This window comes from Sorangium sp. So ce128, from assembly GCF_051525245.1.
Lineage (GTDB): Bacteria > Myxococcota_A > Polyangia > Polyangiales > Polyangiaceae > Sorangium > Sorangium cellulosum_B.
The window spans coordinates 4,770,588-4,828,258 of record NZ_CP150313.1; the positions used below are offsets into that span (position 1 = coordinate 4,770,588).

The following is a 57,671-nucleotide window of genomic DNA, read 5'->3' on the forward strand; positions in this document are numbered from 1 at the left end:
GCACATCGGCGGCAGCGTCTGCGGGACCGGCTGTGATCGTGACGAGTTCGCCGAGGATGTCGAGGTGGTGGATGCGTGCGCGCAAAAGGCCTACGACAAGGGGCCCGTCATCGAGGCCGGCGGGCCCTCGGACGGCTGCCCCACGTGGCGCCGGCCCAGCGGCGATCGCTACTTCATGATCCTGCTCGATGAGGCGCAGCGCACGATCCAGGTCGCGGTCATCCACCCCGAGAGGATCCCCTCCGCCGCGGCCGAGATGCTCCCCGATCTGCCGGGCGGGCTCTCGCGCGGCTCGATCGACGCCATGCTCTCGATGCGCCTGCCCGAATGAGCCCCATGAAACCGAGGAACACGATGCACAATCTCCGTCAGCTTCCGGTGCGGTGGGTCTTCATCGCCGCGATCGCGTCCTTCGCCGGCGTGCCGGCGTGCTCTGGCAGCGACGACGAGGCACAGGCGTCGTCGGGGTCGAGCGGCGCCGGCGCAGGTAGCGCGAGCAGCAGCGGCGCAGCAAGCTCGAGCGGCGGCGGCGCAGGTAGCGGGAGCAGCAACGGCGCAGCAAGCTCGAGCGGCGCGGGCAGCGCGAGCAGCGGCGGCGCAGCAAGCTCGAGCGGCAGCGGCGCAGCAAGCTCGAGCGGCAGCGGCGGCCCTGCGCCGGCGGGCTGCAAGCGCGGCCTCGCGTATGGCTATCACTCGAAGGCGGACATGGATGTCCTCTCCCCGGCTGTGTCCTGGTGGTACAACTGGACTCATGTGCCGGACGAGGGGGTCCGGCCCGACCATTACAGGACGCTCGGCGTCGAGTACGTACCGATGGTGTGGGGCGGGGGCAACCTCGACAGCGCCGCCGCCGGCCGAATCGCCTCCGAGATCCCCGAGGGGGCGAGGTTCCTGCTGGGGTTCAACGAGCCGAACTTCGGGGCGCAGGCCGACCTTTCCGCGGCCGAAGCCGCGGCGCTCTGGCCGCACGTCGAGGCGGTGGCCGACGCGCGCGGCCTCGCGCTCGTGTCGCCGGCCGTGAACTTCTGCGGCGGCGATTGCCAGGAGACCGATCCATTCAAGTACCTGGACGACTTCTTCGCCGCGTGCGGCGGGTGCCGGGTCGATTACATCGGCATCCACATCTACACCGGCTGCAAGGGAGAAGGCGACAACCAGGCCCAGTGGCTCATCAACCACGTCGAGACGTACAAGTCACGGTTCGACAAGCCCCTCTGGCTCACGGAGTTCGCCTGCGACAGCGCGGGCTCCCTCGCCGAGCAGAAGGAGTTCCTTGTCGACGCGCTGGCGTACCTCGAGAACGAGCCCCGGATCGCGAAGTACGCGTGGTTCTCGGGCCGCGCCGACAACGTCCGGCACGCGAGCTTGCTCGGCGACGACGGCGAGCTCAACGAGCTCGGTCAGGCCTACGTCAGCGCGCCGCAGCACGCGTGCGGAGCCTCGACGGAGTGAGCGTGACGCGGCGGGCGGCCGGCCGCCTGCGCGCTCTCCCGCCGTGGCCACCGCGCCGCGGCGCCCGGGACTCGCCGCCGCTCGCCCCTCGGGCGGCGTCGGCGCGGCAGGCCCGCGCCGCAACGCGTCGGTGCGAATGGGGGCGGAGACGCGAGCGTGAGGCTCGAAGGCGCGGTCATGCCGCGCCACCAGCTCCGTTCCCCGCCGGGCGCGGGTCTCGCGCTCGCCGACGATCGTCGACGCTCGCCGCGCCAGTTTGTGATTGACGCCGAACATGTGAGCGTTCACATTCGGCGCTCCGAAACTTCTTTTGCCTTCCCCTGGATGGGCCGCCATGCGCACCGGGTCTTGCGTCCTTCTGTGCGTTCACCTTGACGGTCGCGCCGTGGCTCCGGACGAGGCGCATGCCGGGGGAAAGGAGGAGCAGCAGCTGGGCTCGGCTGGGGTGACATCAGGGCGCACTCCAGGCGTGGAACATCTGGCAACCACCTGTCCGCCAGTCTCGCCGTTCGCCGTCGTCGGCATCGAGTGAGCGCTTCGCGCAGACATAACGCAACCAGAGGGGCATCGTGCACTACGAAAAGAAGGCCGTCAGTCGCTTCCATGTCTTCTGTTTGCTCTCGAGCGTCGCGATGCTGGCGTGCAGCGAAGAGAGCGGCGACGCGGCACAAGCTGCGGGCGCGAGCAGCTCGAGCGTGTCGGCCGCCAGCGGGGCGTCGACCGGCGTAACCGCTGGGTCGGGCAGCACCTCCGGCGGCACGAGCAGCGGCGAAGCAGCCAGTAGCGGCGGAGCGACCGCCGGCGCCGGTGGAGCGGGCTCGGGTGGAACGGGCGGCGCGGGCGGCGCCGGGACAGGTGAGGCCGGCGGGGGCGGGGGCGGAGGCGGCGGTGACGCGGTGAAGTCCGCGGGCTGCGGCAAGATGCGCACGCTTCAGAACGGCGCCGGCACCGTGCAGAGCGGCGGGAAGAGCCGCAAGTACACCCTGCACGTCCCCGACGACTACGACAACGGCCACCCGTACCGGCTCATTCTCTCCTTCCACGGGGCCACGGGCAACAGCGGCCAAGTCGCGCCCTCGTATTTCGGGCTCTGGTCGCTCTCCGAAGGGAGCACCATCTTCATCGCGCCCGACGCTGTCGGCGGGTTCTGGTCAGCCGACGACGATGTGACCTTCGTCGACGACATCCTCGAGCAGGTCACCGGCGATCTCTGCATCGACACCTCGCGCATCGAGCTCGAAGGCTTCAGCCAGGGGGGGGCCATGGCGTGGACGCTGGCCTGCGCGCGTCCGGACGTTTACCGCGCCGCGGTGGTCCACTCCGGCGGCGGTCTCCCCCGGCCGGCGAGCTGTCAGCCGGTCGCCTTCATGTCTTCGCTGGGTCAGCAGGAGAGCGGCGGAGCCGGACAAACCTCCAACAGCGATTTCTTCGCCAAGCAAAATGGATGCATGGTGGAGGCCCTGGCCAAGGCGCCCAGAGGTGGCCACGCCTGCTCGGACTACAAGGGCTGCTCCACGGGGCACCCCACCCGCTGGTGTGACTACGACGGTGGTCATACTCCGTCGCCGAACGACGGCGGGCAGCAGATGTCATGGATGCCCCAGGAAGTATGGACGTTCCTGAGTCAGTTCTAGAACACCAATCGTGTTGAAATCCGGAGAAATTTCACAGGGAGGCGAGGAGGCGGGGAGGAAGACAGAAAGAATCTCTCCTTCTCGCCGTCTCTCGCTCCCCGCCTCCCCGTCTCCCTGTGAAATCTCTGCTTTTTCTCAGGGTTTCAACCACTTTGTCGCTCCAGAGTGCGCGAAACAAAGCGGTGCTGGCTCGCGTGCCAGGTTGTCGTTGACATGGAGTCTCTGTTCGATGGACCAATTCAAAAGTCACGTCCTCGGGCTCGCGTCGCTCTCGTTGGCGCTGCTCGTTGCTCTGCCTGCGCGCGGGGCATCGCTACAAAAAGTCAACCAGAGCGAATGGGGTGCGGACGGCCTGCCCAGCTATGTCAACATGTACATTTACGTGCCTGACAAGCTGGCGACCAAACCGCCCATCGTCGTCGCTCCCCATCATTGTCAGGGAAATGGCCAGGGGACGTTCAGCGAGATGTCGAGCCTGGTTTCCATAGCGAACACCAGCGGCTTCATCATGATCTTCCCGGAGGCGACCGGACAGAACTGCTGGGACGCGGGATCGACGAGATCGCTCGCCCACGGCGGCGGCGGCGACACGGGGGCCATCGTCCAGATGGTGAAATACACGCTCGCGAAGTACAGCGGCGATGCGGGCCGCGTGTACTCGGTCGGCGGGTCATCGGGCGGCATCATGACCGAGGCGCTGCTCGGCGTGTACCCCGACGTGTTCATGGCCGGCGTGTCGCTCATGGGCGTTCCGTGTGGCTGCTGGGCCGAGGGCTACAACGACGTCACCGGGACGGGGAGCTCGGCCCAGTGGAGCGGGCCCTGCGGGGGCGGCAACGTCACGAAGACCGGGCAGCAGTGGGGAGACCTCGTTCGTTCGTACTATCCCGGCTACACCGGCCATCGCCCGCGCCTGCAGCATTGGCATGGCACCGCCGACACGATCCTCAGCTACAAGAACATGGCTGAAGACGTCAAAGAGTGGACGAACCTCCTGGGGTTGAGCGAAACCCCGGATGGGACCGACACGCCAAAGCGCGGAACCACGCGCCAGTCCTGGAAGAGCTCCTGCGGCTACACGGTCTATGAGGCCTTTTCGATGGACGGCGTCGGGCACGCTGTGCCGTTCGACGGGCCCGCCGTCGCCGCTTATTTCGGCCTCGATACGGCCGGTGGTCAGGATCCAGAGACGGCAGCTTGTCCCGGCGCTGTCCCCGGCGGCAGCGACACCGGAGGCGCAGGTGGCGCGGCCGGAGCCGGAGGCGCGGGGGGCGAGCCCGGAGCCGGAGGCGCGGGGGGCGAGCCCGGAGCCGGAGGCGCGGGGGGCGAGCCCGGAGCCGGAGGCGCGGGCGGGGTCATGGTAAGTGGCTCAGGCGGCAGCCCGGGCAGCGGCGGCGCGATGGACACCGCGTCCGGGGGGGCGAACGGACAGGACGCCAGCTCGGGAACCGGCGACTCGACAGGAGGAGAAAGCTCCAGCTCCGGCTGCAGCTGCGCCGTGGGCAACGACGCGAGCGACTCCGGCGCTCAGGCGGGCTTCCTCCTCGCGGCGCTGGGGTTGCTGCTCGGTCGCCCGAAGCGCCGCCCGCGCTGAGCGCGCTGGAAGACCCCCGGCCGCGCCGCATCGTGGTCTCACTTGCCGTAGGCCACCCGCCACACGGTGTTGCTCTGGTCGTCGGTCACCAGCAGCGCGCCGTCCTTGGCCACGGCGACGCCGACCGGACGACCCCACACGTCGCCGGTGCTCGTGACGAAGCCGGTCATGAAGTCTTCGTAATATCCCGCCGCCTTGCCGTCCTTGACCGGGATGCGGATCACCTTGTATCCGGTGCGCCGCGAGCGGTTCCACGAGCCGTGCTCCGCCGCGAAGATGTGTCCCTGGTAGTCGGCCGGGAACTGCTGGCCCGTGTAGAAGCAGAGGTCGAGGGAGGCCGAGTGCGACTGGATCAGCACGTCCGGCACGACGACCTTGTCCCGGAGCTCGGGGCGCTTGCCCTCGTGCCGCGGATCTTGATGCCCGCCGAGGTAGTACCAGGGCCAGCCGTAGAAGCCGCCCTCTTGCACGCGCGTCACGTAGTCGGGGACCAGATTGTCGCCCAGCTCGTCGCGCTCGTTCACGCTGGTCCAGAGCGCGCCCGTCGCCGGCTCGATGGCCAGGCCGACCGGGTTGCGGATGCCTGACGCATGGAGCGCCTCGTTCTTGCCGTCGGGCGTGAAGGCCAGGATGCACGCGCGGCGGATCTCGTCGTCGTCGTCATCGACGTTGGAGCGGGAGCCCACGGACACGAACATTCGCTGGTTGTCCCTGCTGAAGGCGATATCGCGGGTCCAGTGGCCGCCGCCGCCCACCGCCTCCTTGCCCGAGGGGATGTTGGTGACCAGCGCCTCGGCCGGGCCGCTGGCCCTGGTGTCGCCCGCCTTGTAAGGGAACCGCACCACGCTGTCGGTGTTCGCGATGTAGACGTGCGTCGGCGCCTCGGTCCCGCTCGGATAGAAGGCGATGCCGAAGGGGCGGTTCAGGTCCTCGGCGTAGACGCTGCGGACGTCGGCCTTGCCGTCGCCGTCCGTGTCCCGGAGCACCTGCACCCGGTCCGCCGCGCTCTCGGCCACGAACACGTCGCCGTTCGGCGCCACCTGCACGACGCGCGGCTTCTCCAGACCCGTGGCGAGCTCGGTGACGGTGAATCCCGACGGGACTTTGGGGAACGCACCGGCTGGACGATCTGCCTTGCTCGGGCTGTTGGTCACCGACTCGCCCTCGTTGGGCGCGGGGAGGTCGGCGACGGTGATCTTGCGCTTCACGCCCGGCGCGTCCGTTGTCCAGTCGCCCAGCGCGTCGGCGCCGGTGAGGATCCTGTCGGTGGGCGCTGGCTGCGGTGTGACCTCGGCGCGCTTGGGCGAGCAGGAGGCCAGCGCGCCCGCGCCGGCGCCGACCAAGAGCACCTGAGCCGCCCCACGCCGGGCCCACGCGCGACCTGAGATTCGGTTGTCCATGGACTCGGGTTGCCATTCGGCTGCTCCTCTGTCCACCGCTCCACCGCTCCACCGCTCCTCTGGACCGATGAGCCCGCCGATCTCCTCGCCTCTCTCCACGAGCAGACGGGGGAGCGCCCCTCCATCCAACCCCGGCTGCCGCCCCGGTGGCCGGCTACCTACCAGTCCGCCTCGATCACCCCTCCGGTGTACTGCGTGCTGGCCGGCGTGTACTGGTGCACCTCGAACTTGTTGCCGTCGGGGTCCGCCAGCCAGATCTGGTACGTGTTGTCGCAGCCGAGCTTCTTCTCGGTGAACGGGACGCCGCGGCTCTTCAGCGTCGCCATCACGGCGTCCATGTCGTCGGTCTCCAGGCAGAAGTGGGCGATCCCGGTATTGACCACCTCGCCGAGGTTCCGGTCCTCGAACATCTCCATATAGTTGCCGTCGGCGATCTCGAGGTAAGCGCCGAACGGCGCGCCTTCGCGGGTGAAGCTGAACTTGGTGGCGAACCCGAGCTTGCCGTAGAAGTCGACCGAGCGCTGCAGATCCCTCACGTTGAGACAGACGTGCGCGATGCGTTTGAACATGGGGAGGGCCTCCGCGACGGCGCCGGGGTAGGGGAGCGGCGCGTGCGGCCGAGGATACCTCACCCGGAGGCCCCGGCGCGACGGCGGCGCTTCGCCGTCCCCGTTCGCCTCAGCGCAGCCCGAGCCGCTTCGCGAGGTGGTGCAGGTTGCTGCGGTGCATCCCGAGCGATCGCGCCGCGGCGGCCCAGTTGCCGTCCTGCTGCGCCACGGCCCGCTCGATGAGCCCTCGCTGGAACGCGTCGACCTGCTCGTTCAGCGGCGCAGCCGCCGCGGCGGGCGCCTTCTCCGCGTCGTCCTCGCGCGGCGCGGGCTCCGGCGCCGCGGCGACGTCGACCCCGAGGTGGGCCGGCTTGACGACCACGGGCGCCCCGCGGGGCACGCCCCGCGACGCCTGCAGGACCATCGCCGGGCTCGTCCCGAGCAGGCTCGCGCCCCGCTCCCGCTCCGCCGCCCGCCGGAGGTCGTCGGCGACCAGGCCGAGCCGCTCGGCGCTGTGCTCGAGCGCGTCGATGCGCTGGCTCGTGCGCACCGCCGCGCCGGCCAGCGCGCCCAGCCAGGAGAGCGTCGCCGCGTCGACCCCCTCGAAGGCGCGCGGGTCGCGCGCGTCGGCCGTCAGGAGCCCGATGAGCGTGCCCTCGACCCGCAGCGGACAGCCGAGGCACGCGTGCACGTGCGCCGGCGCGGTCGCGTCCGACGCGAGCAGCCCGTCGAACGGATCCGGCAGCTCGGTGTCCGGCGCGAAGCGCACGGGCGCCTCGGCGTGGCAGAGGATGTCGAGCCGAGGGTGCGCCTTCGTGCAAAACGTGCGCCCCAGCGCCTCCGGCGCGAGCCCGTGCGCCGCGAGCGGCACCGGCGCACGGCAGCGGCACGCCGGCTGCTTCAGGGCCGGGCGTCACGACCGGAGCCCTCGAGGTCGCGCCGCGGAGGCGCGGGCGCGCCGGGGCTCACGCGAACAACGAGGTCGCTATGCATAACCTACGACGACTCTGGCTGGCGCTCGCCGCCGTCATCACCGCTGGCTTCTTGATACTCGGCTTCATGGGTCGGGAGGTGTACCGCAAGGCCCCGCCGATCCCGGAGCGGGTCGAGACGCCGTCCGGCCGGGTGCTGCTCACGAAGGACGATATCCTGGACGGGCAGCTTGTCTATCAGAGCATCGGCGGACAGCAGGTCGGCAGCGTCTGGGGACACGGCGCTTACCAGGCGCCGGACTGGTCGGCCGACTGGCTCCATCGCGAGGCCGAGGCGCAGCTCGCGCTCTGGAGCCAGCGAGAGCACGGCGCGGCGTTCGCGGCGCTCCCGGACGAGGCGCAGGCCGCGCTCAAGGCGCGGCTCCAGCGGACGATGCGCCACAACGGCTACGACGCCGCGACCGGCGCGCTCACGGTCTCCGAGGATCGAGCGCTGGCGATCGAGCAGACCGCGGCGCACTACCGCGCGCTCTTCGGCGACGAGCCGAGCCTCACCGGCCTGCGCGAGAGCTACGCGCTGCACACGGGCGCGGTCCCCGACGCCGGGCGGCGCGACAAGCTGACGGCGTTCTTCTTCTGGACCTCGTGGGCCACGGCCGCGGAGCGCCCTGGCACCGGCGCCAGCTACACCAACAACTGGCCTCATGAGCCGCTCGTCGGAAACGTCCCCACGGCCGCCAACGTGATCTGGTCGATCGTGAGCGTCGTGCTGCTGCTCGCCGGGATCGGCGCGCTCGTCTGGTACCACGCGTTCCGCCGCACCGAGGAGCCGGCCGTCGCTGCGCCGGCGCGCGACCCGCTCTCGGGGTGGGTGCTCACCCCGTCGATGCGGGCCGTCGGGAAGTACTGCGTCGTCGTGGTCGCGCTGCTCGTGCTCCAGGTCGCGCTCGGCGCCCTGACCGCGCACTACACGGTGGAAGGACACGAGGTCTTCGGCCTGCCGGTCGCGGACTACCTGCCGTACGCGGTGACGCGCACCTGGCACGTCCAGCTCGGCGTCTTCTGGATCGCGACCGCGTTCCTCGCGGCGGGGCTGTTCCTCGCGCCGGCGGTGGGCGGGCGAGAGCCGAGGGGGCAGCGGCTCGGCGTGAACGTCCTCTTCGGCGCGCTCGTCCTCGTGGTCTTCGGCTCGCTCGCCGGAGAGTGGCTGTCGGTCAAGCAGCGCTTCGCGCTCGAGCACTCGTTCTGGTTCGGGCACCAGGGGTACGAGTACGTCGACCTCGGCCGCGCCTTCCAGATAGCGCTCTTCGGCGGGCTCGCGCTCTGGCTCTTCCTGATGCTGCGCGCGCTCTGGCCCGCGCTCTCGCGGCGCGACATGAGCCGGCACATCGTGCTGCTCTTCACCGGCGCGACGGTGGCGATCGGGATGTTCTACGGCGTGGGGCTGTTCTACGGCGCGAAGACGCACCTGTCGGTCATGGAGTACTGGCGCTGGTGGGTCGTCCACCTGTGGGTCGAGGGGTTCATGGAGGTGTTCGCCACCGCGGCCATCGCGTTCCTGTTCACCCGGTTCGGGCTCGTGCGGCCCGACAGCGCGGCGCGGGCCGCGCTCCTGTCCACCTGCATCTTCCTCGTCTCGGGCATCCCCGGCACGTTCCACCACCTCTACTTCAGCGGCACGCCGGTCTCGGTGATGGCGGTCGGCGCGAGCTTCAGCGCCCTGGAGGTCGTGCCGCTCGTCCTCGTGGGGATGGAGGCGCACGAGACCTGGCAGATGCAGCACCGGAGCGCGTGGATGCAGGCCTATCGATGGCCCATCCAGTTCTTCGTCGCCGTCGCGTTCTGGAACTTCGTGGGCGCTGGGGTGTTCGGCTTCCTCATCAACCCGCCGATCGCCCTCTATTACATGCAGGGCCTCAACACGACCCCCGTGCACGCGCACGCCGCCCTCTTCGGCGTCTACGGGCTCCTGTCGCTCGGCCTCGTGCTGGTGATGCTCCGCCGCCTGCGCCCCGACGCGGTGTGGAACGAGGCGCGGCTCCGCGTGGCGTTCTGGGGGATGAACGGCGGCCTCGGCCTCATGATCCTCCTGAGCCTCTTGCCGATCGGGCTGGCGCAGGCGTGGGCCAGCGTCGAGCGCGGGCTGTGGTATGCGCGGAGCGCGGAGTTCCTGCAGCAGCCGGTCCTCGAGGCGCTGCGCTGGATGCGGCTCGTCGGAGACAGCCTGTTCATCGTCGGCGTCCTGGCCTTCGTGGGGTTCGTCGCGGGGCTCTTCACGCGCCGGCCGGCGGGCGCTGCCTCGGCGAAGCCCGCGCCCGAAGGTGAGGCGGCAGGGATCGCCGCGCCGGCGGCGAGCGGCGCGCCGGCGGCCTGATCACCCGCGCGCCAGCGCCCGGCAGTCCGCTGGCGCGCCTGCTCGCCGTAGCGCCGCGCGGCGACCGGCAGTGCCTGCCGCACCCTTCAGAAAAGAGACGGCCCCACCCGATTGCGTGAAGGATGGCTCGCCACCGCAGCATCCATCAGGCGCGAGAGAGACCGGGATGCGAGCGGTCTCCTTCTGTAAAAAAAAATCTCAGGAGAGTAAAGAGATGAGCTTGTTCAGCAAGAGTTTCCTCCCGTTGACGTTCCTCGGCGCCGCAGCGGTGCTCGGTGGCTGCGTTGGCGACGCTTCCCTCGAAGGCGATGACGAGCTGGGGACCCAGGCGGACGCGGCTGATCCCGAGTCAGCGGACGCGATCGACCCCGACGCGGCGGAGGCGGTTGGAAGCGCGCAGCAAGCGGTGACCCAAAGCGAATGGATCTGCTGGCAATGGTGGGGCAAATGGGTCGACGTCGGCCATGTCAAGATCTGGTGGGGCCATACCCCCAAGGATGCCCTATGGGCCTGCCAGAACTGGGTCGCGCGCTGCTACAATCACGGCGACGGCTGCTATGTTCGTGATAAGACGCCGATCGCCTGGTCATGGTGAGGAGCGTGGGGATCCTCCTTATCGATCCCCGCCAGGCGCATGAGGCTGCGGGGGAAGGCGTCGCCGCGCTGGAGGCGATGCCGCCGGTCGCCTGCGTGGACAGGGCGCCGCGCGTCTGACCGCTCGCGCGGCCGAGGATCGAGGCACGCCTTCCCCTGACGAGAATGATGCACGGCCTGCAGGGCTGACCGCGTGCCCCGGGTCACCTGCTGGAACATCCAGCCCGCGTGACAAGCCGTCGACATGCCAGGCTTTCAGCGGATGCCCTCCACGATCCTGCCAGGTTTCGCCCGCGCCAGCCGTCGGCATGGAAGGCCGCCTCCGCGGAGCGCATGGCACGACCCGCCGACGATGAGATGCGCCGTGCGCGGGCGCTGAAGTCACACATAGATTGCGAGATTGCCGCACGCTCTTCACGCAAGCGAGGGTACTCAACGTGGGAGGCGATTCATGGTGCCGAGGCGAGCCATGGCCGGGAGCGGCCGTCCGAGAGCACGATCATGAGCGCGCTCCTGCGCGGCGCCGTGACGCCGCTGAAAGGCGCCGCGGCCGCCGCGATCGCCTGGCGCACGCAGGGCCGGCACTACATCACCGTCGTCGCCAAGGCGAGCTTCGCCTTTGCGATCGATGCGGTGATGTGGCGGACCGATCCGCAGGAGATCCTCGGCGCCGAGGTCCACCATGGCAAGAACCCGGCGCGGAGCATCCGCTGGAGCGGGGACCTCGCGCCCTACCTCGGTCGCGCCGATGTGGTCTTCACCGGAGACGCGCACGCGCCGCGCGGCACCGAGGTCCAGTCCTTGCCGGTGCGGCTCGCGATCTACAGCGCCGGCGGCTGGGTGCTCGACAAGCGCCTCCTCGTCCGCGACAAGGGCCCTTTCCGGCAGATACCCCTCGTGTACGAGAGGGCGGTTGGCGGCGCGAACGGGTGGGAAAATCCGTTCGATGGGGAGCCGATGGATGGCCCGGCCAACATCCTCGACCCCCAGGATCCCGCACGCCTCGCTGGCTTCGCGCCGCTCGCGCGCGCCGCGCCGGTGCGCCGTCGGCTGCTCGGCAGCACGCCTCGCAAGGCGCTCGAGGGGCCGAACGCCGACATCCCCGCGGGCTTCGACTGGTCGTACTTCCAGGCGGCGCCCGCCGACCAGCGGATCGCATTCCTGCAAGGCGATGAGTGGATCGTGCTCGAGCACGTGAATCCGGCGGCTCCACGGCTTCAGATGCGCTTGCCCGGGGCGCGCGGGGTGGCGCGGATCCGGGGGCTCGCCGCCTCCGCCGCGGCAGACGGCGAGCTGCTCGAGCTCAACGCCGACACGCTTCGCATCGACGGCGTCGAGCAGCGCTGCACGGTCGTGTGGCGCCGGGTCTTCCCTGTCTCCGGCGAGGACGCCCTCGCGGCCGTGCGGATCGTGGCCGGCGTCGAGATCGAAGGCGAGGAGATCGCATGGCCCGACGTGCGCCTCGAGGCGCAGGAGCGCGCGCAGCCGGCGCATCCGCCTTCCCTCCGCCTGGGCTCCCAGGAGACCGCCCGGATTAAGGACGCGCCCGACGGGGCGGGCGAGGCGCGGCTCGCCCCGGATCTCCCGATCAGCCTCTCCGCAGAGGACGTCGAGATCGTCGATCCTCCGCTGTCCGCCGCGTCCCTCTTTCAAACGCTCGCGCTCCCCGTGGAGCCGGACGAGCCGTCGATGCGCGCCCCGGCGCTCCCCTTCGGGCCCGCAGCCCCTGCGCCGGCGGAGCAGGGCGAGCTCGGGCCGGTCGCAGATCAAATCCCTGCCATCTTCACCAGCACGACGCTTCTGTCGAGCGAGGATGAGGCGCGGGCCACCGGTCAGCCCGCGACGCCGTTTCCTGCCGCGCCGCCGCTTCCGCCGCGCGAGCTCCGACGCGAGGGCGACGAGGTTCCGGGGCCGCTCCCGCCGCTCGGCGAGGGCGACGAGGTCAGCGTCGAGCGGTGCGCGATCATCGCGGCGGAGCTCGCGGAGCGGCCGGTCCCCCGGGCCGACGTGCTCCGCGCGCACGGCCTCTCCGATGAGCGCTGGGAGCAGGCCGAGGCGCGATGGCAAGAGGCGATGGCGGAGGAGGCCCGACGCGGCGAGCGACCGCTCCGCGATCGGTTCGATGCAGCCTATCTCGCCGCCTGGGAGGCCATCCGCGGCGTTTTGCGTCCGACCGACTATGCGCGACTGGTCGTCGCGACCGAGCGCGACGGCGCGGCCGCGGCGCTCGATCCGCTCGCCATTCGACGCACCGTGTGGGCGCAGATGAAGCGACTATGGGCCAGGCGGCTCGCCGGCGATCCGCGCCTGAGAGCGCACGTCGAGGCCGAGATCGCGACGCTGCGCGGAGCGCCGCGGCAGCCCGCGGACAGCAACGCCCCCGCGGCGCAGGCCGGCTGATGCGACGCGATGTCAGATGTGCGGATCGCACGATGGCGACGCGCCGTCGTGACATGCAATCATCGCTTTGCTTTGCAAGAATCGCCTCAATCGTCGACGTCCTTCCGGCGCCAGGAGCCAACGCGCACCGATAACGGGGAGTTACAACCATGCAAGATGCGTTCACCGTCAGCGCCAGCGCGCTCCCTGCCGCCACGCGGGTCATTGGCTTTCGAGGGACAGAGGGGCTGTCGAAACCGTACGTCTTCGAGATTTATCTCGTGATGACGAACTACGTGGGCCAGGATCTCGACCTCGCCGACGCTGTGGGCACGAAGGCGACGCTCCGCCTCTCCCCGTCGGACGGCGGGGCTCCCTTCCTCGTGAACGGCATCTTCGCGACGTTGGAGCTCATCCACGCGTTTGGCGAGCGCACGGTCTTCCGCGCTGTGCTCGTGCCGCAGCTCTGGAAGCTCACCATCTCCCTGCATAGCCGGATCTTCACCGACCAGACGGTGCCCGAGATCATCAAGACGGTGCTCTCGGGCGCTGGGGTCTCGGAGTACGAGCTCAGGCTGATCGGCAGCTACAAGCCGCAGGAGCACGTGTGCCAGTACGGCGAGAGCGACTTCGACTTCATCTCGCGGTGGATGGAGCGCGAGGGGCTCTATTATTACTTCGAGCAAGGAGACGGCGGGGAGACGCTCATCATCACCGACGACAAGGGCGTCCACGTCCCGCTCGGCCAGAAGGCGGTCCGGTATCTCCCGCAGTTCAGCGAGCACAGGGCCAAGGGAGAGGTGCTCTGGACCTTCACGTGCCGGCACACGTCGATGCCGTCCAGGGTCCGCATGAGCGACTATGATTACAACAATCCAGCGATCGAGATCTCCGGCAGGGCGCCCGTCGCGGCGAACGGGCTCGGCGAGATCAGCGTCCACGGCGCGCGTTTCTTCACGCCGGCCGAGGGCAGCCGCCTCGCGGCCGTGAAGGCGCAGGAGCTGCTCGCGGGCCAGGTCGTCTACCACGGCACCGGGGCGACGTTCCACATGCGCCCCGGGTACACGTTCGAGCTCGAAGAGCATCCGAAGCCGGCGTTCAATGCGGTTTATCTGGCCACAGAGGTCGAGCACTGGGGCAACCAGACGGGCTGGGCGCCCGAGCTGATGCAGATCATCGGGCTCACCTGGGACGATGTGTACCGGATGGAGGTCAAGGCCGTCTCCTCGACCGTCCAGTACCGGGCGCCGCAGCGGACGCCGTGGCCTCGTATCTACGGGACCGAGCACGCCGTCGTCGACGGCCCGGCGGACAGCGAGTACGCCCAGATCGACCAGCACGGTCGCTACGCGGTCAAGCTGAGCTTCGATGAGAGCGACCTCCGGGGCGGCAAGGCCTCGACCTGGGTGCGCATGCTCCAGCCGCACGGCGGCGGCACCGAGGGGTTCCATTTCCCCCTGCGCAAGGGAACCGAGGTGATGTGCACCTTCCTCGGCGGGGATCCGGACCGCCCCGTCATCGCCGGCGTCGCCCCGAACGCGCACACGCCGAGCCCCGTCACCTCGGCCAACAGGACGAGGAACGTCATCCAGACCGGGGGCAGGAACCGCATCGAGCTCGAGGACCAGGCGGGCTCGCAGCGCATCACCGTCAGCACACCGACCGAGAACACGATCCTGCGCATGGGCGCGCCCAACGATCACCACAATTTCATCTCCAGGACGGACGGTACCGCCCTGATCAAGACGGGCAAGTCGCTCGAGATCCAGACGGGCACCTGGAGGAAAGATAACGTCGGCGATCAAATGGAGACCGAGGTCGGCGGTTTCCTGAAAGAGACCGTCACCGGCTTCGTCACCCTCGAGTACAAGGACGCGAAGAACGAGACCGTCACGAAGGCCGTCACGGAGATTTACAAGGACGCGAAGAACGAGACGGTCACCAAGCCCGTCACGGAAACCTACCTGGACACCCAGACCACCACGGTCACCAACCTGCGCAAATCCGAGCACGGCACCGAGGAGACGACCGTCCACGGGAAGGTCACGGAGCGGTACGAGGGCCATCACGAGACGAAGGTGACGACGGGCGGCCGGTACGAGGAGACCACCGGCCTTCACGACCAGAAGTTCAACGATGGCTGGAAGGTCGACATCCCGGGCGGCCACGTCTCGCACATCGCGAAGGGCGACTACGTTATCGAGGCAGACCACTTCAGAGCGAAGGCCAAGTCCGACTATCGCGAGATCAATGGCCTCAGAATTCAAAAGACCCAAGGTGGCCTGTTCAACTTCACGTACGGCTACGGCACCCTGAACGTCGTCGCCCCGCAAAGGACGGAGTTGGTCGTGGGGTTGAAGCTGGATGTCATCGCCGGGATGAAGGCGGAGGCGGTCCTCGGCGTCAACGTCAAGAACGCAAGATTGGTGGTAAACAAGAACTTTCTCGAGGTCTGGCAGAAGAGCGTCGAGTTGGGTAGCTCAACGGTGACGGTCACCAGGCATGCTGCTGCGAGGGTGACCTCGACGGGGGCTCAGGTCTGGCAATCCTTCATCCACATGTTCCATTAGCGCGGCGCCCAGCAGAGGACCGCGAGAGCCTGCTGCGAACCTCATGAAGACGATCAAGCCGAACCGGCTGGGGCTGCTCACGAAGGTGTTCGAGAACGACGGCGAGCCGTACCTCGTCGTGACGCTCCTCGTCTTCTTCCCGTTCGAGGAGCCGAGGCGCCTGCTCTACGAGCAGAGCCTCTGGAGGTTCGCCGGCACGGAGCTCGGGAGCGACGCCATCCTCGACGAGTGCATGCCCAAGCTACGGGGAGAGCTGCTCGTGAACGGCCGCTGCTTCACCGCGGGCGCGGTGCCGCGCACCGCGTGCTCGGTGCGGGTCCAGCTCGGGGCGATCGACAAGACGCTTTATGTCGTCGGAGACCGCCGCTTCGAGCTCCTGGGGATGACCGATCCGGAGCCGTTCGCCGAGATGCCGATCACCTGGCAGAACGCCTTCGGCGGCGAGGGCTACGCGCCGAACCCGCTCGGCAAAGGCTTCGCGCCGGTGCGCGGCGAGGACGGCTCGGTCCATCCGTTGCCCAACATCGAGGATCCGCGCCGCCTCGTCCGGTCGCCCGGCGACCGGCCCCCGCCCGCCGGGTTCGGAGGTTACGATCCGACCTGGCCACAGCGCTTCTCCAAGGTCGGGACGTATGATGAAGCGTGGCTCAAGCAACGCTTCCCCGAGCTCGCCAGGGACCTCGACTGGAGCTTCTTCAACACCGCGCCGCCGGACCAGCAGATCGAGGGGTATTTCCGGGGCGACGAGGCGTTCGTCATCGAGAACATGCACCCTGGCAAGCCCCGGATCGAAGGGGCGCTACCGGGGGTGGCGACGCGGTGCTTCATCAACCAGAAGACCGGCGAGGGGGAGTCCTTCCGGGAGATCGCGACCCGCCTCGACACGGTCCGGCTCTTCCCCCACCACGAGCGCGGGATCCTCGTCTATCGCGGGGTGCTCAAGATCCGTGAAGACGACGCGGCCGACGTGCTCCACATCGTCGCGGCCTGCGAGGCAATGGGCGAGCCCAGGCCGGGCGAGCATTACCGAACCGTCATGGCCCAGCGGCTCGACAAGGAGAAAGGGCACCTGTTCCTGCTGCGCGACGCGGACCTGATGCCGCCTCCGGAGCTGGGCGCGGGTCCGCTGCCGGACGATCCACAGGCGGAGATGACCAGGCTGCTCCAGTCGGAACGGCTCTGGCGGAGGCGCGCCCGCGCCAAGATGGAGCGGGACATCGAGGAGCTCAAGGCGAAGATCCGCGCGCAGGGGCTCGATCCGGAGCCGCTCGTCCCGCCGCTGCCGCCGGACGAGGACGTGATCGAGCCCAGCCTGGACGAGCTGCCGGCGTACGTCGAGCGGGCGATGACCGAGGCCGAGAAGGTCAAGGCGGACGCGGAGGCGCGCCGCGCGGCCGAGGAGCAGAGGGCGCGCGCCGAGTGCGCGAAGCACGGATTCGATTACGACGCGATCATGGGCGAGCGGCAGAAGGAAGCCGGCGGCCCGCCCCGGTTCTCGGCCAAGAAGGAGCTCGAGCGGCTCGAGGACGTCGCGCAAATGGCGCGGAACGCCGGGGTCGAGTGGCCCGAGGTCGAGGCGCAGCTCGGCGATCCGGAGCTCGTGGCGCGCCTCTTCCAGGTCGAGGAGCAGCTGCGCTCTGCCTACCGGAAGTTCGCGCACCACTTCCCGGCGGCCTCCCGGCTGGGCGGCGAGGAGGCCGCTCGCGTGCGGGAAGAGGTGATCGCCGGGCACCGGGCCGGGGAGAGCTTCGCGGGGCGCGATCTCACGGGCGCCGATCTCTCGCACCTCGACCTGTCGGGGATCGATCTCGAGGGCGCGCTGCTCGAGGCCGCGGCCCTCACGGGCACCCGGCTGTGCGGCGCGAACCTCGCCGGCGCGGTCCTGGCGAGGGCCAATCTCCTCGGCGCAGATCTCACCGGCGCGAACCTCGCCGGCGCGAACTTCGGCGGAGCGAACCTTCGCGACGTGAAGATGCGCGGCGGGCTCGACCTCACCGGCGCCGTGCTGGCCAAGGCCGACCTATCGGGCGCCGACCTGACCGGCGCGCGCCTGTCGGACGCCGACCTGTCCGAGGCGACCTTCGACGGGGCCGACTTCAGCCGCGTGACCGCGCGCAACCTCGTCCTCATCAACGCCGACCTCTCCGGCGCCCAGCTCTCCGGCGCAGACCTCGAGCAGTGCACCTTCATCGAGGCCAACGTGGAGGGCGTCGACTTTCGCGACGCGAACCTCCGCGCGTCGGTGTTCATCACCGGCAAGGGCGACGGCGCCGTCTTCCGCGGCGCCAAGCTCGACAACATCCGCCTCGTCGCAGGCTCGTCGTTCGCCGGCGCCGACTTCCGCGGCGCTTCGCTCGAGCAGGCCAACCTGAGGGGCACCTGCCTCAGAGGGAGCGACTTCACCGAGGCCAACCTGCGGAGCTCCGATCTCAGCGAGTGCGACCTCACGGGCGCTCGCCTGGATCGCGCCGTCGCGGTGAGCGCCCTGCTCACGCGGGCAGACCTCTCGGGCGCCTCGCTGTCCGGCATCGATCTGATGGAGGCCGTGCTGCAGAAGGCGAAGGTCGACGACGCGAGCTTCGAGAGGGCCAACCTGTTCCGCGTCGACGCCACGAAAATGCGCGGAAACGCCGCGACGAGCCTGAAGGGGGCCAATGTGAAGTACGTGCGCTTCGTCGCGCCGCCGGAGAACCATGGACAGAAGTGATCTGGTCGAGCTGGTCCAGGGCGGCGAGATCATCGCCGACGTCGACCTCTCGGGCGTCGACCTCTCGGGCGCCGACCTCTCCGGCGCGATCTTCGACAAGGTGAGCTTCGCCGGCGCGGACCTCTCCGGCGCTCGGCTGAAGGAGTCGACCGCGGCCGGCTGCAGCTTCAGCGGCGCGCGCCTGCCCGGCGCCAACCTGCACCTCGCGGCGATGGTGGACTGTGATCTCACGGGGGCGAAGCTGGACGGCGCCTCCCTGATCGCAGCGCAGCTCACCGGCGGCGATCTCTCCTCGATCGACCTGAGCGGAGCAGACCTGACCCTCGCGAGCGTGATCAACACGAGCCTCTCGGGCGCCCGGCTCGCGCGCGCCAACCTGGACCGCACCGCCATCCTGGACGCGCGGACCGAGCGGATCGACCTCTCGGGCGCCGTGCTGAAGCAGACGGCGCTGGTGCGCGCCGATCTCTCGACCGCGACCCTCGGCGGCGCCGTCTTCGAGCTCGTCGTGCTCGTGGAGGGGAAGCTCGCGGGCCAGGACCTGCGCGGGATGTCGTTCACGATGACGCAGTTCACGGGCGCCGATCTCAGCGGCTGCGACCTCTCCGGCGCGACGCTGACGCAGTGCGGTTTCAAGGACGCGAACCTCTCCGGCGCCAAGCTCGACGGCGCGCTCGCGGGCCGGGCGCTCTTCGTGAATGCCAACCTCACCCGCGCGAGCCTCGCCGGGGCCGTGCTCAAGGAGTCGGTCTTCGTGGGCGCTCGCCTCATCGAGGCCAACCTCGCCGGCGCCAACCTCGAGATGTGCATCCTGACGCGGGCCGCGTGCGCGGGCGCGCGCTGGAACGGCGCCAACCTGACGTACGCCGACCTCTCCCACGCCGACGTCTCGGCCGGCGACTTCTCGAGGGCGACCCTGTTTCGAGCGCGCCTCCATCGGATCAAGGACGAAGGGGCCGTGTGGTCCAGCCGGGCGGCCGCCCTCGGCGACGACGCGGATCTCGCCGAGGCGGAGCAGTGGCAATCACGGGTTGTGAGCAGCAGCCGGGAGCGCTCGGAGCCTCTGGCCGCGGGTGTCGAGACGTCTACGCGTTGACGAGGGAATCATGCGCAGTCTGGCGAGAAAGCAAGAGACGAGGGCTCTGGTCACTCAGGAGTTCGGCACCGTGGTGCGCGCCGACGGCGCGGCGCTCGTCGTGGAGACCGACGCGGGCGAGCTCCGGGCGAAGCGCGCCAAGGGGTGCCTCCTCGAGCCCGAGGCGGGCGACCTCGTGCTCGTCGCCGTGGCGACCGACGGGCGTTGCTACGTGCTCTCCGTGCTGGAGCGGGAGGACGGCGCGCCCGGGAGCATCGTCGCGGACGGCGACCTGAACATCAAGCTGCCAGCCGGTCGCCTCGGCGTCGCCGCGCAGGACGGCATCGGCCTGGTCTCGGCCAAGGAGGTGGCGGTGGTCTCGGGGGGCCTCTCGGTGAACGCCGTCGACGGGAACATCGCGCTGCAGAGCCTCTCGTTCGTCGGGACGCTCCTTCGCGCGGAGATCGGCAAGGCCAAGGTCCTCGCCGGGAGCCTCGACTCCGTGCTGGAGCGGCTCTCGCAGCGGGTGAAGCGCTCCTACCGCACCGTCGAGGAGAGCGAGCAGCTCCGGGCCGAGCGGGTCGATTACGTCGCGAAGAAGACGATGAGCCTGCGCGGCGAGAACACGCTGGTGACCGCGCAGGAGCTCGTCAAGATCGACGGCGAGCAGATCCACCTGGGTTGAGGAGGCATCATGTTCGCGAACACGCAGATGGGCGGGATGAACCTGGGGTTTCCGGACGTGTGCCTCACCCCGCCGGTGCCTGCCCCGATCCCTTATCCGAACATGTCCTTTGGCCCGGTGAGCGCGCCGGCCGCGTACAACGTGCTGTTCATGTGCGCGCCCGCGCATAACCTGCTGACGACGCAGCTCATCTCCGTCGGCGATCAGCCCGGCGTCGCCCTGGGGGTCGCGTCCGGCTCGGTCATGGGGCCTTCCCGTCACATCACCGCCGCGTTCACATGCCTCGTCGGCGGCATGCCGGCCACCCGGCTGACCAGCATGAGCCTGCAGAACTCCACGAACTGCCCCGGAATGCGGATCGTGCCGAGTCAGGTCAAGGTGCTCATCCTGTCCCCCTGAGGGATCCCGGACGCCTGTCACGTAGACCTCCGGCGGGGGCTGGTCGACGAGCTCGTCGCTGTGCAGCACGTCGAGCACGGCTCGCCGCTCGGGGGCGCTGACCCGGCGTGGGCTCGCTGTGAAGGTGCTCGGGACTTCCCCGGCGCAAAAAGGACGCGACGGGGGCTCTGCTCCACGCAGCGTTCCTCTCGCTGCTCTTCGCCGTGCGCTTCGGGATGCGGCGGAAAAATAGGAGGAGCCGGCGCGTCGGCGCACCTCCAGCGCGCGCGCTCATGCTAACAACCGCGCCGGTCGTCCGAACGCAGACGAGCTGGCCATGGACGACCGTAAGCGGCCCTCCTCACGGCCGCCTCGACGCCCGGGCCGGCGATGCATGGAGCTTTGAATGAGGTACAACCTGTTCGTTGGATTGCTTGCCTTGCCCCTCCTGGGTTGCGGATCGGATCCTGCTGATGACGCGGGCGCGACGACGACGGGCGCGACGACGACGAGCACGGGCTCCGCGGGGACGGGTGGCGCGGGCGGGGAATCGCCGGGCTGCGCGCAGGCCGCGGCGCCGGACGTCACCGATGTCTCCGGCACGTGGGCGTACCGCGCCGTCGGGTCGCAGCTCACCCAGGCGCAGGGTCTCCCGCCGTTCCAGACGCGCATCGTCAGCGTGATGCTCATCAAGCAGCAGCAGAATGGAGACGCCATTTCCCTGCAGGGAACGTATTGCGACCATTACACCGAGGACCCGGACGCGATCGTGCACGCCGTCATCCCGGACAGCTTCCGCGAGGCGCTCGCGCCGGTGACCCGCGAGGGCACGTTTGCCGCGAGCGAAGGGGGGCTCCGCTACAAGCTCGGGCCGCTCCACGAGGTGATCGGGGCGGCGCTCGGCGACCCGGCGGAGGACGAGCTGCCCACGGATCCGGCGGACGCTCGCGTCGTCGATCAGGACGAGGACGGACACCCGGGGATGACGGTTCAGCTCCAGGGGCTCATCGACGGGTCGGTGTACGTGGCCGAGCGGGCGCGGACCGAGCTCGACGGCGTGGCGGTCGCGACCGATCGCATCGAGGGTCGGCTCGGGTTCGTGTCGGAGCAGAGCGTGCTCGAAACGGATCCTCCGAGCCTCAAGGCGACCATGGCCGCCTCGAGGACGTATCCCGATCCGGAGGCGTGCAACAGCACCTTCGTGATGGTCCGTACCCCTGACGACGCGGACTGCGCCTGGATCAAGGAAAGGGCCGAGACGCTCTTCCAGTAAAGCCCCTCCCGGCGGTCGCGGCGCCCCGCGTGACCGAGCGCCTCCGGGGCCTCCGATCGAGAGGACGCCGGCTTCGCTGCGCTGCTCACTCAGGCAGCCGCAGGACGAAGCCGGCGCCGGCCAGCCAGCCGCCGCTGGAGAAGCCGGGATAACCTGGGTTGTTCGTCTGCAGCCCCTCCATGCCGTCGAGCGGCTCGCCGCTCACGATGTCGACAAGGTTGTCGGGGACCTCGTCGATCACGGGGTTCCTGGCGGACGGGCTCTTCGACACCTCCCGTGGCACGAGCAGCTGGCCGTGCAGGAACGCTCCCACGCCGAAGTCGGCGCCGAAGAGCGACACCGGCGTCTCGAACGAGGCGCTGACCGCGATGCGCGAATTGTCGACGTAGTTGGTCCTGCCGGTCTGGTCCGGTACGGGAGACGGCGTGAAGGCGACGTCGGCGGAGAACCTGCGGCTCCCCAGCGCGATCGCGCCGCCGAGCCCCACGGACACCGTGCTCGACCACGGGTCGGGCGGGGTCTCCGCGTGCCGATCGCGGTACTCTGACCACCGCGTCAGGAGCGCGTGCCCGCCGATCTCCCAGGCGGGCGGCGCCGGGCTCTTCGAGCGCGCGGCGCGCTCGCCCCCTCGATCCTCGCTTGGCGGGCCCATGATCGAGGCCCCGACGCTGACGCGCGTCGGCTGGTGGCCGAGCGTCAAGCGGTAGGCCTGGGGGACCGAGCTCTCGCCCTCCGGATAGGTATAGTTCCAGAAGCGGATCCTGTTCTCGCCGTCGGTGTCCGACGCCGAGGCGAGGTGGAGCGTGGCCGAGAGGCGCAGCCAGGGGGCCGGGCTGGTCGCGAAGGCGAAGTAAGGGGCGAAGACGCTCTCGACCTCCACGTCGGGGTTGATGAGGGCGGTCCGCTGGTCGCTCGCGTCGGGCACGTGGACGGCGGTCCGCGCGCTGGTGCCGATCGTGACGTCGACGCCCGCCCCGACGGACAGCCAGCGGGTGATCCGGCCAGCCATCGACACGGCCAGGCTGGTGACCGACAAGCGATCTCCCAGCAGCTCGAACTCCAGCCGATTCGAGAAGTACTGCGCGCGCTCGTCGGCGAAGAAGGCCCGCTGCTCCTGGAAGCTCCTGAGCGGCAAGAGGGCGTAGAAGCCCAGGACGAGGCGGTCCTCGTAGAGCGGCCGCACGAACCCGAGCGTCGCGTAGCTGTTGATCTGCCGGTCGCGCGTGTCATCCCGCGGGCTCGCGAGCTTCGACCCCGGCAAGGGCCGGTGGGTGAGCCGAGAGGTCGAGCCGTCCGGATTCCGGATCTGGCCATCGTACACCGACTCGGGCACGTCGACGCCCGGGGGGCGGGGGGCCAGGGTGATGTCACCGTGCGTGACGAGCACGAAGAAGCCCGCTTGCGTCGTCGCGGGCGCGAACGGCAGGAGCGCGGGGTTGAAGAACGCGGCTTCCGGTCCTCGCGCGAGCGCCCGTGCGTTCAGCCCGTTGGCGCTCGTGGGAGCGCCGGTGATCTCGAGCGCGCCCGCCGCGCGGACGGCTCCGGCCTGGAGGAGCAAGGCGGACGCCAGCGCGAACGGCGTGGCGGCGCAGACTTTGTGCGGCATAGGTGCTCGAGGCGCGGGAGTCTGCCGGAGGGGCGGCCGCGAGGTCAAGCCCTGAGCAGCGCAATTTTCCGCATCGTCACGGGCTCACCACGCCGATGTATGCTGAGAGAGAGACGCAGGTGTCATCGAACCTCACTCTCGGAGCCATCTTCGCCGGCCGGTACCGGATCGAGCGGTGCATCGGGCGGCGGGCGAGGGGGACCGGCGCTGAAGAGACGGCCGCGGACGATTTGGTGAAGGACGGCCCGTCACCCGAGCATCCACTAGACGCAAGCGAGCGGGATGTGAACGGTCCGCTCCAGTAAAAAATCTCAGGAGACAGAAGAGATGAGCTTGTTCAGCAAGTTGGTCCTCCCGTTGACGCTCCTCGGTGCTGCAGCCGTGCTCGGTGGCTGCGTCGGTGGGGCTCCCCTCGAAGGCGATGACGAGCAGGAGACCCAGCCCGAGGCGGCTGATCCCGGGTCAGCGGACGCGATCGACGCCGACGCGGCGGAGGCGGTTGGAGCCGCGCAGCAAGCGCTCGTTACCACATGGAATTGCAAGCTGCGTGGTGACTACGTCGGCAGTGTCTCGATCAACTGGGGCCATCGGAAAGCCGATGCCATCTGGGCCTGCAATAACTGGATCTCCATATGCGGCAATAACGGGGGCTGCACGGTTGCGGATACCTATTTGAGCAGCGCTGCCAAGTAGCTTTTGATCCCCTCACGACAATAAAACTGACTCCCTCCCTGCGCCCCCTGTGTCGCCTGGCCGACGCGGCGTTCCCGCCCAGCAGCCCCGCCTTCTTTTAATCCTTCGTATCTGTGAGGAGTAAGCCACGCGGATGCCCTCGGGACCGCGCCCCTGGCGCGTGCCGCGGGATCATCTCGCGGCGGCGTCGCGCCGCGCGTACCGGACGGAAGGCTCGCGTCGCGCGCCACCTCTCGGATGGGGACGTCGTGCGTCTCGGCGGGCCGGTGCCGATGGCGCTCAGCGTGCTCCACACGCCGGGCCGCTGCGTCTCGGCCAGATGTAGTGCAGCCCGCGAGCGCTGGCGCGCTCCGTGCTGCGCGGTCGAAACCTCACGGGGCGAGGTTTCGGCAGCGCAATTGCCCTTGATCCCACCCGATGGTGGGCGAGGCCGCCGTGCGCCCGCGTGCCGCCCCCCTCTGGCCGCTCGCGCGGCTGAGCCTCGAGGCGCACGTGAGCGCGCTCTTGGCGCTACCTCAGGATCGGCTTGCAGTTCGTGAACTTGAACGACGTCATCATCGTGAACACCGCACTTCCGCTGCGGCGCTCCGCGTAGAAGAAGTCGAGCGGATACTCCTTGCCGACCTCGATGCCGAGCTCCTCGGCGTGCGCGTCGAGCTCGAGGAGCGCCGAGGTCGGGACGTGGAGCCCGCCCATGTCGATCGCGAGGCGCCTGTTGATGAACACCCAGAGGTCGTCGTCGCCGTTGAAGAAGAAGACGCCGCCGCGCTGGTAGTCGAACGTCATGTGGAGCTCGTACGTGAAGCCGAAGTTGTGGATGTTCCCCTCGTTGCCCCACCCCCGATCGTCGATGGGGAAGAACTGGTCTCCCGCGAAGACCCCGAGGCCGCTTTCGCTCACCTGGAGAGGGACGTCGTACCGGAACGATACGTTGACCGTGGGGTCGTCGTGATACCACTGATAGAACGCCTCGGGCCCGGTCGTGTGCGCCGTGCCGCCCTCATGGGCATAGACCGGCTTGTCGTCGGGGCCGAGCTCGGGCTCGACGATGCCTTTCAGGCCGTCGCCCGCGAAGTTCTCGAAGTCGGGGTGCCCGCCGTCAGAGTCGAATGCCTTGAAGTCGCGCACCACCCCCGCGAGCTTCGGCTCGCAACGCTCGCCTCCGCCAGCGCCGGCGGTGCCTTGGGCGGCGCCGCCGCCAGCGCCGGGCTCGGGGACACCGGGGTCATCACCGCCGGCGCTGGACGAGGACGAGGCGGGCGACGACGATGTCGTGGCGCCGAGGTCGCGACCGATGACGGCGATCTCGGTGGTGCACCCCGCGAGCACCGTGCCCGTCGAGAGAAGGACGGCCAGGAATCGCGGGGTGTGCGCGCGGGCGGCCGCCGTGGGCTGGGCTAGCTTCATCGAGATCGTCTCCTGTCGCATGGATGCCTCCGAGCTCGCCGGTCCTGCAGGCAAGCTCATGTGAACGCGTCGTTTCAAGGAGCGGAGCCCGAAGGGGCGCTGCCGATGAGGCGGCGCACCCGACGGGCGTCATCGGCCGCGGGCGCACGGCCGAACGCAGCAGCTCGCGCGCCCCGGCCGGGGCGCCTCCCTCCTCCTCGATCCACCGCTTCGGTTCGCTCATGTGCCCCGCTCGTCTGAATGCCGGCATCCGACGGGTCCTTCATCAAAAGGCGATCCCGGCTCCACCGAGGAGCGCGCCAGCAATCACCGGCTCGAAGGCGGGCTCCTCGTGCGCCTGGAGCTGCAAACGGTATCGCGTAAGCGGAAAGTCAGGGTCGATCCCGGTTTCGAAGCGGAGCGGACCGACCACGCGCACGGCGAGGCGCGCGCCCGCACCGGGGCTGACCCAGCGCCGGGCTCCCGGGTCGCAGCCCTCGAGCGCGTGGATGCGGAGCGCGACCTCGCGCTCGCGTGGCCGCGAGCGCTTCACGGACGCTCTGCACGGAGCCTCAGCTCCAGTGTGCGGTCAACTCGAGGTGATCGTCGTCATCGCCACCGCCGGAGATGATGCGCTGGCGGACGTGGTCGGCGCCGCCGATCACGAGGAGCTGCTCGCAGGAGCCGACGACTTCGGTCCACATGTTCTCGTCGAAGCCTTGGCAGCCGATCCAGAGAGCGCGGGTGAAGCCGCGGCGGGACTCGAGGACACGGACGTGGCCGGCGGAATAGTAGTTGGAGAAGACGCGCTGGCCGAGGGAGAATAGGGTAGAAGGGGAGATGAGGCCCGCGATGACCTTGTAGATGCCGCTCATGTCGTCGTGCGTGCACTGGCGGCCAATCTGGTGGATGAGCTCTTTGCCTTCGCCGGTCGTGCGCCGGATGGCCTGGAACAGGTCCTTGTACCAGGCGATCGGGTACCAGCCGGTGGAGACGAGGCTGCCGTAGCGGATGCCCTCGCGCAGCGGTTCACACATCTCATCCAGGCTGCGCTTCTGGACAGGCTCGCCGCGTAGCTTGCCAAAGCTCGCCACCACGGAGCGAAACGCCACCCCCTTGACCTTCGGTTCGTCGGTCATCCCATCGCGCGAGCGCGCTCGGCAACGAGGGTACCGCATCCCGCGGGGGTAGGCCACATTGTTGCCCTCCTCGTCAGTATTGAAGAGTACAATCACCTCCTACACGGTGCAGCCCGAGCCGTTCGATTTTCGCGCGGCTTTCGCGCGGCCCGCTGGGGCGCCCACGGCAAGGTGAGGCCGCTCGACCGGCAGAATCCCCACCTCGTCGAGCGGCGGTTTCCCACGCTCACCGCCACCGTTGCGGTGGGCTCCGATCAGCTCGATCTCTCCTCGGTGACCAAGGCCTCGCGGGCCATCGCGACGTCGGCCTCGGGGCCCTCGTCCGCGCGGCGGTTACGCGCTTCGAGGCGACGGCCTCAGGCGCCCTCGGCGTCGAAGATCGCGTCCACGTACCGCAGCGTCGTCTCGCGCCGGCGGCGCGCGCGCTCGGCCGAGTCCTCCTCCACGAGCACCTCGTCGGGCTTCACGCGGAAGAGCGGCTGGCCCTTCTGCACGATCGTCCCCTCGCCGCCGTCGATGAGCACCTCCTCGATGGTGCCGGAGCACGGCGCGAGCACCTTGTTGAACATCTTCATGACCTCGATCACGTAGAGCGGATCGCCGGCGGCGAAATGGCTGCCCTTCGTCACGAGCGGAGGCCGGTCCGGCGCCTCCTGCGCGTAGAACATGCCGCCGGTGACCGCGACGATCTCGTTGGCCCGCATGGCGGGCGGCGGCGCGAGCACCTTGCGCATGCGGGCCGAGAGCTCGCGATCGAGCAGGCGCTCCGGGATGGCGACCGTGCCGTCCTCCCGCGCGTGGAGCTCGAAGAAGCGCGCGGCGTCCCCCGCGAGGACCAGCGCGTCGAGCAGCTCCAGGCCCGCCTGGAAGCCGAGGTGCGAGCCGCGAACCCGCCGCCAGAGCTCGGCGTCGTAGCCGTGAGGCGCGGTATCCCCGGACAGGTGCGCTCGCAGCTCGGGCCACGAAGGCGCGCCGCCCGCCTGGCCCATCCGCTCGCCGACGCGCCTGTAGAAGCCGAGCGCCCGCGAGAGCACCTCCTGGTCGTGATCCCAGATCACGTGGGCCGCGGGCGCCTGCGGCTGCGGCGTCATGTTGAGCAGCCAGTACGTGTCCGCGAGCACCTCGATCGGGTTCTTGAGCCAGCGCACCCGCCCCGACCGGATCTCGAACGACCCCATGTTCCGGCTGAGCCACGCCGACAGGAGGTGCGGCTCCGCGCAGATCTTCTCCACGGGACGGCGCACCAGCGTGTCCTTCAGCGTGAAGACCTTCTTCAACGCTCCTCCGCCTGTCGCCTCCGCGGCCCCGGCCCGCGCCGCGAGGCGGCGCTCGTGACGGGCGCCGAGCTCGGCCCACATCGCGTCGAAATCGAGCCCCCCGAGCTCCACCGCGAGCAGGCCGACCTGCGTGAGGTACGGGACCACGAAGCCCGTCGTCGGCTTCGCCCACACGCTCCGCGCGAGGAACCAGTGCACGAGCCCGTAATGAAACAGGAGGTTCGTGTGAAGATCGCTGCCGCGCAGCGTGGTCGTGCGCAGGATCTCGCAGATCCGCTGGTAGGCCTCCTCGCGCGAGGCGCCGTAGGTCACGAGGAGCGCGATGTTGCTGTCGTAGGCGCCGGCGACCCGGTAATGCATGAACACCCCCGTGTCGGGGTTCTTCACGCAGATGCCCTGATCGTCGCGGATCTCGTGCGGGTGCGGATCGCTCCAGGACACGATGATGCCGGCCGCGTGGGGCTCCAGCGCGCCGTTCGTCGCGTTGAGGCGCGCCTCCACCGCGGACTCTTCCCGCCGGACGCGGATCGGCCGGGGCAGCCGCTCCCCGTGGCGCGCGAGGAGGACCATGCACTCGACGAGCGAGGTCACCTCGAACGCGTCGGCCGGATCGGCCGGGTTCTCGAAGCGGAGGCCATAACAGAGCTCCGACACCCGGTGCTCGACCTGGATACGGGTGTTGACCTCCATGAAGTAGTGATGATCCCCCTCGACGATGCACTCGAACGTCGAGGCCGAGTTCAGCCCGACCGCCTGCCCGAACCGCTCCGCCTCGGCCTCCATCCGGGCGAGCGACGCGCGCTCGCGCTCGAGCGACGCCGCGCGCGGCGCCTCGCCGGCCGCGCGCGCCCGCTCGATCGCCTCGAGCAGCCCCTCCTGCGTCATCGCCACCTCGAGCAGCTTCTGCTCGTGCATCTGCAGCGAGCAGTCGCGCCCGCCCAGCGCGACGCACCACGCGCCGTTGCCGATCAGCTGGATCTCGTTGTGCCGCGTCTCCTCGACGTTGAGCTCGAGCAGGATGTTCTTGTTGTCGCCGACGCCCGCGGCCTTCACCTCCGCGAGGACCTCCCGCGCCAGCGCGGGGACCTCGGCCGCGCGCGCCCGCGCCGCGGCCTCGAGGGTCGCCGCGTCGGGCGCGACGCCGGCGAGGAGCCGCTGCCCCTTGCCGCCGCCGCCGCCGATGGCCTTGAGCCGGATCCGCCGCCCCGGGTGGCGAGCGAGCAGCTCGGCCGCGCCCCGCTCGAGCTCCTCGCAGAGCTCGTCGGTCGTGTAGAGATCCACGCGCTGCGCGTACGCCGCCGCGAGCAGGGCGTCCGCCGCCTCGGCGAGCGGGATCCCGTCGGCGAGCCGCGCGCCAGCGGCGCCCGGGGCGCCCGGGGCGCCCGCGTCGAGCAGCCCGCGGTCCGCCGCGGCCGCGCGCAGCGCCGCGTGATCGGGCCACTTGCGGAGCACGATCCGCCGGGTCGCGTCGTCGATGCCGGGCGTCACGCTGACCTCGGCCGCGAGCGCCGTCCGCTTCGCCTCGTCCTTGAGCCCGGCGGCGCGCTGCACCGACGAGCGCGGGCCGATGAAGACGAGCCCCGCCTCCTCGAGCGTGCGCACGAACTCCCCGTCTTCGGCCATGAAGCCGTAGCCCGCGAACACGTGCGTGTAGCCGCCGGCCCGGGCGATCGCGACGATCTCCTGCATCAGCTTGACGCGCTCGTCCTTGGTGGCGCCGGTGTAGTCCTTCACGCGGTGCACGTGCGCCGGGTGGATGCAGCGCAGCTCCGGCGCCAGGGCGTGCGTGTAGACGATCGAGTCCTTCTCCGACAGGAGGATGCCGTAATGCTCGATCCCCATCTGGGCGAAGACATCCATCGCCTCTTTCCGGATCGGGCCCCGGCAGACGATCAGCGGCCGCACGTCATCGGCGGCGAAGGAGCGCGCCCACGCCGAGCTCGAGCGGCCGAGCCTGCGGTCGCGCACCACCCTGGGGTTGCGGTCGTAACCTCGCTTGGTCTCGAAACCATCCATGATCAATGGAACTCCCGCTGAACACCGGTGAACGGCCCTGGCTGGTAGTGCCGCAGCAGGAACTCGAGGTTCTCTGCGATCACCGAGCGGAGCTCGCGCGGCATCACGAGCCGCGAGATGGAGCCCAGGCTGAGCCCCTCGCGCGGGTTCATGAGCTCCCGCTCGTACCGCGCGCCGAACTCGGCCTCTCTCGCCTTCAGCCACGCCGCGGCCTCGTCGCGGGCCTCCGCCTTCGCCTTCGCCTCGTCGAGGCCGCGGGCGAGCCGCTCCTTGACGCCGGCCTTCTCCCTGGCGCTCGCCTGCGCGCGCACCTTGCGGAGCTCATCCTTGTAGACGAACTCCTTGCCGGCGGGGCCCATCACGGCGACGCGGGTCGTGGGGAGCGCGAGCACGACGTCCGCGCCGGTCGCGTAGTTGTTGAACGAGGCATACGCGCCGCCGAACGCGTTGCGCACGAGCAGCAGGATGCGCGGGGTGCGCACGTCGATGATCGCGTCGAGCATGGCCCGGCCGGCCTGCACGATGCCCATCGCCTCTTGCTCCCTGCCCGGGAGGAACCCTGTGGTGTCCTCCATGAAGAGGAGCGGGATGTTGTAGAGGTTGCAGAAGCGGATGAAGCGCGCGTTCTTGTAAGCGGCCGCCACGTCGATCTGACCCGACGCGACCGCGCTGTTGTTCGCCACGAAGCCGACGACGCGCCCGCCGACCCGCCCGAACGCGGTGATCGTGTTGCGCGCGCGCTGCGGCTGCACCTCGAAGTAGTCGCCGTGATCGCAGATGCGCTGGATGATGATGTTGATGTCGAGCGGCGTGTTGTAGCCCGTCGGCGACGAGATCGTCCTGCGGAGGAGCGTGTCGATCTCGGTCGTCTCCCGGCCCACCGGATCGCTCGTCCGCTGGAAAGGCGCGCTCTCGCGGTTGTTGCTCGGCAGGTAACCGAGCAGCCGGACGGTGGTGCGCAGCGCGCCCACCTCGTCTGGCACCGTGAGATCGGCCACCCCCGAGGCGCCGTGGACGCGCGGGCCGCCGAGGTCGTCGGGCGAGACCACCTCGCCGAGGACCGATTTGACGACCGCCGCCCCGGTCAGGCCGAAGAACGTGCCGCCCGGCTGGATGACGAAGCTCCCCTGCCGCGGCAGGTAGGAGCCGCCGCCCGCGTTGAACCCGAACATGCACATGATGCTCGGGACCACGCCGCTGATCTTGCGCAGCGCCGCGAACGCCTCGGCGTAGCCGTCGAGCCCGCCGACGCCCGCGGGGACGTAGGCGCCGGCGCTGTCGTTGAGGCCGATGAGCGGGATGCCCCGCTCTCCCGCGAGCTGGAACAGCCGCGCGAGCTTGCGGCCGTTCGTCGCGTCCATCGACCCGGCGCGGATCGTGAAATCGTGGCCGTACAGCGCCACGTCGCGGCTGCCGATGCGCAGGATCGCGGTGACCAGCGAGGCGCCGTCCAGGTTGGGCCCCCAGTTCTCGAAGACGACCCGCGGCGGCTCGGGCGTGAGCACCCGGATGCGCTCCCAGATCGTCATCCGGCCTTTGCTGTGCTGCCGGATGATGTTCTCCGGGCCCGCGGAGACATAGGGGCGCCTGCGGAGCTCCTCGGCCTCCCGGAGCGCCGCGTCGTACGCCGAGGCAGGCGCGGCCGGCGCCCCGGATCCCTCGTCGAGCGGATCGTCGAGCGAGGGCACGAGGGCGGAGGGTTTCACGGCGACATCGTTGTGATCAAGAGGGCTCATGGACGGGCGAGGCGCTCTATATCATGGCAGGATCCGGGGACGCACCTCGCGCGCCCGGCGAGGCGCGCCCCGGCGCCGGCGTGTGGGGCGCGGCACGGGGCGCTGCGCGGTCCCGGTGCGGGGCTCCGCGTGGCGATGCCGGGTCGCCGCGGCCACCTCGATCGGCTCGCGCGGCGCTCTCCCGTCTGGACGCGGCGAGTCATGCGTGGCTGAGCCCGGCGCTCGTCAGGGGGATTCCGCGCGCGAGACGACATGATCGCCGAACACATAGCGGCGCTGCTTGGCCGCCGCGAGGAGCTCGGCGGTCAGATCGACGGCGAGGGCCGCGTTGATCGCGATCATCCTGTCGTTCCTCGCGATCGTCAGCGGATCGTTGGTGAAGGCGGACCCGCGCATCTCGATGACGGGGTTGTCGTGGGCCCAGGCGTAGAGGGCCCGGCTGCCGAGGAGGAACGAGGTCACGAGCTTCCCCGGCAGGAGGGTCTTCCTGCGGTTCGTGATGACGCCGCGCTGGACGAGGTCCATCACGCCGTCGGAGAGCATCTCGGTGTGCACGCCGAGGTCGCTCCTGCCTCCCAGGGCGGCGAGCACGGCGTTCGGGATCTTGCCGATGCCGGTCTGGAGCGTCGCGCCGTCGGGCACGAGCGTCGCCACGTTGCGGCCGATGGCGCGGTCGACGTCGTCGAGCGGCTCGATCGCGCGCTCGGGGAGCTCGCGGTCCACCGGGACGAGGTGGGTTATCCGATCCACGTGCAAGAACGAGTCTCCGTGGGTGCGGGGCATCCGCGGGTTGACCTCGGCGAGGACCAGATCCGCCGAGTCGACGGCGGCGCGGACGATATCGACGGAGACGCCGAGGCTGACGAAGCCGTGGGCGTCCGGGGGGCTCACCTGGATGAGGGCCACATCGATGCGCACCCGGCCCGAGAGGATCAGGCTCGGGATCTCGGAGAGGAAGACCGGCATGAAGTCGGCTCGCCCCTCGTGGGTCGCCTCGCGGACGTTCTGGCCGATGAAGAACGCCGTGTGGCGGAACCGCCGCTCGAGACCGGGGCGGACATACGGCGCGGGGCCCTCGGTCATCAGGTGGACGATCTCGTTGCCGGCGAGGTGGTCGCCGGACTGAACCATCGCGTTCACGAGATCGGTCGGCTCCGCGGCGCCCGAGCCGACGAGGATGCGCCGCCCCGGGGGGATCGCGCGGATGGCCTCCTCGGCCGTCTTGATCTTGTCGCCGAAGCGCGATCGCCAGTCCGTGATCGTCTGCTGCATCGTGTGCCTTCTTCCGGTGTTCTTGGGGGGATGAACGGAGCGCGTTCGCCGTCGGGGCGGGCGACGGCAGGCCGCGCCGTCACGCGGGTCGAGCCTCGGGTCAGGAGATCTCTTTTTCGGTGAGCAGCGCGGCCAGCACGGCGAGCGCGTCGGTCGTCGTGAAGACGCCGACGACCTGTGCGCCGTCCAGCACCACCGCCGATCCGTACTTGTGCTCGGCCATCTCGCGGACCACCTCGGAGAGCGGCGCGCTCGGCGCGACGGCGTAGGGGCACGGCGACATGGCCTCGCTGACGACGAGCTCATCCCCCTCTTGCTCCTTGAGCGTCTCTATCCAGTAGATGTCCCGCTCGGAGAGGATGCCGACCAGCCGGCCGCCGCTCAGCACCGGCAGGTGCCGGATGCGATGTCCGCGCATGAGCGCGCGAGCGAGGCCGACCTTCTGATCGGCGCCGATCGAGTGGGGGCTCCTGGTCATGCAGTCCTGGATTCGAATGGTCGAAGAGCTCATGAGGCCTCCCCTGGCGCTGGACGTCCGCGATGATGTCTCCGGGCTGATCGAACCGGCGCCCTTCGATCAAGCTCGGTTTGCCACGATGGGCCACGAGGCGGGTTTGCAAGATGCGGACCGCCGGAATCGGCGTTCGCGCTACGACACGCAGCGGGCGTGCGGCGCGTACGCTTCATCGGCGAGCCATCCCCTCAGGCCCGCTTGCGCGCCGGCGGGATCAGGTACCCGCAGCACCGCCCGAACCACCGCAGCACGTCGAGCGACGACAGGATGCCGACGACCTTGCCGTCGTCCGAGACGACCGGCAGCCGGTGCACGCCCTCGTAGGCCATGAGCGACGCGGCCTGCCGGATGCTGGCGCTCTCGTGCAGCTGCACCACGACGGGCGTCATCACGTCGCGCGCGGTGACCCTGACGGGCTCGTAGACATGGAAGCCCTGACTCATCTCGAGCGGCGCGACCTCGCCCGACCGCGAGGCCACCTGACGCGACTCCTCGGTGTCGCCGCGCTCCTCTGCTGCACGGAGCACGTCGGCCCGCGACACCATGCCGACCGGCCTGCCCGCCGCGTCCACGACCGGCATCCCGCTGATCTCGTGGCGGACGAGCAGGGCCGTGATGTCGTCGAGGGAGACCTCCGATCGGATGCAGATGACGTTCTTGGTCATGATCTCGGCGAGCGGCGCCTCCGGATTCACGGCCACGTCGACGCCCACGCCGCGCAGCGGAGCCGCTTCCTCCGTGCCCGGCGCCGCGTGGCTGGCATGGCAGACGACCGACGTCGTGCGCGAGCTCTTGTCGAAGTGCAGCGCATGGAAGCGATGGCACGACTCGCACTCTCGCGCCGTCATCGAGCGCTCCCGCAACGGACAGTAGACGGTCGCCACGACCGATTCCTCGCCGTCGTCTCCAACGATGTGCGCGCTGCGGATCGTGTGGTGCCGGAGCTGGTGCTCTCCGCCGGTAGGTCCAGGGGTTGTCATCGTCGTCTCCCGTTCGCCTCTGCGTCCTTCGCTCGAGGTGCGCCGTGGGATGAGCACCGTTCGTGCCACGCACGCGAGATCCCCGGCGTGCGGCGGCGGCCCTGGTACGCCGCGGTCACCTCTGCGCCTCCGCGCGCCGTTTGCGCCGCGGCGCAAACGGCTGCGGGCTGCCTCGCGAGGCGCCCGCCCCCAGCGCTCGCGGCGAGAGGAGCTCGCTCTCGGCCCGCGCGAAGCGTCCAGGTCGCGGGAAGAGCCCCGCTCGCGCGAGGGAGCCAGCGCGCGCGAAACCCTCCTCTCCGGCCCCCGGAACGCCTGGCATGCGGCGTGCTGAGTGTTGGGCAGATGGGCAGAGGGGCAGAGGGGCAGAGGGGCAGATGGGTAGAGCGAGGCGACCGCTGGTCGGGGCCTCGCATGGAGGCTGAGGAGGCTGTCATGTCGAGCGCAAACGCAACGAATCGGTTCATCGTCGTCGTCGGGATCGACTTCTCGGAGCCGAGCAACCGTGCGCTTGATCAGGCGCTCGAGTCCGCTTGCTGTCGCGAGAACGCCGAGGTGCACGGGGTCTACGTCGAGCCCGAGAGCTGGGTCGGCATCGGGCTCTCGCGGGCGCCCATGGTGGCCACCAAGCCCGACGTGGCGCTCCAGCAGCTCCAGCAGCGCGCGAGCGAGCGCGTGAGCGCCATGGGCGACAAGCTCGACGGGGGGCGGCTGAAGCGCGTCGTCGTCCACTTCCGCCGCGGGGATGCGGCCGAGAACATCGCCCAGCTCGCCGCCGACCTGGACGCCGACCTCGTGGTCGTCGGCTCGCACGGCTACCGCGGGCTCGAGCGGCTGCTCCTCGGCTCGGTCGCCGAGCGCGTCTCCCGGCTCGCGCGCTGCCCGGTGTGGATCGTCCGGCCGAAGGATCACGCGACCGCCGGCCGGGTCCCCGAGATCGAGCCGCCCTGCCCGGAGTGCGTGAGGCACCGGCAAGAGACGGGCGGCGCAGCGCTCTGGTGCGCGCGCCACTCGGAGCACCACGTCCGGCCGCACCGCTACTCGTATGCGACCAACGGGGTCTACGCGGCGTCGAGCGCGGCCTACCAGTCGACGCCCGAAGCGACGTGATCGCGAGGCGAGCTCGACGGGACCGCGCGCCTGTCAGGCACACAAGCGCCCGATACGTGCCCCGAGGACGCGAGGTGAGCGCGTGACAAACGAGGCTCCCATCCTCGTGCGTCGTGGTCTCTACGCGCGCTCTCCTCGATCAGCTCGGCGCCGAGGCGCCGCGCGCTCCCGCCTCGTTGACGTTCCACCGCGCGCGGGGGATACACAGCGCCATGAAGCGGTCTTGCATCGCCCTGGCGGCTTTCGCGCTGTCCCTCTCCGCTCCCGCGATCGCGCAGCCGGTGAAGGTGTTCGTCCTCGCGGGCCAGTCGAACATGGTCGGCTACGGCGTGGGCCGCCAGCTCCCAGTCGAGCTCCAGAGCCAGCCGGACGTCTGGTACGACCACTACAACCCCGACGCGCGCGAGGGAGGGCCGTACGCCGCGGCGACGAGCGCCGACTGGGGGCCGCTCGAGCCGAAGGGCGAAGCCCGCCGCTACGGGCCCGAGATCACGTTCGGCCGCGCGATCGCCGCGGCGTACCCGGAGGACCGGATCGCGATCGTGAAGATGGCGCAGGGGGGCACCAACCTCGTCGATCACTGGGGGCGCGGCCTCGCGCCGGATCCCGAGGTGCTCTACAAATCGCAGCTCTACCACGCGCTCCTCGGCAGGCTGGACTCCGCGACGTACGAGGGCGACCGCGCCCTCCGTTATCCCGAGGAGGTGACGCGTCTCGACGGCGCCCTGGCGAGGCTCGAGTCGGAGGGGCACCCGTACGAGATCGCCGCGCTCGTCTGGATGCAGGGCGAGAACGAGGCGGGGTGGTCGGCCGCGTTCTCCTACGGCGACACGCTGCGCGGCTTCATCGCGGCGATCCGCGCGGACCTCGGCGTCCCCGGGCTCCCGGTCGTGCTCGGCAGGGTCAGCGACAACCTCTATCCCGCGAACGGCGGGCCCATCGCCGCCGGAAAGGAGGCGAACATCGACGCCGTGCGCGCGGCGCAGGTGACCGTGGCCGAGGAGGACCCGCGGGTCGCATGGGTCGACACGGACGACTTCACCGCGCGATCGCCCGACGACACGTATCACTTCGACTCCGCCGCGTACCAGCTCCTCGGCGACCGCTTCGCCGAGGCGTACCTCGCGCTGGTCCGCGAGGAGGGCTCGTCGACCGCGTCGTCGGCGAGCAGCGCCGGGAGCGCGGCTGCAGGGGGAGGGGGCGCCACGGGAGGCGGCGCGACCGGAGGTGGCGCCACGGCCGGATCGAGCGGGAGCACGGCGGCGGCGGGCGGCGCCGGGAGCGCAGGCGAGGGGGGAAGGGGCGCCACGGCCGTATCGAGCGGGAGCGCGGCGGCGACGGGCAGCGCCGAGGCAGCGGCCAGCTCGGGCGGGGTCGCGCCCGGGAGCGCCGGCGGCTGCGGCTGCCGGACCGCCGCCGGCCAGGGCCCCGGGGCAGCGGCAGCGCTCGCGCTGGTCGCGCTCGCGGGCCTGCGCCGCCGCCGCTCGCGCGGGCACGGGAAGGGCTGAGCGCCGAGCGGCGCCTCGTGGCGAGCTGGTGGAGCGGGGAGGGGGCGCGCGCGCCGGCTGCGCCAGGAGTGGTGGAGCAGCCGCGCCGCGCTTCGTGGGAGAGGCCTCGTCGTCGCCTCACGGCGACGCGGAGGTTCATCGCTTCAGGGGAGCCGCAGGGGTCCGTCGTCAGGTCGTACGGACCAGCCTGCGAGCCTGCCGGTCATCGGGTCATCATTGCGGGACGCAGCCGTTCTCCGCCATGCACTCATAGCCCTCGCGGCAGTCGGCGTCCGTCTCGCACGCGTGGTTGCAGGTGTTGTCCACTACGGCGCAGATGCCGCCCTCGGCGCAGTCGGCGTCCGTCTCGCAGTCGCCCGTGCAGGAACCGCCAGGCCAGCCGTCGTAGCACATGCCGCTGATGCACTCGCTGTCGGCGGTGCAAGCGTCGCCGTCGGCGCTATCGGCCGGCGCCGGGGGCGCCGGGAGGCAGCCCTCCGGCGTGCACTCATAGCCCTCGCGGCAGTCGGTGTCCGTCTCGCACGCGCTGTTGCAGGTGTCGTCCGATGCGCAGACCCCGCCGCCGGCGCAGGGAGTCGATGCGTCACAGTAGCCCGTGCAGTAGCCGCCGGGCCAGTCCGACGACTCGGGGACGCAGTAGAGGCCGGCGCAGTCGGCGTCCGCCGTGCAAGGGTCACCGTCGGCGCCCTCGCCGGGCGGCGGGGCGCAGCGACCCACCGCCACAACGCAGGTTGCACCCTCGCCCGTGCACTGAGCGTCGCTGGTGCAGGCCGGAGCGCAGAGCCCCTCGTCGCACCGATAGCCGTCGCGGCAGTCGGCGTCCGTGTCGCACTCGACGAGGCAGTAGCCTGCGGCGATGCAGGTGCCGCCGTCGCAGTCGCTGTCACCCTCGCAGAGACCCGTGCAGAAGCCGCCCGGATAGCCGTCCACGGCCTCGGTGGCGCAGAGGTAGCCACCGCACTGGGCGTCCGTCTCGCAAGCGCTGCCGTCCGGGAGGTAGCAGCCGCCCGACGCCTCGTGGCACGAGCCCACCTCCGTGCACTGATCATCGCTGGTGCAGCCCATCCAGCAGACCCCGTCGTCGCACGTATAGCCGTCGCGGCAGTCCGCCGACGTCTCGCACGCGGCCATGCAGATGGCGAGTGTCTGGCTCACCTGGGTGCAGACGCCGTCGCCACAGTCGTCGTCCGACCGACAGGCGGCGGTGCAGTGGCCGGAAGGCCAGCCACTCTCGCTCTCCTCGAGGCAGATGTCGCTCGCGCACATCGCATCGCTGGCACAGGCAGCGCCGGGGCCACCGAGCTCGCCGCCGCCGGCGCCGGTGGTGGTGACCGCCGTCGTGGAGGTGACGCTGCCGCCGCCGTCGCCTCCAGCGCCCGTGGTGGCCGCGGTCGTGGTGACCGAGGTCGTGGAGGTGACGCTGCCGCCGCCGTCGCCGCCAGCGCCGGTGGTGACCGAGGTCGTGGAGGAGACGCTGCCGCCGCCGTCGCCGCCAGCGCCGGTGGTGGCCGCGGCCGAGGTCGAGGAGACGCTGCCGCCGCCGTCGCCGCCAGCGCCGGTGGTGGCCGCGGCCGAGGTCGAGGAGACGCTGCCGCCGCCGTCGCCGCCAGCGCCGGTGGTGGCAGCGGCCGAGGTCGAGGAGGCGCTGCTCGATGAGGCCGAGCTCGAGGTGGTGCCGCCGCCCGCACCGCCGCCGCCCGTGTCGCCGCCGGCGGTGCCGCCGGCGCCGCCCGCACCGCCGCCGCCCGTGTCGCCGCCGCCGGTGCCGCCGGCGCCGCCCGCACCGCCGGTGCCGCCCGCACCGCCGCCGCCCGTGTCGCCGCCGCCGGTGCCGCCGCCGGTGCCGCCGGTGCCGCCGCCGCCCGTGTCGCCGCCGCCGTTTCCTGTCGTGCTGCTGGCCGAGGTAGCGCCTTCGCCGCCGGTGCCGCTGCCCGCACCCCCGCCGCCCCCAGTCCCGATGACCGTCGCGTCGTCATCGCCGCACGCCGTCGTCATCAGTCCAAGAACGAAGAGACACACCAAAGATCGCATCTTCATCCGCTGTTCTCCAGCCGGTAGGGGTCCAGTGACGCGGCGCCGGCCGTCGGAGGCGAGGAGCCGCAGCGCGATACGCGCGCACGCATCTTCTGTCGAAACGGCGCGGATGCCAACGCCTCTTTACTCCCTCACGGCGCTTTCGGGCGGAGGGCGCCCGCGCTGTCCGCGTCCTACCTCGTCCACGCTCATCCTCGCCCCGGGCCAACCACGAACGAAGCAGCTTTTCGACGGCGAGCGCGCGCGATTGTCGCGTCCGCTCCACGTTGGTGGAGCGCGTTTTGGAGGTCGCGACGCTCTCTTCTCCACTCGTTTTCACCCGTTCCACCCGTCCGGCGAGCCGTCCTTGCCGACCTGAGCGTTTCTCTTCTCTTCAGCACCTTCCCGAGCCGGAGCGCACCTCCCGATGTCCGTGAGGTTTCGGGCGTCCGCTCCTCAGCTCGTTGGCAAGCCGGAGCGCATCGAGCGCACCTCATGAGTTCCGTGAAGCTTTGGCCATTCCGCCCCTGTCGCCACGAGCGCAGCGGCGGCCGCTGCCCTGCCCGCTGTCGACCCCAGCGTCGCCTCGCGACGCGCTGTCGACCCGAGCGTCGCCTCGCGATGATTGACCGGCCGCCGTCGGAGCTGGTATAGGTAGCCGTTTTCTTTGGGTTGAATTTTTCCAGTCATAGCCGAGACAAAAGGCGGTCGAGCGCGGTGTGCGCAGGTGAAGGGTGCCCTGGTGCTTCGAGTGCCAGCCATGTCGTCTTGCCCTTGCCGCGTCGCGTCGGCGCCCTGCGCCTCCGCGGACGACCTCTCATTTCAGCCAGAGGATGAGGAGACCCCATGCGTGTCCGACACGTGATGATCACAGCAGCGATCGCCGGTCTATTCGCGGCCTGCGCCAGCTCGGGGAGCGATGGTGGCAAGACCGAGCAGCCGGTCTACGGGACGGTCTGCGAGGCCCGCTGCGCCTGCGAGGACTGCTCTGGCGACAAAGAGGGCCTGTGCGAGGCCGAGGAGGAGGCCATCGCCAAGCGAGCCGAGGAGCGCTGCAAGGAAGAGCACACGGCGTACATCGACTGTGCCCGGCTGGAGGGTCGGTGCGTGGACGGTCATCACCTGGCGGAGGTCTGCGACGTCCATGCGGCGGCCCTCCAGGGCTGTCTCGATCCCACGGGCCACTGTCCCAGCGCGGGTGATGGCATCTGCGACGAGCCCCAGGGCACCGGCAAATGCCCGGTCGGGACCGACCCCGCCGACTGCCTCTCTTCCTGTCCCTTGACCGGCAACGGCACCTGCGACGAGCCCCAGGGCACGGGCCGGTGTCCGGCGGGCACGGACGTCGACGACTGCGAGCTCGCGCCGTGCGACCGCGTGCAGGACGGCGTCTGCGACGAGCCCGAGGGCACCGGGCTCTGCGCGGAGGGCACGGACGTCGCGGACTGCGCGGTAGGCGCGCCGTGCGCTTCCACGAACAACGGCGAGTGCGACGAGCCCGAAGGCACCGGTCTCTGCGAGGAGGGCACGGACCTCGCCGATTGCAACGCCACCCTGGCCTGCGACGACCTCGACGAGTGCGGCAGCGACACGAGCGGGTGCATCGGATGCGCGGTCCAGGGGAGCTGCGCCGATGAGCTCGATGCGTGCACCCTCAACGACGACTGCATCCTGTTCGCTCGGTGCGCCGTGACCTGCGAGGACGGGGACGACGCCTGCTTCACCGCGTGCATGGACAGACATCCGGATGGGGCGCGGCTCTATCTCGACTACGACACATGCGTGAACTGCGACGAGTGTTATTACTCGTGCGGCAACGCCAGCATCCTCGGGTGCTGATCCGCAGCCGGCCCCCTGAGCCGATCCCGGGCGGCGCGATCCGCGCCCTCGTTCTGGTAGCATCGCCCGCCTTGCCGAAGCTCCCTCTCACCCCCGCCGATCTCGACGCGGTGCTGGCGCCGCTCCCCAGCGCCCGGCCGCTGCCCGCGCGCGCGTACTGGGACGAGGACGTCTTTGCCTTCGAGCAGGCCGAGATCTTCGGGCGCTCCTGGCTCTGCGTCGGCCGCGAGGACGAGATCGCCCGCCCAGGAGAGTGGCTGCTCGCCCCCCTCACGCCGGCGGGCGTCGTCGTCCTCCGCGGCGCCGATCTGGAGATCCGCGCTTTCCACAACGTCTGCCGCCACCGGGCGGCGACGCTGCTCGACGGCCCGTGCGGCCGCCTCGCGCACCTCGAGTGCCCGTACCACGGCTGGACCTACGAGCTCTCCGGCGCGCTGCGCGCCGCGCCCCACGCGCCGCCCGGCTTCGACCGCGGCGCGCACGGGCTCCTCCCGGCGCGCGCCGGCGCCCTCTACGGCTTCCTGTTCGTGACGCTCGATCCCGGCGCGCCGCCGCTCGAGAGCGCGATCGGCGAGGCGCCGCCCTGGCTCTCGCGCCCCGGGCTGCGCTCGCTCCGGCGGGGCAGGCGGGTGGAGTACGAGGTCGCCGCGAACTGGAAGCTCTGCGCGGAGAACTTCCAGGAGTCTCACCATTTCCCGCGCGTGCACCCCGCGCTGGAGCGGCTGACCCCGTGCGACGACGCCGTGTCCTGGGGCCGGGGGGGCCCGTGGCTCGGCGGCGTCATGGACCTCGCGCCCGGCGCCGACACCGTCTCGACGAGCGCGGCGCCAGGCGCGCGGCCGCTCATCGTCCCCGAGGCGGAGCGGCGGCGCGTGCGCGACGCCATGCTCTTCCCGGGCCTGCTCACGAGCCTCCAGCCCGACTACCTGCTCACGTACCGGCTCGCCCCGCGCGCGCCCGACCGGACGCTCGTGATCGCCGACACGTACTTCCACCCCGCGGCGTTCACGAAAGGCTTCGATCCGAGCGACGTGTTCACCTTCTGGGACGCGGTGAACCGGGAAGACCGCGCCATCTGCGAGCGGCAGCAGCGCGGGATCCGCGCGCCCGGCTACACGCCGTCGACCTACGCCATGGTGGAAGACGGCGTCCACGCCTTCGACGGCATGGTCGCGCGCAGGTACCTCTCGGCGCTCCGCGCGGGGACGGCATGAGCGAGCGCTGCGGCCGGTGCGGTCGCCCGTAGATCGATCGCTCGTTACTGCGCGACGCAGCTCGTCTTCATCACTTCCCAGATTGCATCTCCGGTGGCGATGCTACCGGCAGAGGTGGGGTGGATTCCGTCTTGCGTATATTCGTTGTGTCCGTTCCATGTCGGACGAAGGTCCAGCCAGTAGCACTTCGGCGCCGTGAGCCCGTCGCACAATGCCTTCATCTTCGGTCGGAGCGTATCGAGGCAGGTCTTGAGCGACGCGAACTGGTTGCCGATGGGGTCTGGATAGAAGAAATAGACCACCTTCTCGACGTTGTCCTTCTCCATGGTCTCGAACAGGGACTCCGCCGCCGCGAGGGCCGCGTCGCCGTCCCCTCTCAGCAAGCAGTCGTTCCCGCCGCCATCCATCAGCACGTACTTGATCATGCCGTTCTCCGCGGCTTTGCGGTACTGGCTGGGGATCTGATCGTTGGCCAGCGTCGTGCCGCTGACCGAGTTGTCGATATAGCGATCGTTCTGGGGGAGGGAGCCGTTGGCCTTGGCCTGCTTTTCGATCTGCTGCGTGATGCCGTGAGTCGCGGCGATGAACGATTCGCCGATGACCGCGACCTGATTTCCCTTGGTCTGGCCCTTGACGCACTCGCCCGGTTCACCGCCCGTGCCGACCGTTTCTCCGCCGCTGGCCGAGCTGCTGGCCTCCGCGGTGCTTGCATTGCTGCTGCTGCTGCTGCTGCTGCTCGCGGTGCTCCCGGCTGCTGCGCCTCCGGCACCGCTGGTGGCCATATCGCCCGTGCCGACCGTGGTCTCCGCGCTGCTGGTGGTGGTCCCGTCGGGGCCGCCTCCGCCGGTCGAGGACGTACCACCGTCATTGGCCTCACCACAGGCCCAGATGCCGATGCTCAGGAGACCGAGAACGCTCAGTTTCGTAGCAACGTAGGAACGTGTCGACCTCATTTTATTTCTCCAGTGTCCGCTTGGCGCCGAGGGTTCAAGCGGCGAAAGCCACTCATTGCCTTGTGTTGACAATTCATCCATGCACCTTAGGGACCGCGTTCGCCCGATGCAGGTGACTGCCACGACGTCGTACCCAAGCCAGCTGAATCGATGTATAGGCATACTCGCCTATGCCTCGATGCGAGACGTCACGTTCATGTTGGTGGATTGAATAATTCGGGCGAGAGTCGAATTCGTTGTCTGCGCCGCGGCTCATCCTTCTGGGAGGCCCCGATGCGTTCGGTCCCGAGCGCTCCACGCCCGAGCGCGCGGCCTCCGCCCGCGCTGCGCGTCCATGCCGTTCGGCGGTGGACCGCGGCGGTGGATCGGCAACGTGTTCGCGACCGTGGCCTGCCAGCCGGCTGGGTCACGCGTGCGCCCGACCGGACGCTCGTGATCGCCGGCACGTACTTCCACCCTGCGGCGTTCACGCCAGGCTTCGATCCGGGCCACGTGCGCGCCTCCTGGGACGCCGTGAACCGGGAGGACCGCGCCAGCAGCGCGGGAGCCGCGCGCCGGGCCACGCCCCGTCGACCTGCGCCCTGGTGGAGGACGGCGCCCACAGGTTTGACGGCATGGTCGCGCGCGGGTACCGCTCGGAGCGAGGACGGCATGAGCAAGCTCTGCGGCCTGTGGGGCCGCCCGTACATCGACCTGTCGCCGCTGATCGACGCGGCGTGCTTCCCCGAGCTCGATCGCGAGATCGTGCGCGGCCTCTGCCGCGTCGAGCCCTCGTACACCGGCGGCAGCCTGAAATGGATGGGCGTGGTCGCGCCCTGGGTGCACGACGACCCGTACGTGGATTACGGGGAGGTCATCGGGGGCTTCTCGCGCGACGAGTTCTGCGACTTCATCGCGCTCGGCGACGACCCGTCCGCCTTCGATCCCGACCGGCGGCGCGAGTACACGTTCGGAGACGAGACGGATCACCCGCTCACGCGGGCCCAGATGCTGTACCTGAAGTACCGTTACGGCGTCTATTTCCCCTGGAAGGTCTGCTATCATCTGCTCGAGAACGATCGCTGGGAAGACAAGCACTCGGGCTCCGGCAAGGACTTTTCGGCGGAGGCCAAGGCGATGTTCCCCCGGACGGTCGAGTTCATCCGGGGCCTGCCGTTCGTCGAGATCGGGCGGTGCGTGATCTTCGGCCTCGAGGCGAACGATCACGCGCCCGCGCACCGGGATACCGAGCCGGGGAGCGCGATCGGCGCGGCGCAGTCCATCTCGTTCGACCCGCGCGGCGACAAGCGGTTCTATGTCTGCGACAGGGCAGGGGAGGAGCGCACGGTCGTCCGCGCGCCCATCTACTGGTTCAACGACATGGATTACCACGGCGTCGAGCCGGACCCGTTCTTCCGGTACTCGATCCGCGTGGACGGCGTGTTCAAGCCGGAGTTCGTGAAGCAGCTCCAGCGCCTGTACGGGCGGTAGGCGCGGGCGAGCGCCCTGCCGTGAGTGCTCCGCCGGCTAGCGCACCGCCGGCGAGGCCCCGTTCACCACGAGGTGGATGAACTGCAGCTTCGCCACCGCGGGGCGCGGCAGCACGAACGGATAGAAGTCATGCTGGCCCATGCTGCGCGACATCTCGTTGAGCACGGCCGTCAGCTCCACCCAGGCGTTCAAGAAGCCCAGGAAGGTCTCGGCCCCTCGGTCGTCCGGACGCCACAGCGCGTCCGCGCCCCATGGCTCGACGTCGAGCTCCACCTCGTCGGCGTCGATGCCGAAGCTGAGCGCCGTATCGACGGTGTCGACCATGTGGAGATAGTGGGCCCAGGTCTCGGCCCAGTCTTCCCACGGGTGCATGCTGGCGTAGGCGCTGACGAAGCGCTCGGGCCAGTCGGCCGGCGGCCCCTGCTCGTAGTTGGCCTTCAGCGCGGCGGCGTAGTCCTGCTGCTCGTCGCCGAACAGCTCCCGGAACGGCGCCAGCCACCCGGTGTCGCGCACCAGGAGGTCCCAGTAATAGTGACCGACCTCGTGCCGGAAATGCCCGAGCAGCGTGCGGTAGGGCTCGCGCATCGCGGCGCGGGTGCGCTCGCGCTTGGCGTCGTCCGCCTCCTCGATGTTCAGCGTGATCACGCCGTCGGCGTGGCCCGTCATCACCCTGGGCCCGTCGGGCGGCGAGGCGAGGAAGTCGAAGCAGAGGCCGCGCTCCGGATCCTCGCCGATCTTGGACTTCACCGGCAGGTTCAGCGCCAGGAGCTGCGACACGAGCCGTCGTTTGGCCGTCTCGAGCAGGCGCCAGTGCGCCTGGTGCTCGGCGACGGAGAGATCTGGAATGGTGCGGTTGAGCCGGCACGCGGCGCAGAGCGCGGGCGCCTCCGCCGCCGCCGGGATCAGCCAGTTGCAGCCCGACGCCAGGTCGAAGTTGCCGCAGCGCCTGTAGAGCTGCGGCGCGTCCGCCGTGTCGCGCCAGATCTGCCAGGTGCCCTCGGTCGGGCCGGCCTTGAGCGGCAGGACCTGGGCGCGCTCGGGCTCGTAGCCGAGCGGCGTCTTGCAGGCCAGGCATTCGCTGTTGCGGAAGAACACGGGCCTTTCGCACTGGCAGCGGTAGGCGCGCGGGGCGGTGGGCTGCTTGGTCCGCTTCCATGCGCTGCGCAGGTGCGCGATCAGACTGTCGAAGCGATTGGTCATGGTGGGTTGAGCGGCCTCGATCGTGTCGGCCTCGGCTCGCGATCGCAAGGAACGCAAACCCTATGCCAAGCCTGCGGCTCGGTGCTCGCGACACGGGCAGGACCCGACGCGCCGTGGACGGACGTCGCGAAGTGTCTCGGTGTGGCAAGAATGCCGGCGACCCGACCCAGGTTGAGCGCTTCAGCCCGACCCAGGTTGGGAATCGACCCGGAATCGACCCAGCCCGGATCGGGATCACCCGCTGACAAATCCTCTCAACTTGTTGGCATTTGGGGGCGAAAAATTGAACAGGGAGGCGGGCAGACAGGGAGATTCTTGGGATTTTACTCCCCGTCTCCCCGGCGCTTGCACTGCTTGCTGCGCGCGCCTCGCTACTTCGTCGCGCGGTAGCTCTCCGGCGGCCCCAGGTAGCTCGGCTTGAGCCCACCCGTGTCCACCACGAGCTTCTGCACCACCACGGTCGGGTCGACCATCCAGAACTTCAGCACGTGCTCGCCGGGCTGAGCGATGGTGTGCGTGGTCGACGTGCGGTTCACGTTGTCCGACGTGTTCCTCTCCCACGACTTGTTCATCGGGATGCCGTTGAGCGCGGTGGTCACGTTGACGACCTGCGGCTGCCCGTCGTCGATGGAGACGGCGTACTTCAGCCCGTCGGAGTGCAGCACGTTGTTCCTCGGCGACAGGTACGCCCAGACCGTCACCTGCCCGGTCGTGAAGGTGTTGATCTTGTACTCGAGGTGCGGGCTGTCTCCGCCGGGCGTCTGCCTGGCCGCGGTGACCGGGAAGGGCGTCATGCCCCCTGCCGTCCGGCCGATATCCGGGACGAGCTGCCACGCGATCGGCTCCGCGCTCACGGCACGCGTGAAGTGCTCGGCCTCGATCGAGACGTACCCGTTGCTCTCCACGAACCCCTCGAGCGCGTCGCGGTTCACGTCCGGGTTCTTGACGATCGCCTGGACGACCACGCTGCTGCCGTTCGCCCCCGTCACCGTGATCGGCACCTCCGTGGTCCCCTTGGGCGCAGCCTCCCAGTCGACGCTCACGGTGGCCCGCACTTCCTTCTCGATCGTGCCGTTGTTCGGCGAGACCTTCACCCAGGGCACGGACGGCTCGATCTGGTAATCGAACGGCGCCTGACCGCGGTTGAAGACCTCGATGTACTGGGCCGGCTGACTCTGGAACGGGCTGAACTCGGGCAGCACCGCGGCCGTCCGCTCTGCGGGCCAGACCTTGTCGGACCCGTCGATGGCCACGCCCAGCTCCGCCCCGCTCGGCAGGCTGATCTGCTTGAGCGCCGGCCAGATGAAGTCCTCTCTGTCCGGCTGCTGCCAGCCCGAGTCCGGATAGTTCCCGCCGTAGCCGATCTTGGTCTGCGTCTGGAAGCCCTTCCACTTCCCCCCGGCCAGCGTGTTGTTGTAGTAGCTCGACATCGCCTTGTCGTCGGCGAACCGAGCCTCGGCGGTCGTGGCCATGTCCTTCGTGGCGGCGCGCTTCTGGGCGGCGTAGAGGATGTTCTTGAACCCGGCCAGGCGGAGCTCGTACAGGTTGGCGCTGGCCTTCACCTGGTAGAGCACGAGCTGGTAGTAGGCGTCGCGGTACTCCTCCGGCAGCTCCTCGTTGAGCCGCTCCGCCTCGGCCGCGAGCGCCTGCCACTCCGCGACGACCCGCTCCGCCTCGCCATAATGGATCAGGCTGAAGGGGCTGCCGTCGGCGTAGACCACGGCGCTGCTGGGGTTCGTGGCGATGTTGGCGTTCGGGTTGAGGGTGATGACCCGGTTGAGCAGCTCGGGCTTCCGGCGCGACTGGAGCCTGGAGTACATGGTCAGGACCTCGGCGATCTCGGCCGCGTGCTTCGGCCCGAACTGCTGCGCCGCCCACTGCCGCTCCCACACGGGGAGCCGCTCGATCGGCCACCGCTCGGGGTTCCACGCATAGTCCAGGAAGAACTCGAGCGGGTGCTCCTCGTTCTTCATGTCGCCCACGTTCACCACCCACAGCCGATCGACGCCGTATCGATAGGACAGGTGGAGCTGCTCCCAGACGTTGGGGAGGAGCGTCGTGTCGACCCACTTGTAGTTCCGGGCGCCGCCCACGTAGTCGAAGTGGTAGTAGAGCCCGTAGCCGCCCGACCGCTCCGGCGCCGACAGATCGGGCAGCTCGCGCATGTTGCCCCAGTTGTCGTCGCACCAGTTGATGATCACGTCGTCCGGCGCCCGCATACCGTCGTCCCAGAAGGCCTGGACCTCCTTGTAGAGCGTCCAGACCTGCGGGATGGTGGTGACGTCCTTGCCGGTGACCTCGCCCAGGATCTGCCGCTGCGCCGCCACGATCCGCTGCATCAGATCGATGTTGCCGCCGTTGTCGATGGGCAGGTCGCCGTTGCCGCGCATCCCGACGGTCACCACGCTCTCGTAGTCCTTCATCCGCTTGATGCTGTCGGTCCAGTATTTCTTCAGCGCCTCCGTGTTGTTGTCGAAGTTCCACTGCCCGTTGCCGCCGTACCGGCCACCTGACTGCCCGAAGCGATCCCACTCGTCCTGCGCCCGCATCATCGGCGCCTCGTGCGAGGTCCCCATCACGATGCCGTACTCGGCGGCCAGCGCCTGGTTCTCGGGGTCGTCGTCGAAGAGCGATCTGCCCCACACGGCCGGCCACAGGTAATTGGCCTTGAGGCGGAGCATGACCTCGTACACCTTGGCGTAGAGCTCGTGGTTGAAGCCGTTAGGGCGGCTCGAGTTGGGCGCGGGGCCGAACGTGTTGCGCGCCCAGGTGCCCAGCGCGGGGTTCTCGTCGTTGATGAAGAAGCCGCGGTATTTCACCTTCGGTTCCCCCTGCGAGTAGCGCCCGGGCAGGATGTACAGCTCGGCGTGCTTGTGCGGCGGGACGTCGTCCCAGTAGTGCCATGGCGACACGCCGATGTTCCTCGAGACGTCGTAGGCACCGAAGATCGTCCCGCGCTGGTCGCTGCCGGCGATCACGAACGCGCGGCGAACGCTCGGCGCCGGATCGTTCACCACCTGCAGGAGGGACGTCTCCCACCGGCCCGCGATGTCGGTGACGTCGAGCTTGTTCTCGCTCACCAGCTGGTCCACGAGCGGGCTCTTGCCCAGCGTCCCGATGATCACCACGTCGTCCGCCGCCGGGATCTCGTCGAGCGACACCTCGGGCTCGACCTGGGTGACCCGGCCGATGTCGGTCTTGAGGTCGCTGACGACCCGGATCACGCCCGCGTAATCGCTCGAGCTCACGACCAGCGGCGCGGCCTTGCCGGTGGCGACCATGGGGAAGCGGTCGGGCCCGGGCTCGAACGCGACGTACTTCTCCGGATCCTCGGGGTGCGGCGGGTCCGGATATCCCGTCGGTTCACCCGCGCCTCCTCCGGTCGGCGAGCCTGCACCACCGCCTCCCGTCGGCGAGCCTGCACCACCGCCTCCCGTCGGCGCGCCCGCGCCTCCTCCCGCCGTCGCGCCCGGATCGCCGGGCTTCGGCGACGCGCCGTCCGATCCCGAACAGGCACCCCCCAGCACGGACAGGGAGAGGGGCAGTACCCCGCAGACGATCCCCATCCGCACCAGGGGCCTCCAGGTGGCCCAGAGCGCGCCGAGCGCTCGCCTGCCTGGGCCGGCACATGGACGACCGGCGCGCCGCAAGAGGGCGCCTCCTTCGATGGATCGCGTCAACTCGTTGGTCTTGCAATCTTCTTTCATATCTGTCATGTGCGGTTTTCCCCGGCTGTTCACGCGAATGGACGCCCCCGGCGCATGCGCGAGGTGCGCTTGCGCACGCAGAGACACAACGTCGCTCCAGGCCGAGCTGCCGGAGGACGTCTCAGGTTCGCGGCTCTCAGGTCAGGCTGAGAAATTCCCGGAGCGTGCCGGTCTGATCGCGCCTGGCGCAGCGGGGGCGGCACGTCCTTCGTCCCGTCGTGCGCCAGGCCGCGGGCACGGCCTGGCCTGTGCTAAATGCCCATGTCAGCAGGCAGGCGCGGTCGCGCGCCGAGGCGCGCGGGATCGTTGAGCGCGCGGGTTGGCCTAGTCCAGAGTGGGAATTTCACCATCCTGCCACTTGCCCGCGTCGAACGTGAAGCTGTCCGTGAACAGGTCCTCCGTGCTCACGGATTCTCCTTTGAGGAACCGGTTGACGAACGCGCTGTAGTACTCCGTCGCGAAGGTCCCCGCCTGCGCGCAGTGACCATGAGGCGGGTGGGGGAAGCCGAGGTGGTCCTTGGATCCCAGCGCTTCGTAGATCATCTGGGTATACTTCATCGTCGTGTAGACGCACTTCGGGCAGTTCCAGCCGTCGTTCGTGCCCTCCATGATGATGAGCGGTCTCGGCCAGGCCAGCGCGAGCACCTCGTGCTGGTCGATGGGCAGCTTGTTGACGTTGCTGTTGCCGAACGACTCGAAGGCATCTCCCATCCAGTTCTCTTCACCGTAGATCTGGGAGGCGGTCTGGACGTTCGCCCCGGCGCTCTTCTCCGCCTCCGCGGGGCGCCAGCCGCTCGCCAATCCAGAGCCGGGCGACTGCGCGGCGACGAGGGCGATCCGCTCGTCGAACAGGCCGATGATCCCGGCTTCCTTGCCGTTTCGCGAGCAGCCGAGCGCCGAGAGCTTCGTCGTATCGATGTTGTGACCCGTCGTCATCTCCAGGGCATCGATGACGCGGCTGGCCCCCCAGGCCCATGCCATGAGCGAGCCGGTCGACTTGTAGTCGGGGTAGAGATCGTAGAACAACCCCGAAGGAGCGCGGCGTCCCTGGCTCCCGGTCGACTTTGCGAGCCTCTCACCGACGCGCCCATAATCGATGGTCGCCACGCCGGCGGGCGCCGACGCGCCGATGCTGAAGATCGCCGGCGTGGGCCCGCCACCTCCACCGCTGGCCGCTCGGATGGTCACCGAGAACTCGATCGTTTTCCCGCCGTTCGTGACGGTGATACTCAGTGACCCACCGCTGTAGGTGGCCTCGATGGACTCCGGTTTTCCAGGATTTTTGCCATAGATGAACTCCTCGGCGAGCAGGCTGATCTCCTTCCTGCGGCAAGCCCAATCGGCTTTCGAGGTCACCTTCGAGCCGTCCAGGAAAGTGAACGGATCCGGCATCTTTGGATTCGCCTTCAGCTCGGCCAGGGTCGGGAGCTCGATGTTCGTCGCGCAGCCCTCCCCGGGCGAACCGCCGGTTCCCGCGGAGCCGCCACCGCTGCCCGTCGCACCGGCGCTTCCGCCCGAGCCACTGTTTCCCGAAGGGCCGCTACCGGCGGTCGTGGGAACGCCGCTCGCCGCGGAGCCGGCAGACGAGGCGCTGGATCCGCTCGCGCCTCCTCCCTGCCCGGAGGCACCCGCGCCGCCGGTGTCGTTCGGCCCCCCGGCGGTCGAGCTCGAGCACGCGGCGAGCGGGACGAGGAGCAGACAACCGACGAGCGCGGGGTGGTTCATGGTTCAGAAATCTCTCCGGGAACGAGCGGGCACGTTCGGCCTGATGAATTCCCGCGAGCGGAGAAGCTGATCTCACGGGAAGACAAGATTTGAGCGTGCTCGCGAAGTTTGAGGGGGTGCCGAGCACGAAGATTGAGGGACGCGCGGCGTCATGGCCGGCGAGGCCTTGGTCGTGGCCGGGCCGCGACGCCAGGACGGACACGAGCACGAAGTTTGAGGGCCTTTGAGCGCGAAGATCGAGGGACGCGCGGCGTTATGAGCCGAGCGCGGGCGGGGTTACCTCAAAACGGAATGTCGTCGCCGGGCCGCTCGTCGCCGAGCGCCCGCGAGTGATCCGCAGGGAGGAAGGCGCGGTAGCCGTCGAGCGCGGCGTGGAGCTCGCGGACGGCCTCGAAGATGCGGCGGGCCGCGCGCAGGCCCGGAGTGCGGGGCGCGGGCTCCTCGGGGGGCGCGAGCAGATCGGGGTGCTGCGCGAGCAGGACCTGGATGAGGAAAAGCAGCGTGGCGTCGAGCAGCGCGAGGGGCTCGGGGATCGGCAGCGTGACGTTGGCGGTGCGTGGCATGGGCGCCTCCAGGTTCACCGTTTGCGGTTCGCGGACTTGGGCTCCGGGGCCGCGCCGAAGATCTCGAGAAAGAGCTTCTCGTCGAGCCGCGGCAGCTCGCGCTCGGCGGCGGCGCCGAGCAGCTCGTCGGCGAGGTTCATGAGCACGCGGTAGTTTCCGGCGGAGTGGTCGGCGAGCGTGGCCTTGAGCTCCGCGGCCATCAAGGAGGGGTTGCCGGCGGCGGCGAGCACGTGGTCGAGGCAAGCGAGCAGCTCGTCGCGAGAGGCGTAGTCGAGGACGAGCCGGCGGCGGATGCGCGAGCCGAGCGGCAAGAGCTCGGCGGTGCGGAGACGCTCGGGGAGACGGGCGTCGCCGGCGAAGACCACGCAGAGCAGTTGCCTCGAATCGAAGTCCTTGCTGGAGAGGATGCGCAGCTCGTTGAGCACGGGCGTGCTCGCCTCCTGCGCCTCATCGAGGATCAGCACGGGTCGGCGAAGCGTCGTGGCGAAGTGCTCGGCCCAGCGCGCGCGAAGCGCCTTGAAGCCTGCCCAGCGGTTGCTGGACGAGAGCGGGACTCCGAAGAGATCACCGAGCTCGCGGTAGAAGTCGCCGGCCCTGCTCTGGGGATGCTCGATGGTGCCGACCACCACGTCGGTCAGGGCGCCGAGCCGCGCAGCGAGCAGGCGTAACGCGATGCTCTTGCCCGTGCCGGGATCGCCGGTGAGCATGGCGAAGCCGCCGTGAGCCAAACCGAGCTCGAGGCGACGAAGGAAGGCGTCGACGGGCGGCGAGACGTAGAGGGCCTCCGCGGGTACATCGGCGCGGAAGGGAATGTACTTCAAACTGTAGAGAAACAGGAGTCGACTCATCATGGTCAATCCTCCTCCGTGTTCTTGGGCAGGTAGGCGGGCGGCAGGCCCGTGGCCGCGTACTCGGCCATCAGCTGTCGCAGGAGCGGCGCGATTCCGGGCGGCTTCCTCGACGGAGCCAGCGGCGCGGTGATCTCGGTGAGCGCGCGACGCGCGCGGTCCGCGTTCCTCTCCTTGTCGAGCGGAAAGAGCGTGGCGAGGTGCGCGCCCGAGCGCGGGTCGACGAGCTCTGCGCTGGAGAGATCCCAGCGCGCGACACGAAGCCGGGGACGTTCGAGCACTCGGTAGGCCGAGGGGACCTCGAAGCGCACGCCCTCGATCGTGACCGTCCCGTCGCTCCGGCGCTGGTGGCGCGAGATCTCCATGCGGAAGGCCCGGCGCAGCGCCTCGGAGTCGGGACTCGGGCGGCTCACGTCTGGGCCTTCGAGGTAGCGCTCGAGCGGAGTCTTTTTGAGCTCGCTGTGGACGGTGCGGTGATACTCCTGCTCGACCCACGCCTGGGTCGCGGTGTTGAGCAAGTCGAGCGTGAGGTTCGGTTCGCCCTCGAGCATCGGCATGAGCCGCCCTTCGACGAGCGTCCAGAAGTGCTCTTGCTTGCCGTTCTGATGGGGGCGTTCGGCGGCGTGAGATATTGCGCGATGCCGAGCCGCTCGAGCCCCTCCCGCATCTCGGCGGCCTTCCTGGCACCTCCACGATCGCTGTAGGCGCCGCGCGGCAGCCCTCGCTTCTGGATCCCCTGGCTGAAGCCGTGCACGAGGTTCTCGGTGCTCTCGCAGTCGAGGTACCACTGCGCGTGGCAGCACACCCGCGAGCAGTCGTCGAGCAGGCCGAAGAGATAGGGTGTCTTCAGCTCCCCGCTGGCCGTGATGACCTTTCGCTTGCCCTCGTGGAAGTCGTAGTGCCAGAGCGCGTTGACATAGGCCAGCTCGTACGAGCGCGTCTCGCGCGGCACGATCTCCGATTCGACCGCCCTGCCTTGGCGCCTCCTCTGGATGCGATACATGCCGTGGGCCTTCATGAAACGGCGCACTGTGGTGTAGCTGGGCACCGGGTCGAGCGCGGGGGTTGTCTTTGCGAGCGCGACGAGGTTGTCGTGGTGGAGCTGCCAGGTCCAGCGCGGGTGATCGCGATACTGACTCTCGATCGCGGACGCGACCGCTGTCGTGATTCTCGGCTGCGAGCCGGCGTGCTTCGGGACCTTGCGCGCGAGCACGCTGATCGGGTCATCCGCGCTGCGCGCCGCGTCGTACATGCGCTCGATGGTCTTGGGCGAGAGCCGGATCACCGAGCCCTTGGGCGGGTGTCGCCAGGACTTCGCGGCGAGCTCGGCGATCCGACTCGCGAGCTCGCCGCGCTCCGGCGGAGAGGCGAGCAGGTGGCTGATGATGGAGAAGCGCATCCGCGCCCAGCGCAGGCGCATGCGCGCCTGGTCGTCGTGGCTCATCGATTCCTACTCCGGATCGAAAGGCGCAGACGGGCCCTTGGCGGGCGCGCGCGCGTCCGGTGCTCGTGGCTCATGAGGTCTCCTGCGCGGTCGGCGAACGGACCTACCGGGCGGGGAAACCCTATCTCACCGCGGAATCCACGCCGAATGACATCTTCTGCGTGGCGCCGTGGTCATGCGATGTCCCTCAAAAAACGCGATCCATCGAGGACCGAGCTCGTCGTGAGCGGCGCGAGCAGGTGGAGCATCGTGCCCATCTGCTCGTCGGCCGTGCCGGGAAGCCGTTCGATCGACCTTGGAATCCCGCCGATATCGACGCCGACGAGCCGGGTGCGGATCGCGAGCAGGACCTCCTTCGCGAGGAAGGGGCCGCGCCACCAGGCGAGCCATCGGCGCGTCGTCCTCCGCGGAACGCCGGCCGGCTGCGCGCCGGCGGTGCCGAGCGCCTGCGCGGCGAGGCTCGCCACGACCACGACGACGCCGAGGTACACGCGTGGATGGGCTCCTCCGTTTCTGGCAACTCGGAGGCGAGCCCCCTCGGAGGACTTCGACAAGTTTTCTGAGGGGGCTTCGTTTGTCGCCCCTCAAAGAACGCGCTCAGGAGGACGCCCGGGGGCCCCCATCTTCTTGGCGCTGCTCAAGATTCGCCAGGCGGCGAGGTTCTCGGCCGAGGGGGCTCTCGGAGGTGCGCGCGAATTTGTCAACTTCACGGTCATTCCACCACGAGGCGCGCGCGTTGTCGATCCAGGCCTCTGGTGGACAGGTCAGTTGGTGGGCACGAAACGCAGCGATGCGAGGCGCACGAGCTCGCCCTGGCCGCCCTTCACCTTCAAGTAGACCTCGTGCGTGCCCGACGTGGGCGCCACGTTGCACGTCGTCGTCGTCCACTTCTCCCAGCCGTCGGTACCGGGGAGGGCGCAGGTGCCGATCATCGAGCCGCCTGCCAGCGGATCGATCCAGACCTCCACGGTGCCGCCGTCCCCGGTGCTCGAGGCCTCCAGCGCGATCGCCTTCGACTGTACACCCCCGCTGCCGAGGTCGACGCTCCCGAACATGGCCCAATCGCCGTTCTCCAGATCACCGAGCACCGGTCCCGCCGACGTGCTCGACACGACCTGGGCGCCGGACTGCTGGTCCGCCTCCGCGGCCGGGATCGGGGTGAATCCGTCACGATAGGTGAACAGGTCGAAGTAGGCACGGCTGTTGGTCGCGAACATGCCGGCCTGGTTGCCAATCCAGGTGTGAGCCATGGCATAGAACCCGTCGAGCGTGGAGATGTCGATCTCGGCGCCTACCTGGGTCCATTCGACTCCATCCGTGCTGAACCAGCCCGTAGCCTTGTGCTCGGAGCGGACCAGCTTCAGCCAGACCGCTTTCCCGGAGGGGGCGGGGACCGACGCGCCCACCACGACCGGCTCGGCAAGCTCGGTGTACGCAGCCCCCGCCTCGGCCGGGGCCTGCACCGAGCGCGACCGGAAGGAGAAGCGAATCCTGTCTTCCTCGCCCTCCATGACCCGCGCCACCGAGACGTCCATGATGGCGGGGAGCCTGAACTTCTCGCTGTCATTCATCCACGTCGGGCAGGAAAGCACCTGCTCGTCCTGCCAGTAGCCGTTGCCCACGCGGATGCCGGCCGCGTCCCCGTCGGCCGCGGGCGTGAACTCGACCTTCGCGACCATGCTGCTCGAGTGCAGCGTGTCCTTCTGAACGACCCACGTGGTCCCTCCGGTACCCGGCGTGATCCGCAGCCACCCCGGGCGATCCACCACCGAGTACTTGTCCTCCGACGCGCCGTAGGTGGTCCACGCGGAGTTGATCGCGGCCGACGAGAAATCGTCGTTCACGGGCAGCAGGAAGGGCACGCCGCTCTGCGGCAGCTTGGGCGCGGACAGATCGCCCTTCTTGGTCGGGTAGTGCGGGACCGGGATCGTCTTCCCGTTCACCTCTTGGTCGACCCAGGTCACCTCCAGCAGCAGCCCCTCGCGGCCAAGCCCCTGCCAGTCGCCGTTCTTCGAGGTCTTGGTGTCGTCGGTTCCCACGTTGCTGCAGTCGTACGAGTGGGCAAAGGCCCACCACGAGCCGTCCTCCAGCGCGATCGGCGCCGTGGTGTGCTGGACGCCGGCGTACGGCTCTTCGCCGGTAAGGACATAGCCGAGCCACGTCCAGTCCTCGGGGGTGCTGCCGACAAGCTTCTTCGACGCCCAGGCGTGCAGCTGGCCGCCGCAGGCCGTGTGCGTCGAGACGAAGTAGTAGTACCACTCGCCGCGCTTGGCCATCGTCGGCCCCTCGGCCCACTTGCTCCAGTCAGGATTCGTGAAGTCGCCGCAGCCGCCGGTCTCCTGGTCCCAGTTGATGAAGCTCATGTCGATGCTCGACTCGGGCAGCAGCATCCCGGTGTCGGGATCGATCTCCGTGACCAGGTTGATGCCGAAGTCGTTGGGGTGATCCGCGTCCCATTTGCACAGGCCGTTCTTGATGATCATGTACGTCTTGCCGCTGTCGGGATCGACGAACACCGAGTTGTCGGAGCCGGTCCCTCGTTCGTACGAGGTCTCGCTGCCGGGCGGCGTGTAGGGGAAGATGTCGACCTTGGTGGGCTCCGACCACGGGCCCTCGAGGCTCGGCGCCGAGGAGAAATGCTGCGTGGCCCCGATGGAGTAATAGACCCGGTACACATCGCCGGCCTTGACGATGAAGCCGCCCCAGGTGCCCTGGCCCGGGCCGAGCTGCGCCTCCAGCGCGGGAGCGGTGGAGTGGACCACCCGGTTCATGCGCTCCCAGTGGAGGAGATCCGTCGAGTGCAGGATCTCGAAGGCGGGCATCATGTGGAAATTCGACCCGACCAGGTAGAAGTCGTCGCCTTCCCGGTAGATGTTCATGTCCGGGTGATCACCGGGCAGAACGGGGTTCTGGTAGGTCGTCACCTCGAAGGCCGCATCGCCGTCGCCGCCCGCCCCACCGCCGCCGGCGTTCGGCGAGCCACCCGTGCCCCCGGAGCCGCCGTCGCCGCCCGTTCCACCGCCGTCGCCGCCCGTTCCACCGCCGTCGCCGCCCGTTCCACCGCCGTCTCCGCCCTGACCCGCGGAGCTTGCCGAGGTTGAGGTGCTCGTAGATCCCGCCGGGGTGGGATTGGGCTCGTCCGAGCCGCACCCCATCGCGATCAATCCAACGAAAGTGACAATCCCTGCTGCATAAGAGCGCACGATGACCTCTCAGTTCCTTGTTGTGGACGCTTGAATTCCCGAGGGCTTCCGAAATGATCAATGAACGGGCACGAAAGTGCCTATCGACGCCACACGGACCCTGGCGGAACGCACTTCATCCCCGTCGTGTCACGCCGTACGGGCGCGCCGCTCGAAGACCCGCTGGAGCAGGCAGGCGACCAGGAGGAGGAGGCCGATGACGATCTTGGTCCACCAGGAACTGAGCGTGCCCTCGAACATGATGAGGGTCTGGATGGTGCCGTAGATGAGCACGCCGAAGAGGGTGCCGACGACCGTGCCGTGGCCGCCGGTCAGCAGGGTCCCGCCGATGACGACGGCGGCGATGGCGTCCATCTCCATTCCGCCGGCGTGCAGCGCGTAGCCGGACACCATGTAGAACGTGAAGGCGACGCCCGCCAGCGCCGAGCAGAACCCGCTCAAGGTATAGATGAGCACCTTGGTCCGTGGCACCGGCAGGCCCATGAGCAGGGCGGATTGTTCGCTGCCGCCGATCGCATAGACCGTGCGGCCGAAGCTCGTGTAGTGGGCGATGTAGATGGCCGCGGCGAACAGCGCGAGCGCGATGACCACGTTCCAGGTGATCGAGGTGTCGAACAGGAACGGGATGCGGTGCGATGAGACGTCGACGTAGAAGCCGTTGCG

The 57,671-nt window shown here is 69.6% G+C and carries 41 protein-coding genes and 2 pseudogenes (2 of these 43 cut by a window edge); 19 read left to right on the top strand and 24 right to left on the bottom strand.

What is annotated here, in order from left to right; translation table 11 throughout:
- Window positions 1–331, top strand: partial view of a DUF2403 domain-containing lipoprotein gene (locus WME82_RS18160; protein WP_438043855.1) — the 3' portion only. 998 nt of this gene lie to the left of the window's left edge; the window shows 331 of its 1,329 coding nt (coding positions 999–1,329); the start codon falls outside the window, past its left edge; its stop codon occupies window positions 329–331.
- Between the two features lie 37 nt (window positions 332–368).
- On the opposite strand, the gene WME82_RS18165 is transcribed toward WME82_RS18160, so the two are convergent.
- The gene (locus tag WME82_RS18165) at window positions 369–668 is read right to left on the bottom strand and encodes a hypothetical protein (protein WP_438045045.1); all 300 of its coding nucleotides are present in this window, start codon (window positions 666–668) and stop codon (window positions 369–371) included.
- A gap of 16 nt (window positions 669–684) precedes the next feature.
- Here WME82_RS18165 and WME82_RS18170 point away from each other — a divergent pair.
- From WME82_RS18170 to WME82_RS18180, 3 genes and pseudogenes are all read left to right on the top strand, one after another.
- Window positions 685–1,452, top strand: a pseudogene (locus WME82_RS18170) (glycoside hydrolase family protein); the annotation flags it as partial.
- Window positions 1,453–2,021: 569 nt separating this feature from the next.
- Window positions 2,022–3,086 (top strand): alpha/beta hydrolase family esterase, encoded by a 1,065-nt coding sequence (locus tag WME82_RS18175; protein WP_438043856.1) that lies wholly within the window; start codon window positions 2,022–2,024, stop codon window positions 3,084–3,086.
- Window positions 3,087–3,315: 229 nt separating this feature from the next.
- Window positions 3,316–4,680: an extracellular catalytic domain type 1 short-chain-length polyhydroxyalkanoate depolymerase gene (locus tag WME82_RS18180; protein ID WP_438043857.1), complete on the top strand. Its 1,365-nt coding sequence runs from the start codon at window positions 3,316–3,318 to the stop codon at window positions 4,678–4,680.
- 38 nt (window positions 4,681–4,718) lie between these two features.
- On the opposite strand, the gene WME82_RS18185 is transcribed toward WME82_RS18180, so the two are convergent.
- The 3 genes from WME82_RS18185 to WME82_RS18195 all read right to left on the bottom strand — a co-directional run bounded on the left by WME82_RS18185 (window position 4,719) and on the right by WME82_RS18195 (window position 7,499).
- Window positions 4,719–6,029, bottom strand: coding sequence for a PQQ-dependent sugar dehydrogenase (locus WME82_RS18185; protein WP_438043858.1), 1,311 nt, complete (start codon window positions 6,027–6,029; stop codon window positions 4,719–4,721).
- Between the two features lie 209 nt (window positions 6,030–6,238).
- Window positions 6,239–6,649, bottom strand: a complete 411-nt coding sequence (locus tag WME82_RS18190) for a VOC family protein (protein ID WP_437872618.1) — start codon at window positions 6,647–6,649, stop codon at window positions 6,239–6,241.
- 109 nt (window positions 6,650–6,758) lie between these two features.
- Complete coding sequence (locus tag WME82_RS18195) at window positions 6,759–7,499, bottom strand: GAF domain-containing protein (RefSeq protein ID WP_438043859.1); 741 nt, start codon at window positions 7,497–7,499, stop codon at window positions 6,759–6,761.
- Between the two features lie 116 nt (window positions 7,500–7,615).
- On the opposite strand from WME82_RS18195, the gene WME82_RS18200 reads away from it, so the two are divergent.
- From WME82_RS18200 to WME82_RS18240, 9 genes are all read left to right on the top strand, one after another.
- On the top strand, window positions 7,616–9,934 hold the full coding sequence (locus WME82_RS18200) for a nitric-oxide reductase large subunit (RefSeq protein WP_438043860.1): 2,319 nt from the start codon (window positions 7,616–7,618) through the stop codon (window positions 9,932–9,934).
- Window positions 9,935–10,148: 214 nt separating this feature from the next.
- Window positions 10,149–10,529, top strand: coding sequence for a hypothetical protein (locus WME82_RS18205; protein WP_438043861.1), 381 nt, complete (start codon window positions 10,149–10,151; stop codon window positions 10,527–10,529).
- Between the two features lie 500 nt (window positions 10,530–11,029).
- On the top strand, window positions 11,030–12,928 hold the full coding sequence (locus WME82_RS18210) for a DUF2169 family type VI secretion system accessory protein (RefSeq protein ID WP_438043862.1): 1,899 nt from the start codon (window positions 11,030–11,032) through the stop codon (window positions 12,926–12,928).
- A gap of 149 nt (window positions 12,929–13,077) precedes the next feature.
- On the top strand, window positions 13,078–15,477 hold the full coding sequence (locus WME82_RS18215; RefSeq protein ID WP_438043863.1) for a type VI secretion system Vgr family protein: 2,400 nt from the start codon (window positions 13,078–13,080) through the stop codon (window positions 15,475–15,477).
- Between the two features lie 43 nt (window positions 15,478–15,520).
- Complete coding sequence (locus WME82_RS18220; protein ID WP_438043864.1) at window positions 15,521–18,184, top strand: DUF2169 domain-containing protein; 2,664 nt, start codon at window positions 15,521–15,523, stop codon at window positions 18,182–18,184.
- Entirely contained in the window at window positions 18,171–19,280 is a 1,110-nt protein-coding gene (locus WME82_RS18225; RefSeq protein ID WP_438043865.1) for a pentapeptide repeat-containing protein, read from the top strand. The genes WME82_RS18220 and WME82_RS18225 overlap by 14 nt, the downstream gene beginning before the upstream one ends.
- 10 nt (window positions 19,281–19,290) lie before the next feature.
- Entirely contained in the window at window positions 19,291–19,944 is a 654-nt protein-coding gene (locus WME82_RS18230; RefSeq protein ID WP_438043866.1) for a DUF3540 domain-containing protein, read from the top strand.
- Between the two features lie 9 nt (window positions 19,945–19,953).
- Complete coding sequence (locus WME82_RS18235) at window positions 19,954–20,343, top strand: DUF4150 domain-containing protein (protein WP_272095087.1); 390 nt, start codon at window positions 19,954–19,956, stop codon at window positions 20,341–20,343.
- A 385-nt stretch (window positions 20,344–20,728) separates the two neighbouring features.
- Window positions 20,729–21,595, top strand: coding sequence for a hypothetical protein (locus WME82_RS18240; protein ID WP_438043867.1), 867 nt, complete (start codon window positions 20,729–20,731; stop codon window positions 21,593–21,595).
- A gap of 85 nt (window positions 21,596–21,680) precedes the next feature.
- Here WME82_RS18240 and WME82_RS18245 read toward each other — a convergent pair whose 3' ends face one another.
- Window positions 21,681–23,201: a hypothetical protein gene (locus WME82_RS18245; protein WP_438043868.1), complete on the bottom strand. Its 1,521-nt coding sequence runs from the start codon at window positions 23,199–23,201 to the stop codon at window positions 21,681–21,683.
- Between the two features lie 327 nt (window positions 23,202–23,528).
- Between WME82_RS18245 and WME82_RS18250 the strand changes: the two genes are divergently transcribed.
- Window positions 23,529–23,894 (top strand): hypothetical protein, encoded by a 366-nt coding sequence (locus WME82_RS18250; protein WP_438043869.1) that lies wholly within the window; start codon window positions 23,529–23,531, stop codon window positions 23,892–23,894.
- Window positions 23,895–24,404: 510 nt separating this feature from the next.
- On the opposite strand, the gene WME82_RS18255 is transcribed toward WME82_RS18250, so the two are convergent.
- The 8 genes from WME82_RS18255 to WME82_RS18290 all read right to left on the bottom strand — a co-directional run bounded on the left by WME82_RS18255 (window position 24,405) and on the right by WME82_RS18290 (window position 34,214).
- Complete coding sequence (locus tag WME82_RS18255; RefSeq protein WP_438043870.1) at window positions 24,405–25,322, bottom strand: fibro-slime domain-containing protein; 918 nt, start codon at window positions 25,320–25,322, stop codon at window positions 24,405–24,407.
- 244 nt (window positions 25,323–25,566) lie between these two features.
- Window positions 25,567–25,833 (bottom strand): hypothetical protein, encoded by a 267-nt coding sequence (locus tag WME82_RS18260; RefSeq protein ID WP_438043871.1) that lies wholly within the window; start codon window positions 25,831–25,833, stop codon window positions 25,567–25,569.
- Between the two features lie 19 nt (window positions 25,834–25,852).
- Complete coding sequence (locus tag WME82_RS18265) at window positions 25,853–26,419, bottom strand: hypothetical protein (protein ID WP_438043872.1); 567 nt, start codon at window positions 26,417–26,419, stop codon at window positions 25,853–25,855.
- Between the two features lie 356 nt (window positions 26,420–26,775).
- Window positions 26,776–29,712, bottom strand: coding sequence for a biotin/lipoyl-containing protein (locus tag WME82_RS18270; RefSeq protein WP_438043873.1), 2,937 nt, complete (start codon window positions 29,710–29,712; stop codon window positions 26,776–26,778).
- Window positions 29,713–29,714: 2 nt separating this feature from the next.
- Entirely contained in the window at window positions 29,715–31,448 is a 1,734-nt protein-coding gene (locus WME82_RS18275) for an acyl-CoA carboxylase subunit beta (RefSeq protein ID WP_438043874.1), read from the bottom strand.
- A 225-nt stretch (window positions 31,449–31,673) separates the two neighbouring features.
- The gene (locus WME82_RS18280) at window positions 31,674–32,720 is read right to left on the bottom strand and encodes an acetyl-CoA hydrolase/transferase family protein (RefSeq protein ID WP_438043875.1); all 1,047 of its coding nucleotides are present in this window, start codon (window positions 32,718–32,720) and stop codon (window positions 31,674–31,676) included.
- A gap of 100 nt (window positions 32,721–32,820) precedes the next feature.
- Window positions 32,821–33,231 (bottom strand): CBS domain-containing protein, encoded by a 411-nt coding sequence (locus tag WME82_RS18285; RefSeq protein ID WP_437916566.1) that lies wholly within the window; start codon window positions 33,229–33,231, stop codon window positions 32,821–32,823.
- A 191-nt stretch (window positions 33,232–33,422) separates the two neighbouring features.
- On the bottom strand, window positions 33,423–34,214 hold the full coding sequence (locus WME82_RS18290) for a CBS domain-containing protein (RefSeq protein WP_438043876.1): 792 nt from the start codon (window positions 34,212–34,214) through the stop codon (window positions 33,423–33,425).
- Between the two features lie 432 nt (window positions 34,215–34,646).
- Here WME82_RS18290 and WME82_RS18295 point away from each other — a divergent pair, with 432 nt between their 5' ends.
- A complete protein-coding gene (locus tag WME82_RS18295) occupies window positions 34,647–35,321 on the top strand; it encodes a universal stress protein (protein WP_437916568.1) in 675 nt (224 codons plus the stop codon).
- Window positions 35,322–35,533: 212 nt separating this feature from the next.
- Complete coding sequence (locus WME82_RS18300) at window positions 35,534–36,829, top strand: sialate O-acetylesterase (protein ID WP_438043877.1); 1,296 nt, start codon at window positions 35,534–35,536, stop codon at window positions 36,827–36,829.
- 213 nt (window positions 36,830–37,042) lie between these two features.
- Here the strand turns inward: WME82_RS18300 and WME82_RS18305 are convergent, their stop codons facing one another.
- Window positions 37,043–38,866, bottom strand: a complete 1,824-nt coding sequence (locus WME82_RS18305) for a hypothetical protein (protein WP_438043878.1) — start codon at window positions 38,864–38,866, stop codon at window positions 37,043–37,045.
- An 822-nt stretch (window positions 38,867–39,688) separates the two neighbouring features.
- Between WME82_RS18305 and WME82_RS18310 the strand changes: the two genes are divergently transcribed.
- Together WME82_RS18310 and WME82_RS18315 are read left to right on the top strand one after the other, a co-directional pair.
- On the top strand, window positions 39,689–40,681 hold the full coding sequence (locus tag WME82_RS18310) for a latent transforming growth factor beta-binding protein (protein ID WP_438043879.1): 993 nt from the start codon (window positions 39,689–39,691) through the stop codon (window positions 40,679–40,681).
- Window positions 40,682–40,752: 71 nt separating this feature from the next.
- Complete coding sequence (locus tag WME82_RS18315) at window positions 40,753–41,895, top strand: aromatic ring-hydroxylating oxygenase subunit alpha (protein ID WP_438043880.1); 1,143 nt, start codon at window positions 40,753–40,755, stop codon at window positions 41,893–41,895.
- A gap of 44 nt (window positions 41,896–41,939) precedes the next feature.
- On the opposite strand, the gene WME82_RS18320 is transcribed toward WME82_RS18315, so the two are convergent.
- Window positions 41,940–42,929: an SGNH/GDSL hydrolase family protein gene (locus tag WME82_RS18320; RefSeq protein WP_438043881.1), complete on the bottom strand. Its 990-nt coding sequence runs from the start codon at window positions 42,927–42,929 to the stop codon at window positions 41,940–41,942.
- A 570-nt stretch (window positions 42,930–43,499) separates the two neighbouring features.
- On the opposite strand from WME82_RS18320, the gene WME82_RS18325 reads away from it, so the two are divergent.
- A complete protein-coding gene (locus WME82_RS18325; protein ID WP_437746772.1) occupies window positions 43,500–44,318 on the top strand; it encodes a hypothetical protein in 819 nt (272 codons plus the stop codon).
- Window positions 44,319–44,354: 36 nt separating this feature from the next.
- On the opposite strand, the gene WME82_RS18330 is transcribed toward WME82_RS18325, so the two are convergent.
- From WME82_RS18330 to yjfF, 9 genes and pseudogenes are all read right to left on the bottom strand, one after another.
- Entirely contained in the window at window positions 44,355–45,518 is a 1,164-nt protein-coding gene (locus WME82_RS18330) for a zinc-binding metallopeptidase family protein (RefSeq protein ID WP_438043882.1), read from the bottom strand.
- Between the two features lie 371 nt (window positions 45,519–45,889).
- Window positions 45,890–49,084, bottom strand: coding sequence for a glycosyl hydrolase 115 family protein (locus tag WME82_RS18335; RefSeq protein WP_438043883.1), 3,195 nt, complete (start codon window positions 49,082–49,084; stop codon window positions 45,890–45,892).
- Window positions 49,085–49,549: 465 nt separating this feature from the next.
- The gene (locus WME82_RS18340; protein ID WP_438043884.1) at window positions 49,550–50,950 is read right to left on the bottom strand and encodes a glucuronyl esterase domain-containing protein; all 1,401 of its coding nucleotides are present in this window, start codon (window positions 50,948–50,950) and stop codon (window positions 49,550–49,552) included.
- 281 nt (window positions 50,951–51,231) lie between these two features.
- Window positions 51,232–51,513: a hypothetical protein gene (locus tag WME82_RS18345; RefSeq protein ID WP_437277946.1), complete on the bottom strand. Its 282-nt coding sequence runs from the start codon at window positions 51,511–51,513 to the stop codon at window positions 51,232–51,234.
- Between the two features lie 14 nt (window positions 51,514–51,527).
- A complete protein-coding gene (locus WME82_RS18350; protein WP_438043885.1) occupies window positions 51,528–52,364 on the bottom strand; it encodes an ExeA family protein in 837 nt (278 codons plus the stop codon).
- A gap of 2 nt (window positions 52,365–52,366) precedes the next feature.
- A pseudogene (locus WME82_RS18355) lies at window positions 52,367–53,805 on the bottom strand (IS481 family transposase).
- Window positions 53,806–53,978: 173 nt separating this feature from the next.
- Entirely contained in the window at window positions 53,979–54,296 is a 318-nt protein-coding gene (locus tag WME82_RS18360) for a hypothetical protein (protein ID WP_438043886.1), read from the bottom strand.
- A 273-nt stretch (window positions 54,297–54,569) separates the two neighbouring features.
- Window positions 54,570–56,960: a family 43 glycosylhydrolase gene (locus WME82_RS18365; RefSeq protein ID WP_438043887.1), complete on the bottom strand. Its 2,391-nt coding sequence runs from the start codon at window positions 56,958–56,960 to the stop codon at window positions 54,570–54,572.
- A 177-nt stretch (window positions 56,961–57,137) separates the two neighbouring features.
- On the bottom strand, window positions 57,138–57,671 hold the 3' portion of the coding sequence (yjfF, locus tag WME82_RS18370; RefSeq protein WP_437872667.1) for a galactofuranose ABC transporter, permease protein YjfF. It continues 516 nt past the right edge of the window; 534 of the gene's 1,050 nt are visible here — the last part of the coding sequence; its start codon lies off the right edge, out of view — the gene reads right to left on this strand; the stop codon is at window positions 57,138–57,140.

What these genes read in the sequence shown, in the direction of transcription:
- WME82_RS18310 (WP_438043879.1), top strand. Translation starts at nt 39,689, where the DNA reads ATGCGTGTCCGACACGTGATGATCACAGCAGCGATCGCCGGTCTATTC.
- WME82_RS18250 (WP_438043869.1), top strand. Translation starts at nt 23,529, where the DNA reads ATGAGCTTGTTCAGCAAGTTGGTCCTCCCGTTGACGCTCCTCGGTGCT.
- WME82_RS18255 (WP_438043870.1), bottom strand. Translation starts at nt 25,322, where the DNA reads ATGCGACAGGAGACGATCTCGATGAAGCTAGCCCAGCCCACGGCGGCC.
- WME82_RS18245 (WP_438043868.1), bottom strand. Translation starts at nt 23,201, where the DNA reads ATGCCGCACAAAGTCTGCGCCGCCACGCCGTTCGCGCTGGCGTCCGCC.
- WME82_RS18180 (WP_438043857.1), top strand. Translation starts at nt 3,316, where the DNA reads ATGGACCAATTCAAAAGTCACGTCCTCGGGCTCGCGTCGCTCTCGTTG.
- WME82_RS18295 (WP_437916568.1), top strand. Translation starts at nt 34,647, where the DNA reads ATGTCGAGCGCAAACGCAACGAATCGGTTCATCGTCGTCGTCGGGATC.
- WME82_RS18350 (WP_438043885.1), bottom strand. Translation starts at nt 52,364, where the DNA reads ATGATGAGTCGACTCCTGTTTCTCTACAGTTTGAAGTACATTCCCTTC.
- WME82_RS18335 (WP_438043883.1), bottom strand. Translation starts at nt 49,084, where the DNA reads ATGGGGATCGTCTGCGGGGTACTGCCCCTCTCCCTGTCCGTGCTGGGG.
- WME82_RS18365 (WP_438043887.1), bottom strand. Translation starts at nt 56,960, where the DNA reads ATGGGGTGCGGCTCGGACGAGCCCAATCCCACCCCGGCGGGATCTACG.
- WME82_RS18235 (WP_272095087.1), top strand. Translation starts at nt 19,954, where the DNA reads ATGTTCGCGAACACGCAGATGGGCGGGATGAACCTGGGGTTTCCGGAC.
- WME82_RS18340 (WP_438043884.1), bottom strand. Translation starts at nt 50,950, where the DNA reads ATGAACCACCCCGCGCTCGTCGGTTGTCTGCTCCTCGTCCCGCTCGCC.
- WME82_RS18285 (WP_437916566.1), bottom strand. Translation starts at nt 33,231, where the DNA reads ATGAGCTCTTCGACCATTCGAATCCAGGACTGCATGACCAGGAGCCCC.
- WME82_RS18325 (WP_437746772.1), top strand. Translation starts at nt 43,500, where the DNA reads ATGAGCAAGCTCTGCGGCCTGTGGGGCCGCCCGTACATCGACCTGTCG.
- WME82_RS18330 (WP_438043882.1), bottom strand. Translation starts at nt 45,518, where the DNA reads ATGACCAATCGCTTCGACAGTCTGATCGCGCACCTGCGCAGCGCATGG.
- WME82_RS18205 (WP_438043861.1), top strand. Translation starts at nt 10,149, where the DNA reads ATGAGCTTGTTCAGCAAGAGTTTCCTCCCGTTGACGTTCCTCGGCGCC.
- WME82_RS18275 (WP_438043874.1), bottom strand. Translation starts at nt 31,448, where the DNA reads ATGAGCCCTCTTGATCACAACGATGTCGCCGTGAAACCCTCCGCCCTC.
- WME82_RS18270 (WP_438043873.1), bottom strand. Translation starts at nt 29,712, where the DNA reads ATGGATGGTTTCGAGACCAAGCGAGGTTACGACCGCAACCCCAGGGTG.
- WME82_RS18240 (WP_438043867.1), top strand. Translation starts at nt 20,729, where the DNA reads ATGAGGTACAACCTGTTCGTTGGATTGCTTGCCTTGCCCCTCCTGGGT.
- WME82_RS18220 (WP_438043864.1), top strand. Translation starts at nt 15,521, where the DNA reads ATGAAGACGATCAAGCCGAACCGGCTGGGGCTGCTCACGAAGGTGTTC.
- WME82_RS18215 (WP_438043863.1), top strand. Translation starts at nt 13,078, where the DNA reads ATGCAAGATGCGTTCACCGTCAGCGCCAGCGCGCTCCCTGCCGCCACG.
- WME82_RS18225 (WP_438043865.1), top strand. Translation starts at nt 18,171, where the DNA reads ATGGACAGAAGTGATCTGGTCGAGCTGGTCCAGGGCGGCGAGATCATC.
- WME82_RS18300 (WP_438043877.1), top strand. Translation starts at nt 35,534, where the DNA reads ATGAAGCGGTCTTGCATCGCCCTGGCGGCTTTCGCGCTGTCCCTCTCC.
- WME82_RS18190 (WP_437872618.1), bottom strand. Translation starts at nt 6,649, where the DNA reads ATGTTCAAACGCATCGCGCACGTCTGTCTCAACGTGAGGGATCTGCAG.
- WME82_RS18265 (WP_438043872.1), bottom strand. Translation starts at nt 26,419, where the DNA reads ATGACCGACGAACCGAAGGTCAAGGGGGTGGCGTTTCGCTCCGTGGTG.
- WME82_RS18320 (WP_438043881.1), bottom strand. Translation starts at nt 42,929, where the DNA reads ATGGATGAATTGTCAACACAAGGCAATGAGTGGCTTTCGCCGCTTGAA.
- WME82_RS18305 (WP_438043878.1), bottom strand. Translation starts at nt 38,866, where the DNA reads ATGAAGATGCGATCTTTGGTGTGTCTCTTCGTTCTTGGACTGATGACG.
- WME82_RS18230 (WP_438043866.1), top strand. Translation starts at nt 19,291, where the DNA reads ATGCGCAGTCTGGCGAGAAAGCAAGAGACGAGGGCTCTGGTCACTCAG.
- WME82_RS18200 (WP_438043860.1), top strand. Translation starts at nt 7,616, where the DNA reads ATGCATAACCTACGACGACTCTGGCTGGCGCTCGCCGCCGTCATCACC.
- WME82_RS18290 (WP_438043876.1), bottom strand. Translation starts at nt 34,214, where the DNA reads ATGACAACCCCTGGACCTACCGGCGGAGAGCACCAGCTCCGGCACCAC.
- WME82_RS18210 (WP_438043862.1), top strand. Translation starts at nt 11,030, where the DNA reads ATGAGCGCGCTCCTGCGCGGCGCCGTGACGCCGCTGAAAGGCGCCGCG.
- WME82_RS18280 (WP_438043875.1), bottom strand. Translation starts at nt 32,720, where the DNA reads ATGCAGCAGACGATCACGGACTGGCGATCGCGCTTCGGCGACAAGATC.
- WME82_RS18345 (WP_437277946.1), bottom strand. Translation starts at nt 51,513, where the DNA reads ATGCCACGCACCGCCAACGTCACGCTGCCGATCCCCGAGCCCCTCGCG.